The sequence below is a fragment of the Alkalibacillus sp. S2W genome, assembly GCF_046764385.1.
GTDB lineage: Bacteria > Bacillota > Bacilli > Bacillales > Alkalibacillaceae > Alkalibacillus > Alkalibacillus almallahensis.
The window spans coordinates 864,675-922,345 of record NZ_CP177234.1; the positions used below are offsets into that span (position 1 = coordinate 864,675).

Sequence of the window (57,671 nt, forward strand, 5' to 3'; positions counted from 1 at the left end):
GGGTTCAAGGAAATAAGAAGAACTTATATATCAGCTTTAGCAGTATCTGATGTTATTAATGATAACTCTCTTAATAGTAAAGGTTATCAAATTCAAACTTTAGAAGAAGTCTTAATGGATGAAGGGTTAACAGAGGCACTCATTCATCAAGTGAAAACGATTTATGAAGAAACGCATGAGGTTAATCCAGTAGCACATTTAGAAGCAGAGCAGTGGTATGAGTTAATTGTTTCTGATGATGTACTACAAGATGGAAGTTATATTTATATTGATTCTGAGGAGAAGAGCATCATCGCCTATTCCTTTCTTCATGAGTCTGATGACAAAAAGACTATGGAATTAGGCTGGTGTGGTGCTAATGGTATGGAACAAAAACAATTGATTCCTGAATTGGTTCATATGCAAATGAGTTATGCACACATGCATGGGATTGAGTTTATAATCGGAGAATTTGATACAACTGACAGCTATGCTTTGGAGGTCTTGAACCGATTTCCATTTGCTCCAAGTCCGACTTGGATTACTTTTCGGAAAGAATGAAAGGTTTTTATTTGTTAAATCTCAAGGAGCAATTCTTTTAAACGGATGTGGGGGATTATTAGTGTCTAGTAGAAGATATCATAGAGCATTTGGAGTATATGGAATATGTATAAAAGATAGTAAACTTTTGGCTATATATAAGAACGGTGGTCCTTATATAAACAGATATGACCTCCCTGGAGGAAGCTTAAAAGAAGGGGAAGGTTTGTCTGAAGCAATGAGAAGAGAGTTTTTTGAGGAGACGGGTCTAAAAATCGAAATTGAAGAAAACATTGGTGTCATTGATTTTAAGCTTCCTTGGTTGTGGAAATATTTTACGGATGTGCACCATATAGCAGTATATTATTCAGTTAATGTGGTAGGCGGACAATTAAATATTCCAGAACAATTTGAGGGACAGGACTCATTAGGAGCATCGTGGTTATCGGAAGAGGATGCTTCCATAGACAATGCTTCACCACTTGTTTTAAAAACTTTTGATTGGTTAAATTCAAAGACTTTAGGGATTGATACAGTAACTTATGAAGATTGGATAGTCTTAAAAAAATAGTTTGATGATTTCCCTCGTGGACATTTAGTAGATTGATTTTTTATCGGGAGTCAGCACTATGAGATAGAAATGAGTGATCCGAGTGCGAAAGAATAAAAATTTTCACTATCTATTAGTTGCCGTTTTATTTTCAACACTCGGTGATGGGATCACATTGATTGCAATCCCGTGGTTATCTACTAATTTGACTGAAAATGCTTTTATGATTTCTGTAGTTTCTGCGTCATTGACCATTCCTTGGTTATTATTCAGCCTACATACAGGTTTATTGTTGGATAAAGTTGATCGGAAATTAATTATTTGGATTAGTGTGTATTTGAGAATTATTACGTTAATTGTTTTATCTGTCCTAATCATAACGAATAAAATCACTATGCTATTGTTAATTATTTGTGGCTTTTTTATTGGTTGTTCAAAGGTGTTATTTGATAGTTCTGCACAGACTGTTACGCCGGATATTGTGCCAAAAGAAAATTTGGAAAAAGCTAATGGCATGATCATGACTGCAAGATTAACGATGAGTGATGTACTAGGTAGAGCTTGCGGCGGGTTGCTGATTTCAATAAGTATCTTCACGCCTTTTTTATTGGATACGATTTTACTCTGTTTAGCAAGTCTATTCATTTTCAAGATGAAATTACCTGAAACAATTAAGGATGATTATAAGAAAGTGAAGTTAAAAGAAGGATTCACTTTTATTTTCAAGGATCACACTTTATTAATGCTAATGGTGATTTTAGGCAGCCTTGTAACACTGTTGTTTTCTAGTACGCTTTCCACACAAGTGTTATTAGTGAGAGAAGTTTTAGAATTGAGTTCATTTGAATTTGGTGTGCTAATTTCTTTCAGCACACTAGGTAGTTTATTAGCTAGTAATACGATTTCATTATTTTCGTCTAAGTTCACGTTAAAGACTCAATTAGTCGTTTCATTGTTTGTAATGGGATTATGTTTTGGAGCTGTTGGACTGTTTTATAATAAATTTATTGTGGCCGGATTATATTTTATAGGAAGCTATTTTATCATCATTTGGAATATTGCTAATTTATCATACCGGCAACGTATTACACCTAAACATTTATTAGGAAGAGTTGGCGGCGTTATTCGGTTCTTTTCTTTAGGTTTCACGCCTTTAGGAATGATTTTAGGTGGTTCATTGGTTGTTTGGCTAGAACCGTTTATTTCTAGAGTGTGGGCGATAAGATTCCCAAATTTATTGTTGGGTGCCATATTTGTTGGATTGAGTTTAATGATGATTGTGTTATTTAGATTTTATAGCTTTAATGAATCAGGTTCGACTGAATACGTGAATGATGAAAATTAACTTAATAGAAAATGAGAAGTATGAGGAGGATTTATGACTTTTATCTATTTGTTACCCTTACTAGTACCTATGCCATTTTTGTTTCATTACTTTGAGACCTCTTACTATCCAAATGATGCGCCTTATTTGTTTATAATGACATTGGTATTTGTGATGGTCACAGGTCTCTTGTCAAAAAAAGTTGAGATTCGCTATATAATCTTAGCTAATATCTTTTCCGTGATTTTATCCATTATATTGGGGGAGATGTACATCACGCCTCCGAATGATATATGGTTTAAACCGTTTGGAATGAGAGCAGCAATCACCTTCAGTGGTATTTTAATTTTCTTGGGGATGTTGATTGTTCGGTCTATTTTTAATAAAAGGATCTTTGAATTGAAGTGAACTAACTAGATAATTCTCAAAACGCATTAAATGATTGATGGTTGTTAAATGATGCTAATATACCTGAAGATACAGTATCTCTAATTAATTAAGCAATAGGTATGATCAATGTAAAATAGTTACTTATGTTGAAGTTTGCTGGTACTCCAAGATTAAATATGGCATAGATGTGTTGATTTTTTAGATAAAAGCCATCTTAGTTGTTTAGAAAATATTAAGATTAAATCAATGGAAGGAATTCTATTATATTCGTATGAAGCTTATTAATCTATTTAGGGATGTGATCATATCATTTTTGAGACATTAGCAGCAAAGCTGTAAGCGTCAAGTAAAATTGAACACTTTTTGCTAATTAATTCTGAACACTTTCTTCCTGAAATATGGAAGTTCGATTCCTCATTCGATGACTATCCTCACCACGAAATTGGATGACTTCTACTCGATGTAGAACCCTATCCAAAATGGCTGTGGTAATCCCTTGATCACCTAATAACTCGCCCCACTCACTTGGACCCTTATTTGACGTCAATATAATCGAGGCTTTGTCATGTAAATCATTGATGAGATGAAAAAAGAGATTAGCTTCTCTTTGATCCATTGCCATAAACATGAGGTCATCAATAATAACCAGATTAGCGTTTCTTATTCGTTTCATTCTCATTTGGGCTTTTCGTGTGAATTCTTCAGCTTTTAAATGCCTCACGAGTTCTTCCATGGTTATAAACATGACCTGATAGCCTTGATCAATCGCCTCGATCCCAAGTGCTGTGGCTAAATGGGTTTTGCCGACCCCCGCTGGTCCTAACAGGACCAAGTTATATAATTGATCGACCCAGGTTAACTCACTTAACTGCTTCATTTGCTTTTGACTTAAGGTTTGTTGCTCATGAAGGTTGTACATCTCAAGTGTTGTGTGGGCAGGGAATGCTGCCCACTTCAATTGTCGTTCAATTTGTTTTTCTGAACGCCTCTTCAATTCATACGATGTTAATGCCGATAATAACTCTCGGTAAGTCCAGTCTTCGGATTCTGCTCGTCGAATAAGGTCAGGTAAATGGTCTGCTGTCTCTGACAAGCGCAACGTCTTAAAACGATTTTGTAATAGCTCTAATGTCATGATTAAGTCACCGACCCTTCAAGAACATCGAGATAAGAATCTAAGGTTCTTTCTTCCGGTTTCATATGATCATAGTTAGATGGTTTAGACGATCCTTGAGGTCTATTGATTATCGCGTTCTCAGTTGATTGTTCTTGTCTGACGACATGAGATAAAACATCTTTAAATTCCGAAGCGCTATAAAAATGGTTCTTCAAACAGGCATTTAGAGCTTTCATTTTGACATTGGATGGAACATCCTCAACCGAATCGGCAATGATTTTTAACTGATCTCTCATGTACCGTGGGTATTGCGTTTGAACTTCCTGTAAATAGCTCATAGCTTTGTCTTGATTTTGGAACGTTTCCGAAACGGTTTTCATATAGGCAGGTATCCCTTTGCTCCAGTCCCGTTTGTGCTGTGTATCTTGAATGAGTTCTCCTTTTCCTTCACACAAAGAATGCTCAGCGATTATAGGTCCATCCATCGATTCATGTATGCAAAGCTTTTTGTCATCTGTCTCTTTCACATAGACTTGTTTATGTTGATCATAAGTGCCCAACGGCACCGAATAACGATTGGACTCATATAAAATCGTGTTGTCTTTACGTACCACTCTTGCTATACTTGAATCAATAGGTGAATGACTTATTTTCTTAGTAATCGGCTTAAGGTGTTTCTTTTCGACGGAGAACACTTCTGCCGGTTTCTTTTTTATTGTGTTATGCACTTTGCCGTTCCCAGTCCTCTCAAGCCACTCCCAACAATGATCATTCCATTGTTCTATGTTTCTGAACTCACGGTTTTTGGCAAAGTTTTGCTTAATAAACTTAACACTATTCTCTACTTTTCCTTTACTCTCTGGATCGGCTTTACGACAAACATAAAGTTGGAACTTTCGTTCTCTATAATAGGTTTGAAATGCCTCGGTCAACATAATATCACCACCGTTTTCACTCACAACGATTAAGGCATCTTGATCATAAACCATTTCTTCTGGTATCCCTCCAAAATACTCAAAAGCATGTTCATGAGCCCGAATAACATCCTTTGTGGTGAAAGGTCGGTCTAACCACTCTGCATACTTGTAACGAGAATGGGATAAAACAAAACAAATCACATATACTTTTTGAGTACCACCTTGGGATGATTTTTGTTTCGATTGACCAAAATCAACTTGGATCTGTTTACCCATTGGTAACTCTGGAATCGCCTCATAAGAACGAGGTGTCATTACTTTTGGAATGTTGTATTTTTCTCTCAATTCTTTAACATAACTTCGAACAGTACTTTCGCCGACCGATAGGTCAGAGAAGCGTTCTTTCAACCAATCATGAACTTGTGCTCCAGAAAGGTCAGGATTTTCGCTTAACCACGTATGAATTAATAATTCGTACTGATCCAATTTGCGTGTCCTTCTGCGTGTTGAGGCCATCCATTCAGCCATGTCTTCTGGCGACTTCTCGAGATACTTATAAACGGTTGTTCGTGAAACACCTATTTTTTTTGCAATCCTTCTAATTTTGAATCCTTGCTGCTTCATTTGATAGATTTCCGTATACATTAGCCACTTTTCCACCTTTTCCCCTCCTGATGATAGATAATAAATCTATCATACTACAGAGAGTTGTTTTTGATTGAAAAGTGTTCATTTTTATTGAGCAAAAACTGTCTACTTTAGTTTAGCGTTTACAAAAGCTTTCTATTGTCATCTAACTTGCTTTTGGGACACTTTTAATTGTGCTATTTCCTATAATAAATAAGGGAAATAAATACTTTGCTTGGTTTAGTCTGGTAATGGGGGTTGTCGTTTTGCTGCTGTTATTATGGTTCACTTTTGGGAATGAAACCATTAGACATCAGATATTAAATTACGGGCTGAAATAAGGATTGCTAATAAGGTTCTAGCAAAAGCATCAAAACAATCCGTCGAAAGTCAACGTAAGTATTCAGAGCGAATTGGTGAGATCATTGAGCAGGAGTTTTTTTAATTAATATGATTTAACTTAATGATAAAAGGGGGATTATCTTGTTTACTAAGAGAAATTCTTTAATTTTGAGCATCATTGCATTTGTTTTAAGTATATTAGTCATTAGCTCCAGTCCAAATTTCATTGTAACAGGACTGCTTGTGATTGTTTCAGTCCTACTATTTTGTAATTATTTAAGGTTGAAGTTTGGCCTTAAAACCGCAGAGCTTGCAGGTGTTTTTATTGCAGCTATTATTATCATATTTTCACTTTTTATATTAGTGTTATTGGCCGTGTTAAAATCCAATTGTAACCGTCAAGTAGAATTAAACAATTTTCCACAAATAAGATTAAACAGTCTAACTAACTGACGAGTGTTCATTTACTCCTCGAAAATAGATTGTCGATACTTCATACGAATACTTTCGGCCTCCTCGCTAAATGTAATCACTTCACTTCTGTGAAGCAATCGATCCAATATCGCTGTTGTAAATGTGGAATCGCCTAAGAATTTTCCCCAATCACCCGGTCCTTTATTAGACGTCAGAATAAACGCAGCCTTATCATACTTATCATAAATAAACTGAAAAAACAGATTGGCTTCTTGTGACTCGTAAGTCATATACATGACATCATCAATAATGATTAGGTCAGAATCCATAATACGTTTGTAACGTGTTTTGGATTTTTTGATATAGTCACGTGTTTTTAAAACATACATGAGATGGTTCATCGAGATAAACGAGACTTGATAACCTTGTTCGACAGCGTGAACACCCAATGCAATAGATAAATGCGATTTCCCAGCTCCGGTTGGGCCCATCATCATAATCGTAAAACATTGTTCAACCCAGTTTAGTTCTTTTAAAATGTTGAGTTGTTTGTCGCCAATCGCTGATTGCTCTTGAAGATTATACTGATCAAAGGTCATATGCTCAGGAAATTCAGCCCATTTCATCAAACGTTCAATATTTTTCTGTTCACGACAAGCCATTTCATACGTCAGAACCTTATCCATTAATTCATAATAAGTCCAACCGGACAATTCAGCTTCCCTTAGTAATTCAGGTAACGCTTTGGCTGTTTCTGCTAGCCGAAGGGTACGACACATATCTTGTAACGATTTATAGGCCTCGCTCATGATAGCCCACCTCCTGATAAGAGATGCGTATAAATATCACTCGGTCGTTCCGGAACCTCATAGTGATCATATGCTGAATGAGATTCGCCGTGAACGGGTTGCTTCTGTTGGGCTTGCACAGACAATGAGTGTGCAATGTCTCTGAAGTCATTCCCGCTTGTTAAATTTAAGTGCTTCATTTGACTTAGAGCCTGATTAATATAATTCGGATATTGCCGAACCGCTTGGTTCACCACCCTTAATTGATCAACGATATGACGCGGATATCGTTCATCAAGACATTGAACCAACCACTGAAATGCCTCTTCATCATGAAACAGATCGCTTAATTGTTGAACGAGTCGATCACGTTTAGATGTTTGATTGTCACGATGCGCTGGATCAGAGATGACTAAGCCCTTGCCATCAGACAATGCATGCTGGGCTAAAATACTGCCATCGGGTTTTAACCGAATATATAACCAACCCGAACGGGTTTCAATATACGCCAGATTAGGTGATTCAGCGTGATAAGTGCCACGTGGAACACTATAGCGATTACCTTCAAATCGAATCACATTGTCCTTTTGAATAATCCTTGTTATACTATCATGAGTAACATCATTCATGATGTTGTGCGTTGAGACCTTCTGTAAATGCGGCTTTTCCAGGGCGTGCATATCGGAAGGTCTCTTTTTTGTATTGTGATGAACTTTGTGATTCCCTGTCCTCTCAAGCCAAGATAAGCATGATGCGTTCCATGTCTTGATATCATGGAACGTGCGATTGTGACTAAAATTTACTTTGACAAATTTAACGGTTTGTTCCACTTTCCCTTTCGTTTCAGGATCACTTTTTCGACATAAATAAATCTTAAACCCTTTCGAATCTTGGTAGGCCGAAAAAATCGACGTTAAAATCAGATCACCTGCATTCTCACTCACAGCGAGTAACGCATCTTGATCATAGACCATTTCAGTGGGCATACCTCCGAAATAATGAAAGGCATGATCATGCATTCGAATAACATCTGCTGTACGAAATGGCCGATCCAACCATTCAACATATTTAAAACGTGAATGCGATAATAGAAAGGCTATAAAATATAATCGGACGCTTCGTCCGTCCTTGTCCTGAACCACATCATAACCAAAATCGACTTGCCCTTGTTGTCCCATGGGTAACTCAGGAACAGATACGTAGGGGCGTTGAGCTGTTTGTTTAGGAATATGATAATGGTCACGCATGTCATTCACATAATTCCTAACAGTATTTTCTGCGATATCTGATATGTCTAACGTTTCTTGTAACCAATCCACGATTTGAGCAGCCGTTAAATCGTGATGCATTTTTAACCATTCAAGTATCTGTTGGTGATAAGGATCCAATTTCTTAGATCGCGTTTTTAATGTGTGCGTATATACCTCCATTTCTTCGAATGACCTATTCAAACAATCAATCACCCGGTTACGCGATATCTGTAACTTGCGAGCTATCGCACTTTTAGAAAATCCTTCCTGATACAAACGATGAATCTCCATGTAATCCATTAAACGGTTCACTCCTAATCGCCTCACTTTCTATAAAACTTACATTAAGTATATAGAAAAGGCGTGTATTTTTGGTGACCTGTTTAATCTTATTTGTAGAAATCTGTTGATTTCTATTTGTGGAAAACTGTTGAATCTAGTTTAGCGTTTACACCAATATGCAATGACGTATTTTGTGCTCAATATAACGATCATTAAACCACGTGATATTAGTTCAGGTTATCAATAAAAATCTAATAGAGATAAAGGGTTTATTGAGTATTACATAGATCATGAAAATAAGTTCTTAAAGTAAGGTTGTGTTATGATGATGCCAATTTTATCCATTTTAATTTGTATCCTTATATTAGATCAGCTTATTAATAAAAATCTAATAAAAAGGAATAGTATTGAACAAACTGCTTCACGAAGTAAATATGTAAATAAGGTCCATAAATATGGTGAGTTGATACTTTATGGGGCAACGATGATTGTGATGGTGTTATCAGTAATTGAGTTTTATTACCTTAGATTACTCATTTTTATTGGTCCAGGTATTACCTTTGCGTTTCGCACCATAATGAAATGGAAATTTACTAATCAAGATAAAACATATCTACTAAGTGCGGTAACTTGTGGATTATTCATGATTGGCTCAATTGTGTATGGGGTATTTGAGTTTAATTTAATTGTTTAGAACTACTTTAGAAGCCTTGAACTTAAAATAATATTAATATTCTAAAAAATTGAGAGGTTTTTACATAAAATCAAGTTGTTAGTTTGAGGAGTAGTTTTTAATACGTTTAGTTCAACCTAGTTTCTAGTTGCTCTTCACACATGTATCAAGATATGCTAATCTTAGCTTAATTCAAGGAGGTATCGACAATCAAAATGGACAATTCCCTTATTTTTGCGTAATTAAATTTATTCAAAAAGTCTTTTGCCACGAGCAAAAGAAGGGGATACGTGTGTCTATTTTGAGATGACTATATAAACATTCATTTCTTTTCTTCATGATGTTATATGATGGATTAGTTTGTAACGGCACAGGGACCCTTCCTCTGTGCTTTTTTTGTGGCGAAATTGGAGTGATGGCATGTTTATAATAAAAGCTGAAAATTTAACAATGGAAAAAGGTGTTAGGAAGTTATTTGAAGACGTAACATTTGATATTTTACCCAATGAACGTATTGCTTTATTAGGTATGAATGGTGTAGGAAAGACGAGTTTGATTAATGGGCTGCTTAGACGAGAACCTATGGCTGAAGGTGATATCTATTATGGTGTAGAGTGGTCGAATATTGGTTATATGGTTCAAGCGGAAGAAAGTCGTACGGATTTACCACTCTGGAATTGGGTTGTAAGCGAACACCCTAAAGAACAACTAAGAAAAACGATGATTCAACTAGAAAATCAATTAGAAAAAGATTCGAGCGATGCAGCTGTTTTGAAAGAATATAATGAAGCAATATCGCAGTATTTAGAAGTCGATGGCTATCAATGGGAAATGGAGATTGATAGCAGATTATTAGAAATAGGCTTAATAGAAGAATTGTGGCATACACCTTTTAAACAACTGAGTGGTGGCCAAAAAACGCGGGCTAAACTTGTAAAGCTTATGCTTGAAAATCCACAGTTTATTATTCTTGATGAGCCAACTAATCATTTGGATTTAGAAACGATCGATTGGTTAGTTAAATGGTTGCAAGCGTTTCAAGGTACGGTTTTATTTGTTTCTCATGAACGTGAATTTATAGATCGGGTTGCAAAGGCAATATTTGAATTAACACCTGAAGGACTGACCAGGTATGAAGGTGGATACCAGGAATATGAGGCTCAGAAGGAAATCGAAGAAAAAACGCGACAACAGCAATACGAGAATCAGGAAAAAGAACGACGGAAACTCAAAGAATTGATCCAACAATATAAAGGTTGGCATGCAAGTGCTAATGCTAAAGCCAGTGTCCGTGACCCATATGCGCAAAAGAAAGCGTCTAAGCAAGCATCAAAGCTTAAAGCAAAAGAGAGTGCATTAGAGCATTTGGAAAAAGAAGCAATTCAAAAACCAAAGCAACCAAGCAGAATAAATACACAAATACATTCAAGTGAGTTTACTGGTAAACGCATGGTTCACGTAGATCAGGTGTCTAAGTCGTATGGCGATAAAGCCATTTTAAAAGATGTGAACGTAGATATATTGAAAGGTGACCGTATAGGTGTGGTAGGTGCTAACGGCAGCGGGAAAACAACTTTGCTAGAATTAATATCTGATCTTAGCGAGGGAGATCAAGGCGCCATACATTATAATCCTCAGGTGAAAATCGGGCAATTTTTCCAAGAGTTCGAACAACTAAACGAGCAGAATACGATATTAGATGAAATCATGGAGCTTCCTAATATGAAGCAAACTGATGCTCGTACGATCTTGGCATGTTTTTTGTTCAGAAGAGAAGAGGTTTATAAAGCGATTGGTAACTTGAGTGAGGGGGAAAAAGGACGCGTTGCTTTTGTGAAGTTGTATTTTTCGGATGCTAATTTGTTAATTTTAGATGAGCCTAATAATTATTTTGATATTTCATCGAGAGAAATTATTGAAGATGCTTTAGTTAACTATCCGGGCTCTATCGTATTAGTGACTCATGACCCGTACTTGTTGCGAGCAATTTCGAATAAAATTATTTCATTAGAACAACAAACGATGCAAGTTTTCAATGGGACATATGGTGACTGGGTGAACCACGTTAATGTTGAATCAGAAGAGCAACAGCTGTTAAATCAATTAGCAGAATTGGAAGCGAGGTATTCTCAAGGCTTACTTGAAGAGTATGAGTCATCACAACAAGAAGAGGAGAAGATTGAAGCATTAAAGGATTTGAAGGCTGAAATAGAGTGGTTGAAAGAACAAATTGGTCAGAAGAGTAACAATTGATTTAATATAGCTATACAGGGAAATGATTAGTGGGATGTGGTTTTTGATGTTTCATACAATGAAAAGCCACTTCCCGTATTGCTATGAATAGATTGGTGGTGCTCCCTGATGTCCAATCCTGATAAAATCATCAAAGAAATTGATATGTTGAATGAGGTGGATCGTCAGATAGTTCTTAGGAAAATCAAGGAGAAATACATGATGCAGGATAGTATCTTTTTATGATTGTAAGTTAGTCTTTATGTTGGCAGGTTTTTCCTCAGTCTGTATTGAATCACTATAATATTAGTTCATTTGTCTAAAGGGGATTTGAATATGTGGGATCAACAATTTGTTCATACAGAAAGAGGCGAGTTTGAAGTTTTCACTCAAGGAACTGGCGAGCCACTTTGTGTTACACATTTATATAGTGAATTTAATGAACTCGGGAATTATTTTGCTGATGCTTTTGTAAATGATTTTAAGGTTTATTTAGTAAATTTAAAAGAAGCAGGTCATTCTTGTAGAGCTAATACTGATGCAGAATTGAGTATGAAAGAAACGGCTAAAGACTTAGATGCGATTAGGGATGCATTGAATTATAATTCTTGGGGATTTGCGGGTCATTCAACTGGGGGGATGCTAGGGTTAGTTTATGCTCTAAGCTATCCTGAATCTCTAACTAAGTTATTAATTGGTGGAGCAACTGCAACTAAAGCGTATATGAACCATGAGGGAAGCATGTATTCATCCAATAGTCCCTTAAATAATAAATTAAAAGAAGTTTTTTCAGTATTAAAATCTTCTGATTCGACTAAAGAAGAAAGAAGAGAGGCTAGTAGAGAATGGGGCAAGATGTCCCTGTATAATCCTGATCGCTGGGATGAATATTTTTCAAAACCAAGTAGTGGTAAAGTTGTTCAAAAGAGATTAGATTACTTTTCATTTAAGGAATTACCAGATTACGAAATTCAAGATCAGTTACATACTATTTCAGTTCCTTCTATTGTGTTTTGCGGGAGATATGATGCGCAGTGTCCGTTAGTTTTTTCTCAAGAAATTAGCAAAGGATTGCAAAATTCAAAGTTGTATATTTTTGAAAAGAGTAACCACTTTCCCTTTGTAGAGGAAAAAGATCATTTTGCAGATATGGTTATAGATTTTAAAAGGTTAGATTAGTTTTAAAAATTAACTAATTGTGAGTTAAAATTGTGGTATAAAAGGAGTGATTGAAGTTGATGAAGTTTGTAGTGTCGTCATTGCTAACTTTTGTGTTGTTGATTGGGATTATATTAGGATTCAGTCAAGTTAATGCAGATGAAGAAAAACAGGCAAGAGATTATCAGACCATAGAACAATTAACGATTTATAAAAACAAGCCTGTAGAAGATTTTGTTCCTACTCAACACAAGGCATCAAAAGATATGATTACCCATCCAGAACATGATTCTGTTGACGAATTCATGGAAAATTTGAAGCGTGGTGTAAATGGGAAAGAGGATTATGCTACAAGTGGTAGGGATTTAAAAGGGCATATTGGAGATTCTGCTTATAATTATGCTGAATACTTCTTAGATCAGACAAATGAGCATGATGATTTATTAAAAGGCTTATTAGAAAAAGCTCAACCGTTTCATGGAACAGGAGTTCATTCATTAACAGATGAAGAATTGAATCAAAAATTTAATGATTTAAAAGAATATGTGAATAGTTATGACTAAGCCTGTGAATTCGGGCTTGTTTTCGTTGTGAATAATGAAAAAGAACTTAGATTAGTTATAATGATTCTTTTAAGTGGTCCTATTATTAAAACTGTTTTAATTGGTCGAAGGGGAATAAACTAATGAAGAAGTTTTATGTCGCATCAAGTTTTAAAAATAAAGATGCAGTGCGGTTGGTTAGTAATGAGTTAATCAATAAGGGCTTTGTTCAAACATATGATTGGACGAAAAATGAGAGAGCTTCAACTTTTGAGGATTTAAGGGATATAGGGCAAAAAGAAAAAGAAGCTGTGATGGAAGCAGATTTCATTATTGTTTTATTGCCTGCGGGTAAAGGGAGTCATATAGAGTTCGGTATCGCACTTGGACAAGGGAAAAGAATTTATCTTTATTCATCAGATGAATCAGTCAATCATTTTTAAACAACAAGTACGTTTTATCATTTATCTGAGGTAGAACAATGTGTTGGGTCTATTGAAGATTTAATAGAAACTGTAACCAATAGCCAGGAATCATCTGACTAATGAGGTGCGCTGGACATCAAGATGATGGTTGATCTTATGTGTGATTTAGTATTTGAAAAATGAATTAACTTAGGCTTATCAGAAGCCTCCAGGTCCGCCGCCTGCTGGTGGGCCATTTCGACGTGATCTTGCTTTTTCGACTTCTCGCTCGACTTCTTTTTCGTTCTCTTTTTCTTGTTGGGTTTTCAGGTGATGTGGTTTCGTGTAGCGCTTTTTCTGCTTTCGTTTATCTAGAATGATCATGAGTGCAATAGCTGCGACTAGGAATAAGCCCCATAAGATATTGGTTAACACACTCATTCTCCTTTCGAGCAATTATAATTGGTTGATAGAGTCCATATAATTGTGTAAAAAGGGTCATTTTCCTCTCCACATGGTACAATGTTTTCAACCACAAAAACGATTACCAGGAGGAGAGTACTCATGACCCAACTTAAGTTTAGCGCAAATATTGAAGATTTGAAAGAAAAAGTAATGGGCTCAGACCTAGAAACGATGGTGAAATCAACGATTGTGTTGATTTTGAATGAATGTATGGAACAGGAGCGTGAGGACTACTTACAGGCTGCTGCTTACGAACGGACAACGGAACGTGTCGATTATCGAAATGGCTACTATGAACGCGAATTGATCATGAGTTTGGGATCTATTAAATTGACTGTTCCACGAACGCGATTCGGTGATTTCTCACCTTCTATTTTTGAGCGATACGCTCGCTATGACCAAGCGTTTGTGATGTCGATGTTAGAGATGTTTGTGAATGGGGTTTCAACACGTAAGGTGACGAAAATCGTTAATACGTTATGTGGTGAAACCGTTTCGAAATCCTTTGTATCGAATTTAACGAAAAAATTAGACCCCATTGTGAATGAATGGGCTCAACGCCCATTGCACACTTTAACGTTAGATTTTGTGTTTGTCGACGCTCTTTATATCAAAGTAAGAGAAAACCAAAAAGTGGTCTCCAAGGCAGTTTATATAGCCATCGCATTAGATGATGAAGGCTATCGGCATATATTAGGGCTTCACATTAGTCATTCGGAGAATGAGGAGGCTTGGCAAACATTTTTTCAGCAGCTAATTGGAAGAGGGGTATCATCACCTAAGTTGGTTGTTTCAGATGCTCATAACGGCTTAGTAAATGCGATTCAAAAGTCTTTTATAGGGACGTCATGGCAACGTTGCACCGTTCATTTCAAACGAAATATCATCGTCAAAATGCCTAAAGAAGGCAAAAAAGAAGCCATTAAGTTATTGAAACAAATATTTGATGCCTCGTCGCAAAAGGAAGCACGACAACTTAGAGATCAGTTTCTCGATGACTATGGTGATCAACCATCATTTCAAAAGGCTTGTAAGGTTTTAGATGAAGGGTTTGAAGACGCGATTCAATATCTAGGCGATGCCATTCCTGAAAACTTTAAAACACATGTTAGAAGTACAAACTCATTAGAACGTTTAAACCAAGAAGTTCGAAGACGAGAAAAAATCATTCGTATTTTTCCGAACACACAATCAGCCTTCCGTCTGGTTGGGGCAACATTAATGGCGTATGAAGAAATCATCAAACATAATCCTAAAAAATTTAGGATCTGGGAAAACAAATGAAATGACGCGATGAGGTGGAGATGGCTCGTCCCTCACCATCTCCACCTCATCGCGATAACACATAAATAATCAATGACAAGAGTTGAATTTCATTGCCATGTATTTTACACATAATTATGGACTTGACTAATTGGTTAATTAACTCGATCGTAACAGAAGCTAACTCGATGGAAAAGACTCAAAACTCGATGGTAATGGTTGAGAGGTCGATGGAAAACCTCCTCCAATCGATGGTATTTGATGTGGAGTCGATGGAAAACGTCTGCAGGCCGATGGTAAAGGCGCGGAGCTCGATGATAAATCGCGATCTGAAGTTTACGGGATGACCGTTTCACGAAAGGTTATTTTTTAACAAGTAAATGCCTATAAATTAAAGAAAAGTCGTTCAGTTAAGGATGCATCAGGTGCTGCAAGTTTAACTGAATGACTTTTTAATAGCTTTAAGCAAAATCCGGCGCGGGTTTGGTGACGCTTGTTGTGATGTCGTACATGAGTTCATTTAGGATGTTTTCGACTTTTTTGCGGACGGCGGGGTTGAAGTAGCGCCGTTCTTCTTCGTAACCGCGGGCTAGGAATAAATAGGTCGAAAAGGTATCATTTTTCTCGATGAAGACGACATCGATTTTTTTCTGGTCCATGGTTTTGCGGAGTTCGCGTCGTTCGGTGCGGGCTTGGTGGATCATGCGCCGCAGTAGTTCTAAATAAGGTTCTTTGATTTTATATGGGCCGTTTTCAACGGAGCGAATATCTTGTTCTAAGACGACGATGGTCATGGATAAGAATAAATAACGTGATGCCATGCGTCCTTCTTCTTCATTTAAATAAGGCATGTCGATCCCTCCGGTTGCATTTATCGAACGTTTGTTCTATTATATGAAATAACCTTATAAAAATCAAACCCTTAATGACAAATTGGTAAAAAAGTAGGCAAACGGTTAATTTTTTTATAAAATGAAGGGAGAGATTTAGAAGGAGTTAATGCTATGAATGATGATGCAACGAACCTCGATGAACTAAAGGATTTAATATCAGATAATGTTATTGGTGGATTTATAATTCGTTTGCTTGAATTCTACGGTAGTTTTGGCCCGCTTCCAGGCATATTATTACCGTTTATTGAAGCGTTTTTACCGATTTTGCCGAATTTAGTATTTATTTTGGCGAATTCGCTCGTGTACGGGCTTGTGTTTGGGTTTTTGTATTCCTGGATTGGCGCGTCTGTTGGGGCGATTGTCGTGTTTATACTGATCCGAAAGAGTGAGCGGTTTAATTGGGTGCGACGAATTAAATACCAGCGCCATATTCAGCGGATCACGAATTTTTTCGACCAACGCGGATTTGGACCGATGTTCTTGTTGTTATGTTTCCCATTTTCACCGTCAGCATTAATTAATGTGGTGGCGGCGTTTACGAGAATGTCGCTACAGTCGTTTATTTTAACGGTTGGACTAGCGAAAGCAGTGATGATTTTTTCAGTGTCGTATGTTGGTGATAGCCTGGCGTCGTTTGCGACTGAGCCGATTAAAACAGTTGTCGTAGGTATTGTTGTTGGGCTGTTTTGGTTGATTGGGAAGTTTATAGAAAAACGAATCACGTCGAAAGCGGACCGTGATGATGGTGAGACGAATTAAAAGGGGGAGACGCGTGTGGCCTTACAATTTATCTTAGGACGAGCCGGTGCTGACATCGGCTCGTATTGTTTAGAGGAAATCGAGCAGGCCCTGCAGTATGATCCCGCGGGAGATCCGATTTTGTATATCGTGCCGGATCAGATGGCGTTTCAGCAGGAGTATGGGTTGTTAAGTGAGAGTGATTTGCCTGGGTCGATGCGAGCGCAAGTGTTTAGTTTCTCGCGACTAGCTTGGTATGTGTTTCAAGCGGTCGGTGGTGGTACGAAGCCGTTTGTGACGTCGACCGGGATTCAAATGTTGCTTCGAAAAATTGCGGAGGAGCATGAACAGTCGCTCGAAGCGTTTCAAAAGGCGATGGATAAGCAAGGGTTCATCGATCAACTCGAGGCGATGATTACGGAATTGAAGCGGTATCGGGTGACGCCGGAGTCGCTGAGTCGAATGGTCGAGGAATTGAATCAGAGTGCGCATTTGACGCCGAGTGAAGCGGCGCTTAAACGCAAGCTGGATGATTTGTTGTTGATTTATGACAAACTCGATCAACAGTTGTCGGGGCATTACGTTGATAGTGAAGATCAGCTGGAGATTATGGTTGAGAAAATCGCGACGACGAATGTGTTACGTGATGCGACGATTTATATTGATGGGTTTCACCGGTTCACGCCACAAGAGTGTTATGTGATTGAAGCGCTCATGCGTCATGCGAAAGATGTGAAAATCGCGCTTACATACGATGGACGTGGGCAAGGTTTAGGTGAACTGGATTTATTTTATCAGACGAAGACGACGTATGAGACGTTGACGGAGATTGCTGAGCAGGCGGAAATCCCGATACGTGAGCCTATGATGCTTTATCCTGATGAGCGTCGGTTTCAAAATAATCCAGCGATGAATCATTTGGAGCGTCATTTTACGGATCAGCCAGCACCTGTTTATGAAGGGGAAGCCCCAATTCAAATTGCTGAAGCGGTGCACCCACGTGCGGAAGTTGAAGGTGTGGCGCAAGAGATTGTGCGGTTGACGCGTGAAGAAGGTTATCGTTATCGCGATTTGGCGTTGTTAATCCGTGATGACGGGACGTATCATGATTTGATCGAAACAATTTTCCAAGATTATGGCGTGCCGGTCTTTTTAGATGAGAAGAAAACGATGCTCAATCACCCGTTTATTGAGTTGATTCGAACAGGGCTTGAAGTGATCGATCGTGATTTGCGTTATGATGCGATCTTTCGGTTGCTTAAAACTGGATTCATTCAGGCAACGGATGAGGCGTATCCCCTAACGCAAGATGCGATTGATTCGCTTGAAAATTATGTGCTGGAATATGGTGTTCGGACGCGTGATGCATGGCTTTCGGACCGTGATTGGCGTTATCAGCGGATTTTCGGTTTAGACCAGCGTTCCCAGACGGATGAAGAACGTGAAATCGAACGGCAAATGAATGCGTATCGCAAGCAAGTGGTCGATGCGCTTAAGGATTTTGACCGTGATGTGCGCGAGGCAGAGACGGTTGGTGCAACGTTAGAAGCGGTCTATACGTGGCTTGAACGAATTGGTGCGCCTGAACGATTAGAAGCGTTGCGTGATGGATTTGACGATGACGGTGATGTGGAAACCGCACGCGAGCAAGAGCAGGCGTGGCAAGCAGTCATGCAGTTGTTTGATGAAATGGCGGACATGCTTGGTGATGAAGAGATGTCGTTACCGTTATTCCGAGATGTGTTGGATGCGGGGCTTGAGACGCTAGAGTTTTCCCATGTGCCGCCAACGATTGACCATGTCATTGTTGGTAATGTCGAGCGCTCAAGGATTGCGAATGTGAAGGTCAGCTTTTTACTTGGGGTAAATGATGGCGTTTATCCGATGAAGCCGCCGCAAGAAGGGCTCGTCTCGGATGATGAGCGGGCGTGGTTAGAAGAGCGTGGTCTGTTGCTGGCTGACCCAGCTGAACGTGTGCTGTTAGATGATCGTTTTTATATGTATCTGGCGTTTACACTTGCGAGTGACCGAGTTCATGTGAGTTATGCGCTCAGTGACGAAGAAGGAAAACAGAAGATGCCAGCTGCAGTTGTGAAGCAGTTGAAAACGATGTATCCGCAGGCGCGTGAGACGTTGTGGCTTGATGATGAAGATCATGAGGATCCTTTAAGGTTCGTGACAAATCCAGAGAAGACACGATCGATTTTAACAGCTGAGCTTTCGAAGTATTTACGCGGTTATCCGATTGATCGCGTCTATTGGGATGCGCTTCATTGGTTTATGGCACATGAGTCGTCTGATGGAACTGCACGGCAAATTTTAAGCGGATTATTTTATCGGAATGAACCAGAGTCATTAGGTAGTGATACGGCGAGCGCGATGTTTGATCAGACGATGAAGTCGAGTGTGTCACGGCTTGAGACGTATCATCAGTGTGCATATCATTATTATGCCAAATATACGCTCGGACTGGAAGAAAGGCCGCTTTATCAGCTCGAAGCACCTGATATTGGGCAGTTGTTCCACGAATCGCTCCGGTATATTACGGAGTGGGTGTTCGCGGAAGGGCGAGCGTTTTTCGATTTAACGAATGACGATATTATTCAGTATGCGCGCCGAGCGGTTGAGAAGTTAGCGCCGCTATTGCAGCATCAGATTTTGTTCAGTTCGAATCGCTATCAGTATATTTTGCGCAAGTTAGAACATGTCATTATTCGGGCGACGACGGTCTTAGCACGGCAAGCGAAGCAGTCGGGTTTTCAGCCGGCAGGAATTGAGCTTGGTTTCGGTCGAAAAGAAAAGCTGCCACCGCTTCAGCTCGATTTAATGAATGGTTATCAACTGGAGTTAAATGGCCGGGTAGACCGGGTTGATCAAGCAGAAATTAATAATCAGCTGTATTTGCGTGTGATTGATTATAAATCGAGTGCGAAAGATTTGAAGCTCGTTGATGTGTATTATGGTTTGGCACTGCAGATGTTAACGTATTTGGATGTCGTGCTGACCTATTCAGATCGTTGGTTGAATCAGCAAGCGGAGCCAGCAGGTGTCCTGTATTTCCACGTGCATAATCCGACGTTGAATGATGGTGACTTGAAGGCGTTTGATGATGACGCGGTGGAAGATGCGTTGTTGAAAGAATATAAAATGAACGGTTGGTTGTTAGGAGATGAACAGGTAGCCGGAGCGATGGATCGTTCGCTTGAGACGGGGACGTCAAAAATTGCCCCGTTCGGTGTGAAGAAAGACGGCTCATTTAATGCGAGTTCGAAAACGGTGGATGAGTCGTTGTTTCGCTATATGAATCAATATGTGCGCGGGTTAATGCAACAGGCGGGTAGTCAGATTGTGCACGGTGATGTGTCACTTAATCCAGTGCAGACGAAGGATTATACGGCGTGTACGTTTTGTCCGTATCGATCGGTCTGTCAATTCGACCCGACGCTTGAAGAGAATGATTTTGTCCGGATTAAAGATGAGAAAGATGATGCGATTCTACAACGTATGATGGCGCGAGAGGAGGATGCTTAAATGGGGTGGACAGAGGAACAGTCGTTAGCGATTCATGAAGACGGGCGTGATATTCTCGTGTCGGCTGCGGCCGGTTCAGGTAAGACAGCGGTACTAGTCGAGCGGATTATTCAAAAGATGGTGCGCGACGAAGATCCGTACAATATTGATGAGATGTTAGTCGCGACGTTTACGAATGCCGCAGCACAAGAGATGAAGACGCGTGTTGGACAGGCGCTTGAGCAGGCCTTAGAAAAGCATCCGAACTCGCATCATTTGAAGAAACAGATTGCGCTGTTGCAGCGGGCTAATATCTCGACGTTGCACGCGTTTTGTATGGATGTGACGCGTAAATATAGTTATGAGCTTGATTTGGACCCGAGTTTTCGGATTTTGGACCAAATTGAAGCCGATATGTTAAAGCAAGATGTCCTGCAAGATGTGTTCGAGCGTTGGTACGGTCAAGAAGGCGAGGCGCAAGAGGCGTTTTTCCGTTTTGTCGATCATTTTTCGGGTGACCGGAATGATGAAGCGGTCGAATCGCTCGTGTTGCATGTGCATGAATTTGCCTTGCAAAATCCGAAGCCGTTTGCATGGCTAGAATCGCTTGTTGGCGCGGTCGATGTGAGTGAGGAGACGACGCTTGATGAGTTGAAGTGGATGCCGTATGCGCGGTTTGATAGTCGTGAAGCGCTTGAAGCAGCCGTGTTTGATATTAAGCAGGCGATGGATGTCGCGCAAGATGTAAACGGCCCGGAGCATTATCTGGAGACGCTTGAGAGCGATTTGGAACAAGTCAATGCGATGTTAGAATACGTGGATGCGCCTTGGGAGGTATTGCGGAATGTCGTCTTAGAGCGGCAGAAGTTTCAGACGTTATCACGGAAGAAATTTGAGTGTGATGAAGATTTAAAAGAACGCGTGAAGGATATTCGTAAGCGGTATAAAGAGAAAGTGTCGGCGATGATTAGTCGTTGGTTTGAACGGAAGCCAGAATCATTGATCAATGATTTACGTCAGTTTAAGCCTCATCTAGAGCAATTAGTTGAGCTAGTGAAAGACTTTCATGCTTCACTTGATGCAGAGAAGAGAACGCAGGCTGTGCTTGAGTTTTCCGATTTAGAGCATTATTGTTTAGAGGTGTTGATGGCTGATGGTTCGACGATGGATGCGCTTGAACCGTCAGATGTCGCGAAGCAGTATCAAGCGCAATACCGTGAAGTATTGATCGATGAGTATCAAGATACGAACCAAGTGCAAGAGACGATTTTACAGTTGTTAACGGGTGCTGAGTCGAATCATTTATTCATGGTTGGCGATGTGAAGCAAAGTATTTATGGTTTCCGTCATGCGGAGCCGACGTTGTTCATGGAGAAATACCGCGCGTTTCAGGCGAATGATGGTGATGAATTGCGTATTGATTTGGCGCAAAACTTCCGGAGTCGGCATGAAGTGTTAGCGGGGACGAATTTTATTTTCCGGCAATTGTTAGATCCGCAAGTCGGGGAGATGGATTATGAGCCGGAAGCGGAGCTAATTTATAGTAATCGCGTGTATGAGAAGCTCACGGACACGGATGTCGATACGGAGTTGCATGTGTTGTCGCGTGAAGCGGATGATGAGACGGACCCGGATGACGAGTGGCAGTATTTGGACAAAGCGCAGATCGAAGCGCGGGCGTATGCGAAGAAAATTCAGTCGTGGCTTGGCACAGACGGTAGTGAGCCGATGCACGTGATCGATAAAGAAACGGAGAAACCGCGTCCTGTTCGGTATTCGGATATTGTTATTTTGATGCGGTCTAAGGCGTGGTTCGGGACCGTGGTTGAGGAGTTAAAACAGCTTGGGATTCCGGTTTATGCCGATTTGTCGTCGGGGTATTTGGAAGCGATTGAAGTGCAAGTGATGCTTAATGTGCTTAAGGCGATTGACAATCCGAAGCAAGATATTCCGCTTGCGAGTGTTTTGAAGTCGCCGATTGTTGGGTTGAATGAGGATGAACTGGCACAAATTCGGTTGCACGGCCGTAAAGTGAGTTTTTATGAAGCGGTGAAGCAGTACATGAGAGCGGGCGAGAATCGTGATTTAGTGAAGCGATTGGAACGCTTTTTTGGACTGTTTGAGGCTTGGCGCGAGGAAGCGACTTATGGTGCCTTGTCGCAACTGATTTGGCGTGTGTACCGTGAGACGGGTTATTATGAATTTGTCGGGGGCACACCAGGAGGCAAGCAACGACAGGCGAATTTACGCGCGTTATACGACCGGGCGCGTAGTTATGAGAAATCGGCTTATCGCGGGTTGTTCCGTTTCTTGCGTTTTATTGAAAAGATGGAAGAGCGCGGCGAAGATTTAGGCGCAGCGCGTGCGTTAGGTGAGCAGGAAGATGTCGTTCGCCTCATGTCGATTCATACGAGTAAAGGTTTAGAGTTTCCGGTTGTCATTTTAGGCGCGGCCGATAAGCAATTTAATACGCAAGATTATAAGAAACGCTATTTATTGCATAAAGATTTAGGTTTGGGTGCAAAATATTTAGATTTGGATCAGCGTATTATGTATAAGACGTTTCCGTTTGAAGCGATGTCCGTGGCGATGAAGCGCGAGATGTTGGCTGAAGAGATGCGGATTTTGTATGTGGCGTTGACGCGTGCGAAAGAAAAGTTGGTCGTCGTTGGCACGGTTGGCGACGTGTCGAAACGGTTTGAGAAATGGCGTGAAGTGAGTGAGCATCCGAACTGGGTGTTGCCTGCGCATATGCGAGCGGATCAGGCGAATTATATGAACTGGGTCGGCATGGCGCTCGTTCGTCATGAAAAGGCTGATGAATTGCGTGAGGGTCCAGTGTCTAATCGCGTGCCTGAGGTGATTCAGGCAGATGATTCGTCGTGGCGAGTCGTGGTTGAGCATGCATCGGCTTATGAAGATCCTGAATGGGTGACGGTTGAACGGAATGATGCGCTTGAGCGTGCGATTACCGATTGGGACCGTGATGCGATTGAGACACCGTCCGAGTCATATGCGGAAGTGGACCGACGTCTTCAGTATGCTTATCCTTATGCAGGAAGTGTGTCACGCCGGGCGAAGCAGACTGTGACGGAGTTGAAGCGAATCAGACAAGAAGCAGATGCTTATAGTGCGACAGATTTCATCAGGAGTCGTGGTGCTGGTGCTGGAAACGGAAGTGGGGCATCATCGCTAGAAAGGCCACGATTTATGAAAGAAGATGTGACAACGCTTACGAAAGCTGAAATTGGTAGTGCGATGCATACGGTGATGCAGCATTTACCGTTTGAATCAGCTTGGGATGAAGTGTCATTAGAGGAGTTCGTGTCAGGGCTAGTATTTCGTGATATTTTAACCGAAGAAGAAGCTGAGGCCATTGATTATGATGCGATTTTACAGCTAATGGCGACTGAGATAGGCAAGTCGTTACAGCAGTCGGCAGATATTCGGCGTGAATTACCGTTTACGATGGAGTTGTCAGCTCAGGAAGTTTATCCAGAGTGGGATGACCCGACTGATGAAAGCGTGTTGATCCAAGGTGTGATCGACTGCTTGTTTGAAGTTGACGGGCAGTGGTACTTATTAGATTATAAAACCGATACAGTGAATGGTCAGGTAGATGAAAAAGTTCGCGAACAGTTAGCCAGTCGCTACGCCGTACAAGTCGACTTATACCGACGAGCGGTCGAGTCGATTTGGCAGATTGAACTTGCTGGCGTGTATTTATACTTCTTTGACCAAGCATTTGTTGTGGATATGACCGAAAGAGAGCACTTCTGATAGTCAGAAGTGCTCTTTTTATGATGGTGTGGTGCGATCCTTAACATGATGATCAGGTTCTATTTCTGATTGGATTTCGGAGTGAGGGCGTTGATAATGCCAAGCAGTAGGCCAATCACAATCATGCCATATGTAATAAATGGAGCGATACTCGTTTCATATAGTGTAGGAATCCACGGTTGATCACCGAAATAATTGATCGCAAGGCCATGTAAGATGCCACCTACAATTAGTGAAAATTCGATTAAATTAGGTTTCAAAACGATCATCCTTTAATATGATTTAGTTAGAGTATATCGTGACTTGATTGAAGTGACAAATTAATTGGAATAGGAAATAATCTGTGGTACTATTATTTATAATAATTATAAATTGATATAAATTTTAAATAGAGGTGAGGAGATGGCACAAAAGTTACGACAACATCGTGAAATGATCATGGCTTTACTTGGTGGTGTGTTGCTTGTTATCGCGTTTTTATCAGAATCTTGGGGAAATCCTGCATTGACGGTGGTGCTTTATTTATTAACATTTGCAGTCGGTGGCTATTATAAAGCGAAAGAAGGTATTTTGGATTTAATCTATGATAAATCATTGAATGTAGAAATTTTAATGATTATTGCAGCACTTGGGGCAGCATCGATTGGCCATTGGCATGAAGGTGCGATTTTAATTTTCATCTTTTCCGTTAGTGGTGCGATGGAAACATATGCGAATCAAAAGAGTGAGCGTGACTTGTCATCATTGGTGGAAATGGCACCAGATAAAGCTAATCGATTGAATAATGATGATTCCGTAACCGTTGTTGCCTTAGAGGAGTTAAATGTAGGTGATCGTGTGCTCGTTAAAGATGGTGAACGAGTGCCGGTGGATGGCGTGATTCTAAGTGGTCAAACAACAATAGATGAGTCGCCCATTACGGGAGAATCAATGCCTGTTGATAAAGCTTCAGGGGATGATGTTTTTAATGGCACAATGAACGGAACAGGATCTGTTGTGGTTGAGATGACGAAGCCGAATGAGGATTCGCTTTTTCAGAAGATGATTCGACTTGTGGAAGAAGCGAAGGAAAATCGACCGCCGACGCAACAATTAATTGAAAAGATAGAAGGTCCTTACGTTGTGTCGGTGCTCGTGGTTGTTGGCTTGATGTTGCTGTCACCGTTTGTATTTGGTTTTAATTTTGAAGATGTATTTTATCGTGCGATGGTGTTACTTGTCGTTGCTTCACCGTGTGCTGTTGTCGCATCGATTATGCCATCATTATTGTCAGCGGTGAGTACGGGGGCGCGTAAAGGTGTCCTGACAAAAGGTGGCGTCTACCTTGAACAATTGTCGAAAATGGCCGTTGTCGCATTGGATAAAACAGGGACGATAACGAAAGGCGAACCCGTTGTAACGGATTTTATGACAGCCGAAGAGTTTGATGATCATGATGTGTTAAGCCATATCGTCGCAATTGAAAATCAATCGAGTCATCCACTGGCTGAAGCCATCGTACGCTATGGTGATACTTATAATGTCCATGCCGATTTGGAAGTTGCTTATACTGAAAGCATCGCGGGTCATGGGATTCAAGCAGGCGTGGCTGATGAGACTTGGTATGTCGGAAATGAAGCACTAATTGATAGATTAGGATTAGTAAAAGATGATTTTCTAAACATGAAAAAGACATTACAACAGGAAGGTAAGACGGTTATGTTTATCGCCAATAAGAAGGCGATAGCAGGAATGATTGCGGTGAAAGATGAGATTAGACCAGAAGCTAAGCAATTAATTGAAACCCTGAATGAACGTGGTGTTAAAACGGTTATGATTACAGGTGATAACGACCAAACAGCACAGGCAATTAGTAAGGAAGCGGGGATTCATGAGTGGATTAGTGAATGTTTGCCCGAACAAAAAGTACATGAAGTTGAACGGTTGCGAGAAACATATGGCTCCATTGCGATGGTTGGCGACGGTGTAAACGATGCACCAGCGATGGCAAAAGCTGACGTCGGCATTGCGATGGGTTCTGGAACAGATGTCGCAATTGAAACATCGGATATTGTTTTAATGAATAATCAACTGAAAAATATTTCGATGACCTTTAACTTGTCGACACGCTTGAATCGTATTGTGAAACAAAATCTTATATTCTCTGTTGCGGTGATTTTACTACTGATTGTCGCAAACTTTTCGCAGGGGCTGACCTTACCATATGGGGTCGTGGCACATGAAGGCAGCACGATTCTCGTTATTTTAAATGGTCTGCGTTTATTAAAAGAATAAAAGATTAAAGATTCGATAATAGGGGACGTTTGATTTCAGATTTTCCATCGCCTTGTAGAGGGATTCCATCGAGTTATGGGTGTTTACCATCGACTCGATGTACTTTTCCATCGGCGTTTAATTAATATCATCGACTTCAGATCGTTTTCCATCAAGTTATGCTAATTTACCATCATTTAGTCAGTTATTGGTAATGTCGTGTTATAATGAACTCAAAAAAAGGAGCGGAAGTTATGGAAGCGACGGGGAAGCGTATTCAGGCGATTGATGCGATTCGAGGGTTCGCATTATTTGGGATTTTAATGGTCAATGTGCTGTCATTTAACTCACCACATTTTTTGTATGGGGGAATTGATCGGTTTTATGATGGTGCAGGTAGTGGTTGGATTTTGGTAATCATCGATATGTTGTTCCAAGCGAGTTTTTACCCATTATTTGCGTTGTTGTTCGGCCTTGGTCTTGCGTTGATGGCGAGGCGTCTTGAAGAGCGACAACCTGATCAGACGAAAAAGGTGCTTACAAGGCGAATGTTAGCTCTCGGATTATTTGGTTTATTACATGGACTGCTTATTTGGTATGGCGATATTTTGTTAACGTATAGTATTGTCGGTTTATTAACCATTCCATTAATACATAAGTCCATTCGCACGCTTGTCACGTGGGCTGTCTCGATGCTTGGTAGTATCACCATTTTAATGACGCTTATGAACTATGGAATGCGTGATTATTTAAGTAACTATCGTGATTCTCTTGCTATTCATCAGTCGATGACATTTTATAATGGCGATTACTCAGATATTTTTTCCCGTAATTTAGACGATTGGCTTCTGATGTTTAATCCGATGCAAATCATTATTATGGTGCTTACGATTATGCCGATGTTTTTACTAGGAGTGATCATTGTGAAAGCTGGGTGGATTGATCAGCCACGGGAACATATGAAGGCGATTCGTCAATGGTTGCTCATTTCAGGGTTCATCTTCTTTCTATTTAAGATTGCGCCACATTTTATGGGGAACCCAGAATGGTTTGATTTTACGAAACAAAGTATAGGCGGATCTTTCTCGAGTTTCTTTTACTTTTTAGTTGGGATTGTAATCTTGCCTAAGTTAACAGTGACCTGGCTTGCGGCTGTTGGCAAATTATCGTTGACGAATTATTTAATGCAGTCGATTATAGCCTTCTTATTCTTTTACGGTGTTGGACTTGGCTTTTATGGTGACTTATCACTATGGCATTTGGTCGTGTATGTACTGATTGTTTATAGTGTACAAATCTTGTTTAGTGTATGGTACGTGAAGCGGTATCGGTTTGGACCTTTTGAATGGATATACCGTTCATTAACTTATGGTAAAGCACAATCTATGAAACAATCTTCTTCATAAGTTTTTCATGGTATTTTTAGTGAAAATTCGTTACAATATATGACGGAAAGATTGAAAAGAGTAGAGGTGCTTTATGGCTGAAGTCAAGGGAAATGAAATGCTATCACGATTGTTTACATTATTGATAGGTATTATGATTTTCGTCATGCTTAATAAGAATGGGGAAGTGTTTCACCCGTTAATGATCGGTGAAGTCACGGAATTCTTTATTATATTACTGCTAGTTTGCGGAACTATGTATATGGCGGTATTTATTGGTGATTTAGTGTCGAAAACAAAATATGATAAGATCATTCAAATAGCTGGTAGCATTGTGATTGCTACATATCTTGTTTATCTATTAATGACATAAAGGAGCGAAGTTAATGTCTGAATCAGCTCGAAAACTACTTATTGCAGAAATTATATTCTCATTTGGAACGATGTTATTTATCATTCTATATTTTATCGCTAGTAATGATTGGTATATGACGATTGCGCTACTGACAGGAAGTGTCATGCTTGGTTTAATGTCAGGACGCCGTCTAGTTGAAGGAAGAAAAGGATTTGGTGCACTGATTGCAGCATTAGCTGTGTTTGTGTTCTTTAGTGCAATATTAGATTTTATTTAAAATGGTAGGGGCGCCTGAGTTAGCTAACTCAGGCGTTTTTTAGTTGGGTTGATAGGTTGATTGTTCATATATACGGCGAACTATCTACTTGATACGGCGCTATTATAATGGTATACGGCGGGACGCGCTGTTGATTCGGCTCTTTTTAATTTGATACGGCGTTAGAGTTGTTTCATACGGCGCGATTGCTATTGTTTACGGCGAAAAACAAAACACGACGATAAAAAAAGCATTGAATCGGGGGTCTGATTCAATGCTTTTTCATTATATGTCATGTATTTGAATGCTTAATTTAAAAGATGTTCTTCTAAATCTTCGAGCATCATTTTAGCAGCGCGAACGCCACCTGCTGTGTTCCAAATCGTGTCACTAACTTTATAAGCGTTATCGTTTTGAACGGCTTCTAAGTTATTCCAAAGTGGATCATTAATCCATTCTTCTTCGACAGTCGATGCTTCACCATCACCTGTTTCGTAGGTGAAATAGAAGATCGCATCTCCATCCATTTCATCAATCCGTTCTTTCGTGACGTTTTTCGCTGCGAAGTCATCTTTATCCTGTGATTCAGGTCGCTCTAAGCCAACCTCATCAATGATGATGCCTGAGAATGAATCTTTATGATAGATACGAACGTCTCCAGCCATGAAACGTACAATCGACACTTTGGTGTCTAGTTTATCATTAGCTTTTAAGTCTTCTGATAATTGATCAACTTTCTGGTTGTAATTATCAAGTACTTCTTGACCTTTTTCTGGCATGCCAACCGCTTCAGCAATTAGTTCAAAGTTGACTTTCCAATCACCGCGTAGAGTTTCTTCAAAGACAGTAGGTGCAATTTGACTTAATGACTCATATTGGTCTTCTTGGCGCATTTTATTACCGATAATTAAGTCTGGATCTAACTCGGCAATGCTTTCAAGTGAAATATCATTTTCCATACCTACGACATTAACGCCTTCCATGTCTTCTTCGATATGGTCATACCAAGGGTCGCCTGTCCATGATTGGACTGCTCCAACTGGTGTTATACCTAGTGCCAGTAGTGCTTCTGTACCATGATTGGTTAAAATCACGATATCTTCTGGTTGCCCTTCAATCTTAGTTTCACCCATAGCATGTTCGACAACGTAAGAGTCGCCACTTCCTTCTGAATCACTGTTGCCTTCTGATTCTTCAGATGATTCTTGATCTCCGCCTTCATTTGTCGTTTCTTCTTCAGAATCCCCGCCTCCACAAGCAGCTAAGAAGAGTGTTAATGACACAAAAGCGAACAAAATAAGTAATTTCCTCATGTGATAAACTCCTTTATATGTTGTTTTGATGATAATGATTATCAATTACATCTATTATCATATATGCCTTTACTTAACGTGTCAATAAATAATTGAAAATGACTTTCAATTAAATTGACATTCATTATCAATTAACGTAATATAGGACGTGAAAGAGAAGAGTGAGAAAGGTATATCTTCACGATGTTAAAAAGCAATGCACTTAAAGGATTAGGACTTATTATTGGTTTGGTGATCGTGCTCATACTTATGTGGGCGAGTGTTTTATATGGGTATACCGATATTACATCTCAAATGATCATCGATTCATTCACAAATTTTGATGAATCAAATGAACATTATATTATACAGGATAACCGAATACCTCGGTCTTTAATCGCTGCAGCTGTTGGTGCAAGTCTTGCCATTGCGGGAGCGATTATGCAAGGACTAACGAATAACCCGCTTGCTTCACCGACCATTTTTGGTGTGAACGCAGGTGCTAGTTTCTTTGTAGTATTCGGTGTAACGTTTTTAGGTATTACATCATTACAATCATTCGCCTGGTTTGCATTTGCAGGTGCTGCAGTTGCATCGGTAACTGTTTATCTTTTAGGATCATTAGGTAGTGATGGGTTAACACCGATTAAAATCACGTTAGCAGGTGCTGCGATTGCAGCGTTATTCTCATCCATGACGCAAGGGATGCTGGCGATGAATGAGACCGCGCTTGAACAGGTATTGTTTTGGTTAACAGGGTCTGTCCAAGGTCGTAGTTTAGAAATCTTAATGTCTGTCTTGCCTTATCTAATTGTCGGCTGGTTTGTCGCCTTATTATTAGGAAAGCATTTGAATGTCCTAGTTATGGGTGAGGAATTAGCCAAGGGGCTAGGCCAAAAAACGTACTTGATTAAATTAGCTGGTGCACTTGCCGTTGTTTTGTTATCTGGCGGTGCAGTGGCAATTGCTGGTCCAATTGGATTTATCGGAATTGTTATTCCCCATATTGCGCGGTGGTTTGCCGGCATTAGCTATTCATGGGTAATTCCATACAGTGCAATAATCGGTGCGATGTTACTTTTATTAGCTGATATTGCAGCACGATATGTTATTTATCCGCAGGAAGCCCCTGTTGGTGTGATGATCGCGCTTGTTGGCGTTCCCTTCTTCATTTATATAGCAAGGAGGGGCATCAATGAATAACAAACAATTTCCGGTTCGATTAGGAAAAGTATCCTTTTTAATTGATAAAAAATCTTTCTATATTATATCCTTGTTAACGGTCTTAGCTATTGTGCTTATGATTGTAAGCTTAGGGATTGGCCAATTATTTATTTCACCAGTCGATGTCATTCGAGCAGTAATCGGCCAAGGCACAGAAATGGAAAACTTAGTTGTTAATTCATTTAGGATGCCGCGAATATTGCTATCGATGTTAGCAGGTGCTGCACTTGCGATGTCAGGTGCGATTTTACAAGGATTGATTCGTAATCCACTTGCATCACCCGATATTATTGGAATTACAGGTGGTGCCGCGTTAACTACGGTGATCTTTTTAGCGATTTATACTGACCGTAGTAATACGTTAACCATGAGTATTCAGTGGTTACCGTTAGCCTCGTTTATTGGTGCAGTCGTTATTGGTTTCCTTGTTTATTTCTTATCTTGGAAAAACGGCCGCATTACGCCATTTCGCCTTGTTTTAATTGGTGTTGGTGTAGCAGCCGCAGCTGATGCTGTGACGTCTCTTGTCATGATTTTAGGTCCGATTCATTCAGCTGCGAAAGCAACGATTTGGTTAACAGGTAGTGTGAACGGGACAAATTGGAATGAAATCGCGACAATTGCACCTTGGGTATTCGGTATTACCTTTATCTTGTTTATTTATGCTAGACGTTTAAATATGCAAGAACTAGGTGAGGACTTAGCAAAAAATGCTGGTCAATTAGTGCAACGTGATCGCTTCATGTTACTGCTATTAAGCACATCGCTTGCTGGTGGTGCGGTAGCGTTTGCTGGTGGCATTGGGTTCGTAGGTTTAATGGCGCCACATATCGCACGAAAAATCATTGGTTCAGCGTTCGGCGCTTTAATTCCTGTCTCGGCTTTAGTTGGTGGAATGATTGTTGTCTTAGCTGACATTTTAGGGCGTATGTTGTTTATGCCACTTGAGGTGCCAGTTGGTGTATTCACATCATTAATCGGTGCACCTTACTTTATATATTTATTATTTAAGAGCCATAAATAATGGTTTTTGAGAGGGGTTTGTCTGATGAAAGCCATTCAAACTGAACAGTTGTCACTCGGGTATAAAGATGAACTGGTAATAGAAGAGTTGGATTTAACCATTCCAAAAGGTGAAATTACTGCTTTTATTGGGAGTAACGGTTGTGGAAAGTCAACATTGTTAAAATCACTTGCACGTTTATTAAAACCGAAAGATGGATCGGTAGAACTAGCGGGTAAAGATATCGACAAGACATCAACGAAAGAAATCGCACGTCAATTGGCGATCATGCCACAATCACCTCAAGCGCCAGAAGGATTAACAGTTCTACAACTTGTGAAACAAGGCCGTTATCCTTATCAAAGTTGGTATAAACAGTGGTCCGAAGAGGATGAAGAGGCTGTTCAGTATGCTCTTGATGTGACAGGTATTAAAGAATTTGAAGATCGTACGGTAGATTCTCTATCTGGTGGTCAGCGTCAACGTGCATGGATTGCGATGACTTTGGCCCAAGATACAGATATCATTTTGCTCGACGAACCGACAACATTCTTAGATTTAACGCATCAAATTGATATCTTAGATTTACTTAGTGAATTAAATGAACAAGAAGGTCGTACGATTGTAATGGTTCTACACGATTTGAATTTAGCTTGTCGTTATGCAGATCATATTGTCGCTATACAAGGTAAAAGTGTTTTTGAACAAGGTGATCCTGATGAAATTATTACGCCACAGTTGATTCATTCAGTATTTGGCTTACAATGCCAAGTAACGTGTGATCCAATTTGTGGTTCACCAATGTGCATCCCGTACAGTAGACAACGGCAGATGAAAGGTGCCAATCGTTATGCCGCACAACAAGTTCAAGCCAATTAACACAACTGTTTTATCAGAACGATTTCGTGTTGTAACAGAACAAACGCAAGACGAAATTTATGTATCTGATTTATTAAATGAAATTTATCTGCGTAATGTGATTAAACGTATTAAACCTAATTTTGCAACAGATCGTGACTTTGTTATTGGTTCACAATTAATAAAGCGATTAGGCTTCTTACTTGTCGTGCCGTCGTTATATACTTTTTCGACGGATCGCATTGCCATGTCATTAGATTGGTCCAGAACAGCAATTGTACCAAAAGTGAAGGATGGACTGTGGTTACCTGATTTATATTTGGAAAACATAGTTGGAGAAGATTGTTCTGATGCATTGGAAGAGAAAAGAGAGGCATTTTTTGAGCAATTATTTCAGCAATTAGCTGAATTGGTCCAAGCTGTTTCCCAAGCTACAGCAGTACCTCGCCCGATTTTGTGGGAAAATATTGTAGTCTATATCTATTGGGTATACGAAACGGTTGTTGATTGGCATCATGATTCAACGATCACAAATCAGTTTTATGAAGATTTTAATGTCTTAATTCATCAACTATCGCCCGAGGTATTTGGTGAACGATTTAATCCGATACAACGTTTTTATAATGGCTATCATTACATTGCCCCTGAACAAACATTTAGGCGCGTTCGGACAACTTGTTGTTTTAACTTTGAAGCATCAAGTGATGAAAAGTATTGCGGTGGTTGTCCCCAATTAGCAGTCAATAAAGAAGCTTGCCGTGCTACGCATGAAGCAATGCGTCAACAAACAAATAGTTATTCTGTTTAAAAAACGTATTTCTTTTGGAGAAATGCGTTTTTTCTATGGATACGGTTATGGTTTTTCCATCGAGTGAGTGTGGTTTACCATCGCGATTTGCGGAATATCATCGAGTTAACATAGCTTACCATCGAGTCAGATCTATTTACCATCGCCATTTCACGAATATCATCGAGTGAGTGTCACTTATCATCGCCCGGTGCAGATTTATCATCGAGTTACAACTATTGATCATCGACCTCTTAAAATGATAAAAAGCTCAATGCCGAACTCTCGACATTGAGCTTTTTTTGATTCTTATAAAACTTCTTTAATCTTATCAATCGCCCATTTTAGATCTTCTTTTTCAATGATGAGTGGTGGGGCGAAACGGATGACGTTATCATGTGTTTCTTTACATAATAGTCCTTTTTGTTTGAGTTGTTCACAATATGGTCGAGCGTGCTCGGTTAGTTCAACGCCAATAAACAATCCTTTACCACGTACTTCTTTAATAATAGGATTGTTAATTGACTGCAGTTCTTCAAGCATATATGATCCTAGCTCTAATGAACGTTCTGCGAGCTCTTCATCTTCTAATACTTCAAGTGATGCTACTGAGACAGCACTTGCTAGTGGGTTACCACCGAAAGTGGAACCGTGTGAACCTGGGTTAAACACACCAAGAATATCCTCATTCGCCACAACACATGAAATAGGGAAGACGCCTCCGCCAAGTGCTTTTCCAAGAATAAGGACATCAGGCTCAACATTTTCCCAATCACAAGCAAACATTTTTCCTGTTCGACCGAGTCCTGCTTGAATTTCATCAGCGATGAATAAAACATTGTTTTCTTGGCAAATGTCATAAGCCTCTTTTAAGTAACCTTCAGGTGGCATGATGATACCAGCTTCACCTTGGATCGGCTCAAGTAGGAAGCCAGCTGTATTTTCAGTGATGGCTTCTTTTAATGCTTCAGTGTCTCCGTAAGGCACGATTTTAATGCCAGGTAACAGAGGTCCGAAACCACGTTGATTCTCTTCTTCTGATGATAAAGAAACAGGTGTCATTGTTCGGCCGTGGAAATTACCGACGCAAGCAATGATTTCAGCTTTATTTTCTTCAACCCCTTTTACGTCATAAGCCCAGCGACGTGTGGCTTTTATGGCTGTTTCTACAGCTTCAGCTCCAGTGTTCATCGGAAGAGCCATTTCTTTATTGGTTAGTTTACACACTTTTTCATACCATGGACCAAGTTGGTCGTTGTGAAAGGCACGTGATGTTAATGTTACACGCTCAGCTTGGTCTTTTAACGCCTGAATAACTCTTGGGTGGCGATGACCTTGGTTAACGGCTGAATAGGCACTTAACATATCTAGATAACGGTTGCCTTCAGGATCTTCAACCCAAATGCCTTCTGCTTTTGAAACGACGATCGGCAGTGGCTTGTAATTGTTAGCACCAAAATAATCAGTTTGTTGGATAATGTCTTCACTACTACGTGTCATGAAATTCCTCCTAATAATAACTGCGGTTAAAAGGTTCTTTCCGCGAATGATAAGGTTTACACTATCTACTATTATACCTGTTTGGGCTGATTGTTTCAAAGTTGTCAACAAATTAATCGCAACCAATTTCAAAACATGATAAGATGGGTATAGATATTTTTGAAGGAGGTATAATAAATGGACGCAACACAAATGGCACTTATACATATTGTTTCTTGGAGCATCGGACTCGTCCTATTTTTCATCGCTTATTCCATGATTAAGCAAAGTAAAGCTGAAAAACCGATTAAGATCACACAGATGGTATTACGCGTATTTTACTTATTAATCGTCGCAACAGGCGCTGATTTATTTTTCAACCATTATGGTATGAATTTAGAAGACACACAATTCTTCGAGTATATTGTAAAAATGGTTGGTGGAATTTGGGTCATTGCAGCAATGGAAATGACGTTAGCGAAAGCAAAGAAAGGAAAGAAAGAATTCTCAGGTTGGTTACAACTGGTCATAGCATTAATTCTTGTCTTAGTTTTAGGCTTTGCCCGTTTACCATTCGGATTCTTACCTTAAGAAAAGTCCCATTTTGGGGCTTTTCTTATGTGCAAAATGTTTTGAAGTGAGGGAGCAACGATGAAGCGACTGATGACAGGCCTAGGGTTACTCATATTATTAACCAGTTTAGTTCCAATTTATAGTCATGCTGATGAAGAAGATGAACGGCACCAATATTATTATGTCTTGGTAGATCGTTTTCAAAACTCTAATGAAGTCACAGAAGAAGGGGTTAACCGTGATGATCCCAATGCGTTTCATGGTGGTGATTTAATTGGTTTACAAGATCGTGTCGATCACATTGCAGAATTGGGAATCACGGATGTCGTCTTGTCACCATTATTTGCAAGTGAGCATTATACAGGCTCGCCTGTGTTTAATTTTGAACAAATCCAATCAACTTTTGGTTCAGCATCTGATGTTCAAGATATGGTACAAGCATTTCATGATCAAGATATAAACGTTATTGTACAAGTTCCTTTTAATTCTGTTAGCTCTAACAGTCCACTAAGGAGTGAAGACTGGGTGAATGAGAATGGTGAAGTCGATCTAACGCAAGATGGCGCAACAGACTATTTCATCGAGTTATTACAAAGATGGGGAATGGATTATAATGTGGATGGTTTTTATGTTCCTGGAGTCGATCAATTACCTCAATCCTTTATAGAAAGCGTGACTGCTGAAGTTGATCGTTTTTGGCTAGGTGAAGTAAGTGAGCTTAATAACTCAGATATAGAAAGTTTTATTGGATTAGGATTTGATCGTATTGTTAATGGTTCATTTCATGAGAGAGCAACTGATTACTTTTATGACATTGAAACGGATTCGTCACTTTTGTTAGGCTCTAATTTAAAAAACAGTGAAGATGTTGTCCAGTATATGGATTCTTATATGACAGACCGTTTTACACGATCGATGGAAGAAAGTGGACTGCACCCAATCACACGTTGGAAGATGGCCCTGACTTACATGTATACAACGCCAAATGAGCCATGGCTTTATCAAGGGACAGCGAACCCAACAGATGGCGTGGTAGAAGATAGATCACACCATGATATGATGAACTTTTTAGCTGGAGATGAGCAGCTGAATAAACATATTGAGCAGTTATCGAGTATTAATGAGAATTTTGATTCAATCCAAGATGGCAACATGAACGTTCTTCATGATGAAGATGATTTTATTGTGTACGAACGAGTATTAGACGATGAACGCATTATTATCACGATTAATAATAGCCCTGGATTTCGACACACGGATTTAGATCATATAGAAGATAATCAAGAATTACGGGGTCTTATCCGGGATGATCTCGTTAGGCAAAATGATGATGGCAGTTATACCGTTAGTCTTGAAAGGGAATCAACGAATGTGTACAATGTGCGAGAAGATACAGGCGCTAATTGGCTCTTGATTTCAATTTTCGGTGGTGTGATGGGAATCTTCGTCGTGTTTGCGATTATCATTTACTGGAAAAATGCTAAAGAGCGGTAAAAAGCAACCCTGTTCATGTGAATAGGGTTGCTTTTTATGTGTTCTGATTGAATTAATGAGATAATCGTAAGCAATTATCTCATTAATTCGTCTAGTTATTTAATTAGTTATAGCAGTTATCTTATAAAATAGAGTATTTATTTGAAAACTGAAGTGGAAAAGAGTGGTGTACGGCTATCGTTTAGCGTGTTAAGATAAAGTAAATACCCGAATTGACGGTTACAATCCATCTGCTCCGGGTATAAAATAACTAAGTCATTAATTTTTAGGGGCATCGTCTAAAAAGAATAATGCGATTGTGCCAGGTCCAGCATGAGCTCCAATGGCAGAACCAATTGGGTGAATAATAATATCTTTCGGATTATATTGTTCACGAATTTGATTAGCGAGTTGCTGCGCGCGTTGTTCATCATCTCCATGAGTAATGGCAATGGTTTGATGTTCAAAATGTTGACCACGTTCTTTCATCAAATTAACCATGCGTCCGATTACTTTTTTCGAACCACGGATTTTTTCGAGTGGGACAAGTTTTCCATCTTCCACATGAAGAAGAGGCTTAATTTTCAGCATACCACCAACAAAGGCTTGGGCTTTACTCACACGACCACCACGTTGTAAGTACTCTAAGTCATCCACTGTAAAGACATGAACCATATGATTTACATAATAATGTGCGGTATCTAATACGTCTTGTACAGCTTGACCGTCTGCTATTGCTTGGGCAGTATAATAGGCGATTAAACCATGTCCCATAGAAGCAGCTCTTGTATCGATCACATATATTTCAGCATCTTGATTTTGGTCCTCAATTTGCTGTTTAGCAATCATGGCACTTTGATAAGTACCCGACAATTCAGATGAAAATGCTAAGTAAATAATGGGGTGACTTTGATCTGTATATTGCTTGAATAACTTATAAAAAGTATCAGGTGATGCTTGGGCAGTCTTAGGAGCTGACCCCTGACGCATGGCTTCATATACAGCTTGAGAATCAATTGATTCCCTATCGTGGTAATCTTCCCCATTCAGGTGAACAATGAGCGAAGCAAGATCAATGTCATATTTCTCTAATAAATCTTTTGGTAAATCGGAACCTGAATCGACAATTAATTTCATACTCATAGGTTTCCTCCTCATATTTTCTTACGATCATCATTATATTTCAGTTTAATAGGACGACAGGTATACGTCAATGTCAGACAGGAGGCTATTATGTTTATATTCGAAGCAAAACGTTTTATTATCGTGATTATCGGCGCTATTTTTAACGCTATATCACTTAACTTCTTCTTAGAGCAAGCGAATGTGTTCGCCAGTGGTTTTACAGGGGTGGCCCAAATTTCCGCAAGTATTGCGACAGATTTTTTCGATATTGATATTAGTACGGGTGTGCTTTTATTCCTACTTAATATACCTGTTGCTATTCTTGGTTGGATTAAAGTAGGACGTGGATTTACCGTTTATAGTATATTGTCGGTAATTTTCATGACTATCTTTTTAGAAACGATTCCAATTCAGTCATTATCCGATAATATTATCTTAAATGCAGTATTTGGAGGTATTTTCGGTGGTTTTGGTGTAGGAATCACACTTAAGTGGGGTGCCTCAACAGGTGGTATGGATATTGTCGCCATGGTGCTATCACGCATGAAAGACCGACCGATAGGTATTTATTTCTTAACTTTAAACGGAGCAATCATTGTCTTAGCAGGTATGGTTTATGATCCTGAAAAAGCGTTATACACACTCGTTACCTTATATGTGACGACACGAGTAATTGATGCTGTTCATACACGCCATGAAAAGTTAACAGCCATGATTATAACCGCTAAAGGTCAAGAAGTAACAAAAGCAATTCATGCAAATATGGTACGAGGAATCACGCGTATTCCAGCGCGAGGAGCATTTACAGATGAAGACCGTGAAATGTTGATGATTGTTGTGACGCGTTATGAATTATATGACTTAGAAAATATTGTTAAGGAAGCAGATCCGAATTCCTTTACTAATATCGTGCAAACTACTGGTATATTTGGTTTCTTCAGACGCGAAGATGAAAAGGTGTAACAAATCCTTTTTTACCAGCGTCTGATTAATAAAAAACGAGGTGACAACAATGAAACGATGGCTGTTTGTATTATTGATTATTAGTTTTGGTGTTGGACTGGTAGCTTGTAATGGTAATGGAGAAGCTTCTGGTGGCAGCGAGGAATCAGAGAACGAAGGAAACGACTCAAACAATGAAACGGGTGATTTAGTGGATTCATTTTCTTTTGATGGAGAGGCACAAGTGGAAGACAAGCGAGTCGTATTCAATATGACATTAACGTATGAAGGAGATGAACCTGTAGAATTAACATTTCCTTCTGGTCAGAAATTCGACGTTAATGTCACACAAGCTGATACTGAGAAAAGCGCCTATCGCTATTCAGCTGATAGATCGTTCACACAGGCTATTCAAACAGAGAACCTAGAATCAGGTGACACACTGAACTACAAGGATACGTGGGAAATTAGTGAATCGCCTAATACTGTAGAATCTGGAAAATATCAAGCAGAATTATGGCTGACAGCAAACCAATTAAATGGTGAAGAATTGAGTGAACGCGCGTTTTCTAAAACGGTAGAGTTTGAATTAACCCAAGGAACTAAAGATGCTGATGATCATCAGCCAGGTGAAGATGGTGATGGAGAAGAAGGTAATGAATAGGAGCTATGAAGTGTGTTGTTTGACTTCATCCGTTACTGAGAAACGTTTGAATGAAGATCTAAAAAATTGGCTTAGTTTGAACTAAGCCAATTGTTTTTAGTATCCGTAACTTTCGATTAATTGCTCTACTTTAGGTGAAAGCTCGTCCCAGTCAGCGTCGAACTGTTTATTAACGGTAATAAAATTATAATATCCGAATACATTGTCGACACCATCTATGCTCATTAAATCGTTCATGATGTCAAAATCACTTGATTCACCTTGCATGACAGAGATGCTATCATCACCTTCAAAAATCACATTATCAACAGTGAATTTCATTGCATTTGGGTTTGGTGTTGGTTCAGCAATTACAGCCATAGTTAATCCCTCCCTGAATATCTCTTCTTTATATTAGCACGAATTGAAAGTTAGAAAAAGTCATAGCCCTAAAACAGAATTGAAAGTGAGGTGAAATTATTGCGCTATTTATATATTGCAATATTTGTCGGTCTTATTTCATCGACGGCAATGAGCTTGTACTTATATATCATTGAAACCTTTACTGGTAAGCAATTATATACTTTATTATTAAACATTGATTTTATTTATACACCAAGTGAAAAAGTTCCTGATAATTTTTATTTAGCATTTGAATATGCCTTGCATGTCATTGTTGCAACGGTCATCGTTACGTTTTATTTATACTTAATTACAAAGAAGAAGTCTTTTTGGAACAAACGAATGGAAATCGCTGCAATTTTATCGTTTATGGCGTTTTTAACGTACTATCCATTAACGATTTTAGCAGTCACTGAAACACCAGGTGTATTTGATATTATGGCTATTTTTGATTGGTTTATTGCTCATGTCATATTTTTCTTTATGTTGTATTACATAAGTGAGTGGCTATTAGTTAGAAATCACTCAAAACAAGACCATTAAACGTGATCGGGTAATTTGGTAATTGATAGATGATCAAAGTAATGTTCTAATAATTTGTTGGTAATTGGACCTGGTTCTCCGTTATTGATGATTTGGTCATCAATGGAGATAACAGGTTTAATTTCAGCTGATGTTGATGAGACAAATACTTCATCAGCATTTTTTAATTCCTCGAGTCCGAAAACGTCGATTCGATAAGGAATGTTCAGTCGTTCAGCTAAATATAACAAATGACGGCGTGTAATCCCATTTAAAATGTAATGATCAGCTGGGTGTGTGATGAGTTCACCATTCTTAACGATAAATACATTCGTTGAAGAACCTTCTGTCACATGTGATTCATCGCGGTAGAAAATGGCTTCACTCGCTCCCGCATCAATTGCTTTTTGCTTCGTCATGACATTCCCAAGTAGGTTCAAACTCTTAATATCGCAGCGGAGCCAACGGAAATCTTCAGCTGTGATGGTATGAATGCCATGAGTTTGATCATGTGCTGGGCGTTTTAAGTTAAGTGGATAAGCGGTTAGTGTCGGTTGTTGGTGTTCTGGATATGGGTGATTACGTGGGGCGAAACCACGTGTTACTTGTAAATAAACACCACCATCTTGTACTTGATTCTGTTCCATTAAATCATTTAGACGGGCTTTAAGCTTTTCTTCTTGGACGTTATAGTCAATTTCAGCTTCATTCAAGCTATATTGTAAGCGTTCTAGGTGGTCATCTAATAAAAACCACTCCCCGTCATAATAGCGAATCACTTCATAAACACCGTCTCCAAATTGGTAGCCACGGTCTTCAATATCGATTACAGCATCATTACGGTTAATTAAAGTCTCATTCATTAGTACAATCATTTGGTCATCTCCTTAAATATCTAAGCTGTTTTATGTATATCCTAGAGTAAAATATAGGGGATGTAAATATGGCAGACGGTTTAGATTTGAAAGAAAGAAGGATTTGCGGAGAAAAACGACTTTATTTCAATGACATCATACATGAAAAGTTATTGGAATAAAAAACGTCACAAGGAAAACCTTGTAACGTTTCGTGAAAATTAGACGAGGCGTTTTCGAATGTACGTACTACCATAATCAATAAGTGTAACGACAACGATAATGACGAGTAAAATCATCCCCATATCGCTCCAATTACGGTTACTGTAAGCGAAGAATATCATGGTTCCAATACCACCAGCTCCGACGTAACCGAGAATGGTGGAGGCACGGACGTCGATTTCAAAGCGGTAAATAGCATAAGATAAAAATTCTGGAATTACTTGTGGAATAATCCCATGAAACATAATTTGAATTTTATTCGCGCCGTTTGCTTGCATGGCTTCTACGACGTTCATATCAATTGACTCAAGTATTTCGGCGTATAGTTTACCAAGCATACCTGTAGACCCGATCGCAATCGCCAAGATACCTGCGAATGGATTCGGTCCAACGACCACAACGAACATAATGGCTAAAATGATTTCTGGAAACGCACGAACAGCGCTTAAAATCCATTTTCCTATGGTTGATAAAACCCGACTGTTTGTCATATTAATGGCTGATAAAAAGCCGAGTGGTACAGCTAAAATAGCAGCCGCTAATGATCCAACATAGGCGATAAATACCGTTTCAATCATTTTCTCAATTACTTCACCAGCACGTGCCCAGTTCGGTGAAAATAATTGTGGTACAACAACATTATAGTTAGAGGCGAAGCGATTAAACGCTTCCTTCCATTCAATATCGATTGATATAAATGTCCAAATGTATAAGGCAAATACTGCTAGTGCAATTGAAAGGCGTTTAATTTTTTTCTGAGTTGGTATTTGCTTTTTTGGAGGTTGTTCGTATGCCATTAGATAATCGCCTCCCTAATCTTCGTGCTGATATATTCGATTATGACAACTACTATGAAAATAACTAAGATAATTGTCATCACAGCACCGTAATTATTGAAGCTAAACTGACTCATTAATAATTGTCCGATACCACCCGCGCCAACGAGTCCGATTACAACTGATGCTCGAATATTAATTTCAAACACGTATAGCGCAAAGGACGTGAATTGTGGTGCAACTTGAGGCATAACACCAAATGAAATAGATTGTATCGTGTTTGCGCCAGATGCACGCATGGCTTCGATCGGTTGCATATCAATGGCTTCGACAGTTTCACTAATTAATTTGGCTAAAATACCAAGTGAGAATATAAACAAGGCTACAATACCACCGATTGGTCCTGTTCCAAAAATACCGACGAAAATAACTGCTAAAACAACGTCAGGTATTGTACGTAAAATATTCATTATTAAACGAGTTGCATTGTAAACGAACCAATTATGAGTAATATTATTGGCTGCTAGCAAACTTACAGGAATGACAATAATGGTTGAGAATGTTGATGCAATAATCGCCATATGAATGGTTTCAATCAGACGATCAAATGCTGGTGCTAATACGTCCATATTGATTGGGAACAATTTGTCGATAATTTGTCCCATATTCGTAAAGCCCATAATGAGATCGCCGAAATCTACACCAGTGGTACGAGAACTGTACCATAAGAAAAACAGAATAATAAAGAAGACGAGCGATAGCTTTGCTTTAGCCCGCCAAGGTGATAAAAGAGGGGCGTAATGGTCATCATTTAAGCCAGGTTTATTGATGTTGTTCGCCATCTTCTGCACCTCCGCGTAAATCATCTTCACGGATTGAACGACCATATATTTCTTCAAATGTTGCTTCAGACACCTCGGAAACAGGTCCGTCAAATACAACTTCACCTGATCTCATGCCGATAATGCGGTCGGCATACTCCATCGCCATATCAATGAAGTGTAGATTTACAATGGTTGTAATATTATCTTCTTTATTAATTCTACGTAAGTATTTCATCACTTGATGTGAAGTGGGTGGGTCAAGAGAAGCGACTGGCTCGTCTGCTAATATATAATCAGGTTTCTGTGTTAAGACACGCGCTATACTAACCCGTTGTTGCTGCCCACCCGATAATTGATCGGCACGACTATAAATTTTTTCATCGATATTGACGCGTTTAAGACTTTCATAAGCGAGTGCTTTGTCCTCTTTACTGAAAAAGTTGAACACAGATCGAACCGTTCCAGTATGGCCGAGCCGTCCAGCTAAGACGTTACGAAAGACGCTATTACGTTTAACTAAGTTATAACTTTGAAAAATCATGCCGACTTTCGTTCGCAAGTCGCGTAAACCTTTACTTTTATAATTTAAAATATTGTCACCACCAACTTTTAATTCGCCTGCTGTTGGTGTAACAAGACGGTTAATACTTCTTATGAAAGTTGATTTGCCTGCGCCGGATAAGCCGACGATCACGACAAATTCACCATCCTCAATTGTTACATTGACGTCTTTAAGGCCCTGATGTCCATTAGGGTAGACGAGAGATACATCATTGAATTCGATCATGTCTTTTCACCTCATGTCAACCAAAAATATGTATAAATAGATTGAAATTGTTAAATAGTAACGTAAAAGGGAGGTAGACCCTCCCTTTTCGTTACAAGGTTTTATTATTCAAGGCTGATACTATCTTGGAAACGTTCGTACGTTTCTTCTACAACCTTATAATCTTCGTGCTCAGCTTCGACGATCGCATCCCATGTATAGACGTCATTCATGACTTGAAGCATTTCTTCATCTTCGTTAAATGATAAGAACGCTTCACGAATGTCACTGACAAGTTCATCATCTAGTTCTGAGATAACGGATACTGTATCGTTTGGAATTTCTTCCGTATAGCCAATCACACGTGTTTTATCTTTAATATCAGGATAGTCTTCTTCTAAATTATCGCGAACATCATCGAAAGTAGTGGCGACATCAGCTCCTCCTTCATAAACTTCTAAAGCGGCTGTGTCATGTGCACCAACTGCGTTTGCTTCACTGAAGAATTCACTTGTTAATTCTGCTTGGGATTCTAAGTCGTATTTGTCCATAAGTTGAGAAGCAGGGAATAAGAAGCCAGATGTAGACGCGGCATCACCATAAACCCATGATTTGCCTTCTAAATCATCGAGTGATTCAATGTCGGAATCTTCTTGTACGAGGTATTGTGCTTTGTAGGTTTCCGATCCGTGTCTTACCGATTTCAAAATAACTTCAACATCATAATCTTGATGGGCCATCACGTAGCCGAATGCTGGGATTAAGCCGATATGTACTTGGCCAGAACCCATCCCTTCAATTACTCCGTTGTAACTAGTCATCGTGCGAGGTTCCACTTCTTTGTCCAAAATGTTACCTAATTCTTCTGCTAACGGTTCAACTGTGTCGGCAATTGTTTCAGAGTCTTGTGATGGAACGAAGCCCATAACCAGTGTGTCAGGGTTACCTTCATCTCCGTCACTTCCACATGCCGCTAAAAATGCTACTACTGCTAAAGCCATCAATCCAAGTAACTTTTTCAAAATAATGCCCCCTTAAACGTATTAATATTGAAATCAACTTAATTATAAATAATATGTGACATTAGTACAACACAATTTTAAGAATTTGATACAATTTTACGAAATCTTTACAAAGAGTATGACATCAGTCGAAAATTGTATAAGTTTCGGTGTGTAAAGTTGCCCAAATCATGATAATAATGAACCTCTTTCTTATCAGATTTTATTCCATAAAAAATACCGAAAGCGTGTTAATCACGCTTTCGGTAAGGGATTACTGCTGATACTGATTCAATTCTTGTTCGAGTTGTTTTAATTCTTGTTCTTCTTCTGGTGAACATTGTTCATAAGCTGATTGAATACATTGTTGAACGGCTTGAATATCTTGGTCACTAGCCTCGAATGATTGATGTTGCTTTCGTTTGTTTGTTAAGTTTTCCATCGCATGACGGGCTTGGTTCATTAAATTTGCCATTAAAATCCTCCTCGGTTAAACGTATTTTGTTCTTTACGTTTTCGATCTTGGTCGGAAAAAGCACGTCGACCTTTTTTCGCCTGTGGATTGACTTTGCGACCCGGATGTGGCTTTTTTTCGCGCATGGAAGAAACCTCCTCAGTTAATTGACGGTTGGCCAAGTCGTCGTAGTGGAACACCTGATTAAGTGCTCATTTATAGTGTGGAGGGATAAGGCTTGTTTATGTTGATATAAAGTTGGAAAAGGAGGGAGAGATGGACAAAATAAAAATTGACCATCCTAAATTAAGGATAGTCAATTGAGAATTATTTAGATAAGACTGTCTGTGGTAAACCTAAATACATTTCTAAAAAGCGGGCAACACCGTCATCGTGATTGGTATGTGTAATTTCATTGGCCATTGATTTAAGTTCATCAATTCCATTATCCATTGCCACGCCAATTCCTGCATAATCGATCATTTCAAAATCATTGTCCTCATCACCGAACGCAATGATTCGTTCCTGAGGAATATCATACTCTTTGGCGATTTTTTGTACACCCACGGCTTTATGCAAGTCTGAACGAATAACTTCAATGACATGGAATGGCGCGCCCCATTTGCGATGGTCAACGATTGAAGCGTGACGCTCAGTCAACGTATTACGAATTGCATCGATACGGTCGTCGTATGGATGAATTAGAACTGATGAAGGATCAGAAGCTAAGTTCAGTTTCATATTACCAAAAATAGCAGGAGATTCTGTGCCAGCTTGGAAAAATTTCGTGATATCATGGTCGTTTTTAAATTCAATATACACTTGATCCAAAATTTCCGCTAATATATTTTGCACTCCAACGTCGTAACAAGTATCGACAATATCGTAAGCGACATCTTTAGGTAATGGTGAATGTAGATGATCCCAATTGGGTTGTTGTGGATGGTGAACAAGTGCCCCGTTCATATTAACAATCGGTGTATCTAAGCCAAGTTGTTGATAAAATTGGCGGCTAACACGATAAGGTCGCCCTGTCGCAATAGCAACAATATGCCCAGCTTTTCGTGCAGCTTCAATTGTTTTCATTGTTCTACCTGAAATGATTTTATCATTATTTAACAATGTTCCATCTAAATCTATACATATTAGATGCTGTTTCATTTTCTCACCTCATTATTCCGCGTTTGCTTCATTTCTAATTCAATTATAATACCACATTTTGCACGGATTGTCACTTCGATGATAATCGTTGGTATTTGTATGAATCCTAATTTTAATTTATTATATTTATAAAATGAAAGAACATACTAAAACCCCTTGTAATCAATGTTTACAAGGGGTTTGATTTGTTTAAAAAGCCAAAATATCACGTAAATATCACATAATGATTAGGAATTGATTTTTTGCAGCGTTTTTTGATACAACGATTTAACTTTAGCAGACGATTCTTTCTTCATCTTGTTTGTAACATGCGTGTAGACTTTCAAGGTTGTATCCGGACTATCATGACCAACACGCTCCATAATATTAGGGAGCTCGTCACCTTCTTGCGTCAGCATACTTATGTGTGTATGTCGGAAAATGTGAGGTGTGGCACGTTTTTGAATTGACGTCATGCCCATGATGCGTCGCATTCGATGCCACAGATGATTGGGCGAAAATGGATAACCATTTGTGCGGCAAAAGACAAAGTCATCATCGAGATAATCATCAAACTCTGTTCGGTATTTTAACTTTTGCTTTTTGTTTTCATTGATCACGTTAGCCAACATATCCATAAGATCTTGTTCCACTTCAATAACACGTACTGACCCTTTGGTTTTAGGTGGTGTCAGTTCAAATTCACGCATATTATTGTTAGGGCTAAAAATCGTTTTGGATATATCAATTAAATTCTTTTCGAAATCTAAGTCCGGTCGTTTTAAAGCACACATTTCTCCTGGTCGCATACCAGTGAAAGCCAAAAGAAAAAAGCACTCACGATCTAACGGGCGACCATGTTTTGAAACAACGTCTAGGAATTCGTTTAGCTCATGTGATTCCAAATACTTTTGGTCAATGTTGTCACTCTTAATTTCGTCAACAGTTTTTTGTTTTTTAGGTAATTCAATATCGTCACCAGGATTATCTTTTATTAATCGAGCTTTTCGAGCGTACTTAAAAATCATATTAGCGCACGCATGAATACTTCTTAATGAACTTTCTGCGTATATTTGATGCAATTCATACAAAACCTTTTGATATAAACGAAAGTCGATTTTTTCGATTTTAGCTTGTCCAAACTTATTATTTAATACATCAATCTCATGTCGACGTAATCGAATAGAGGTTTCTTTATTACCTGATTGTTGGTAAACAGCAAACCATTCGCTAGCCACTTCCTGAAAGGTTATGTTCTTCGCTCTTTGAACATCAATGTCATCCATTTTGATCGTGTTTAAGGCTTTCTCAATTTTCTGTTTCACTTCACGCTTCGTTTGGCCACGTCGTCTGATTTGCTGACGTTTCCCATTAACAGGGTTCGGTGGCCCTTCGGCATAGCCTTCCCAACGAATATTACCTGATGGCAACGTTACTTTTTCATATCTCATTTCACACACCTCCTCATCGGTAGCTTAATCTATTTTCGGCAGTCAAAAGGGTAGACTTCTGGTTACGATAGATCTGATTAAGTCGATCATAAACTAATGAATGCCTGATGCAGAAGGCTTCGGCTAATATACCGATAATAAAAGGGTCGCTAAAATCATAGTTCTTAATCATGTGATACGGTAATGCTGCGTACATCGCAAAAGCTTGAGCGTCTTGTTCTTGAAGCTCTCTAAATGCTTTAGGCATTAATGATTGATGACCGGCATGTCTTAGAATATGGCATAGTTCATGAAAAAATTGTTCACGTTGAATTGACTCGGGTTCTCTCGAATCAATGATAATCCCACGATATCGAACAATGACGTCATAGCGAGGGGGCATAGGCTTGCGGTGGGTATGGATGTAAAAAATGTGACCGATACGGTCGATGTTCAAATCTTGAGGTCTCATGATCTTGTGGCGTAGATATATGTTCGATACAAAATCTTCAAGTGCAGTCGTTTGATAATTTACCATTATTTTCACTCTCCCTTAACGACATTATACGAACATTTGTTCTGTTAATCAATAAAAAAAAGAAGACTATTCATCTTCTTTTAATAATTCTCCTAATTCATTATATAGACCTTCAAACATTGCTTTCGTAGCTTCTTCAGTACGGAGGTCTAATAACGAAGACAGATATAATTTAATTTTTCTCATAGAATTCCAGTTAGCTAAATAAGCGTTGCTATAACTACCATATATTTTTGGTTCAAAATGGTTGAGCAGATTGACATCTAATTTTTGGTTGTAAACATATAGTAATTCTCTTAATTGGCTATCATCTTTATTAAGAAGCGCAAAAGCATCATTATAATTTAGCTCTTTCAACGAATCATAAATTGGTCTTATAACCTTAATATTAGATTTATGTTCATTTTGAACTTTTTCAATTAAGAGCTCTTGATCTTTCTTAAAATGCAAGTCTTCCTTAGAAATCTGTAAAAAATGAACATATATGGCAATAAAACCTGTTAATAAACTACCAATCAGAAATAAGGAAGATTTTACTATTAAAGATACAAAATTTATGTTATCTTCATCAATAATCGGTGTATCATTAAAAATACTCACAAAAATTGAAATATAAAAAATCAAAGAAGCTGCTATGTTACCTAACATGAATATACAGGCAACAATAAATTTAAAATATCTAGGCATCTTTTCTGAGTCCTTTAGTTAGAGGTTTAATAACTTCTCGTTCTAATTCTGCCAAGTCACTATTAATTGGGTATACATTACCTTCACTATCTTTTTGTTCATTTTCTTCTAGTGTTTGCCCTAAAGATAAATGGTCAAAATATAGATTTACGTCTCCCTCCTTTGATTTATTCCGATTAGATGTGTGTTTATCAAAGAAGGGATGAGCCTTTAAACTATTTTTCAACTCATTTTCTTCTTCATTTAATTCGAAAATAATCTTTACTTCGTCTAAAAAATTTTGGTTTTCTAAACTCTCGGGTTCTAAACATTCATGACATATAAAGTTTTTAAGGTCTTCTTCGTCAGTGATGATATTTAACTCTTCGCAATTTGAACATTGATACTTATAGATTTTATTAAATAATCCCTGGTTATCAGACAGTGCTAAAAAGAATTTTATAGACTGTTTTAAGTCAATACCGAAATATGATGCGAATCTATATGGGCTGAAGTGATCTGCGTTTAGTTTGAGCTCGTCCATTAAAAATTTTCTGAGTAGTGGGTGGAATTCATCGAAAGGGAATTCTCTTTTCAAAATGTCTTTTTCATCATAGATACTGCATAATTTTGTATAAAACATATTGTTCTTGTGACCTCCTAAACTCGCTAAAAGTTCGGTAGAACCTTAGTTCTAGTGTATTATGAATTTCTCTCAAATTTACTTCGACAAAATGAAAATCATCCCCTTCCGGAGAAGATGTGAAATCGTCTTTATCAAATTTCCAATATAATGACAATTCAGTTAATTCCCTATGTTGATGAATTAAATCTTTTAAGTTCCAATAAATTTTGGAAGCATAAATAGGTTTTTGTCTTTTGTTTTTAGTAGAGGATCTATTATTTCTTCGATCAAAAAAAGAAAATCCATAAATATATCCCTCATTGAATCGTGATTCATCAATATTGTTAAATAAATCTTGATAATAAATTGATGTAATACGTTCTATGTATTCATTTGGTTCTGATAAACTTAAATCATTTGTTAAAAAATGATTAATCTTTTCTATTAATTGATCCTCAGAAAAGTCATCCATATAATTTCTTATAATATCTTCGGCCCGATTAGCTTCATCATTAAATAAATTATACATTACATCTCTATGTAACTTTGATTCATTAAATCTATTAATAGCTATGTTAGTAAATTGATGTATATAACTGGATACTTCATCAATTATTTCTTTCGTTTTGAGTTGGGAACGGGAAACTTGTCGGCGCCTTAATCGTATCAAACATTTGTGATTGTTGAAATCAAATATAACTGGTACATATAAATTTGCTTTTTGGTCCCGATTATCACCTAAAAGTGTTATCCCTAGATTGAACAAAAAAATAACCTGATCTTCTTCTTTTCTTACTGAAATTAACTTTTCATCAGATCGTACTGGATTTGAGATTTTTCTATCACGTACTGAAGCACTTATAAAGCTGTCATAAAATTCTTGAGCATTAACATCTGAACTTAAGTTAAGTAAATGTATTGTATCAGGTAATTCGTAAACAATTTTTTCAAACAATTGTTGCTCTAAATCTGTATCATCAAATCCATTTTTAATTTCGTCAGATAATATTATGTTAATTCTCTTCCAACCACTATCTGCAATAGTTTTCCTGAATTTACTTGGGAACTTTTCTATTCTAGGTTTCAGTAATTCAGAAAGATCTTTTACTTCTATGTTGCGAAGAAGCGGAAATGAGTATGTTGGTTTCAAATTTTGCCTCCTAATAATGTGAAATATTATGTTGTTTAACTATTGATAATCTTCTATAAGTTTGTGTCAAATAACAAAATCACCAATAAACAACATAATTTGCAAATAAATTTTAAATAAAAACGCACTAAAATAGTGCGAAATCTTGGATCTAATCTTCAATATGAAGTTTTCTGTTTCATCTAATCCAGTAAAATGAGCTCTTCATCCATATATACGAAAGTCATATTAACTATCTTGCAAAAACTCTTTATATTCTTTGTAAACATCTTTCTTTACATCAAAAATGTGCTTACAATCTTTGCATTTCATGAACACCTTTTTGTAGAACATGATCGGAATTATCAAAGCAATTAAAAAAAGAATAGGGGCTAAAAACCAACCTAATACAGGAATCCAAACTATACAAGCACCTATCACTAAGAAAGTTAATGCTAGAGGTAACCTATCAACTTTATTGCTTCCACATTTGTTACAAGTAATTATGTTCTGTCCTTCAGACATAAAATCCTCCTACAAGAATGATATTTATAGAAATGAATTCAAAAATTGTAAAGCTTTAATCTTCATCATTCTTTTTCTGAGACTGCTCATATATAAATTGAAAGTAACTCTCTAGTTGTTTCATCTCTTCTGGACCCATTTCTTTCCACTTCTCAATATCAAAGAAACCCGAATCCTCAATGCCATATTTCTCTAGCAAACGATTGTGTTCTGCTATGGGATCAAAGTCATTACCCTGCTCTTTATCAGTTTTTCCTAAAAGGTAATCGACAGTGACGTCTAAAACACTAGACAATTTCTCTAACGTCGAAAAATCGGGTTCTCTAACACCACTCTCATATTTAGCGATAGTTGAATAAGATACACCGACTTTGTTAGCTAAAATTTCTCTAGACATTTTTTCTTTTTCTCTTAATTTTTTTAGTCTGTGACTAAATTTATTCATTTTCATGCCTCCATTAAGGCTGATTTTACACTATTTGTCCAACTCCTAAAATATTTTTGGACAAAATGGGTAGAAAAGTATTGACTTTGGACATTTTGTCCATTATAGTATTAACTAACAGGACAAAACGTCCAAAGGTTAGGAGGTGTGAACATGCGCATCAACTTAAGGAACACACGAATCAAGCAAGGTTATAAGGATGTTGACAAGTTAGCTAATGCTATTGGAATATCAGCATCTTATTACTACAAGATAGAGCAAGGTAAAAGAACACCAGGGATTGATTTAGCGAAAAAAATTGCCGATGTATTAGATCAAACAGTCGATGATCTTTTTTTTAATCAAAACTTGGACGAAATGTCCAGAAACCAAAAAGAACAGGAGGTGTGTTAAATGGACCAAAGAATGAACAAAGACGTAATCGAGCATGCAAGGGCAATTTCAAACTGGTTAAGACATTCAGCTAACCCTTATGTATCCATTGAAATTACAGATGCAGATGTAAAAGTGACTTCTGTTGAAGAGAGTGTCCCTACAACAGAAGTCGAAAAAAGCTAGACGCGATTATAAGGATGAATCTTATCTAGTTTTGATAGAGCAGAACCTAATGAACTGGAATTCATAAATTCGTGATATTCAGATTCAGTCACTCCGTGGTAATGGTAAACGGCTCCATCGTGAAATTCCACTTCAAGAGTGTTGTCTGACCAACCCACGCTTCGCATTCTGCTAGATGAAACAGGCTTTCGCACCATAATGTACACCCCCTTCCTGTAATTACCATTCGACAGGAAGTGAGGATAATCCTTTAAAGGAGGTGAATAACATGCTCTCGATCGACACAAACGAACTTGAACAATCCATTGAACAAATCATCGAATCATCCGTCAACAAAGCAATTGAAAAGCACGCTTTGAAGGAACAATTGCCACCGTTGCTAACGCGGAAAGAGTTCATGGAACTGGTTGGGATTAGCAACACCAAATGTAACGAACTGTTTCATCGTGAGGATTTTCCAGTCATACGCGACTTTGGTCATCCAAGAGTGCCAACAAAAGAACTCATGGAATGGATCTCTTTCAACACAGAGTGGAGCCGAAAACATTTTACCAACCAAGACTTCAAATCCGTGATCTAGTTTCATCTTATCAATCAATCAAATCAAAAAAAGGTATAAGGGAGAGGAAAATTTATGACACAGGGTAGAGGACGTACTTCAAAACGATTACGTGAAGCAAGGAAAGCGAAAGGACAGACTCAATTACAACTGTCATTAGACACTTACCAATCGAGAGAGTCCGTCACGAAGCAAGAAAATGAAGAGTTTAGAGTGCAACCGCATTTAACCAAATACTTCACTGAAGAATACAACGATCCAAGGGTTGCTATGGAAGCAGCTTATGAATACACAGGTTGGGGCACGCCTTGGTTAGATGGTGCAGCGTTTGATGATCATCGAGCGTCGGTATTGCTACAAACTAAGCGTGAGGTTCAAGAAGCTCTAGACAAAATAGATGACGTTAACGTTGCTAAGAACCCGAACACGATTGCTGAATACGAAAGAAGCGAAATACGAGATTTACTAGTTGAGTCAGCTGAGGCTATGACATTTATCAAACAAGAAATCGCGATTATGTGTAAGGACTATCGATTTGACTGGATGGAGCTTTGGGACGAGGTCAACAACCGTCTTAAGTCACGCCAGTACATTAAATAAAGGAGGCATTCAAATGAGTTTAGGTGATTTAACGAAATGGGGGAAACGATTACAGGAAGCAGTGAACAGTCCATTTAAGATTAAGTGATTAGATAGTCTGCTAGAGGACTTTCGGAAGGCTTATGATCTCCAGGACCCTAAGAACAATCGTGAATTAAAATTCTATCGCAAGGTTGAACAACACTTAATTGAAGCGGAGGTAGCTTAATGGATCGAGAGCAAGAATTAGAAGCTGAAATCAAAAAAGAGGAAAGCTTCATAGATTATCTGTTTAGTCGATTAGATATCGAACTTGACCATCGGAATTACGATAACGCATTAGAACTCAACGAAGATCTAATCAAATCTATGAGGCGTGCTCGTAAGTTAAAGCACGAATTTAACTACATGAAACATTTGCAAAATGTAGCAGATCAAATGCAAGCAGATGGCATCAATGCACAAATGATTTTTTGGCCAAAAAAATAACCGCTTAAGGGAGCGGTCATTTCGTAAAAACATTCATATTACCCAACATGGGGAAACAAAAACTTCTATCACGTCTATTATAACTTTTTGACGTGACGGGAGCAAGGAGGAAAAGCATGGATATTAAACTACTGAATTTGAAGTTAACTAATTTCAAAGGTGTGAAAGAATTTGAGCTCAACGCAGAAGGGCAAAATGTGAAAGTATATGGTGACAATGCAACTGGTAAGACAACAATCGCAGATGGTTTTCAATGGCTACTGTTCGATAAAGACAGCAACAACAAGAAAGACTTTCAAATTAAGCAAGTCGATGATCAAGGCCAAGAAATACACAATTTAGATCATGAGGTTGAGGCAATCTTCTTAATTAACAATCAAGAGTTAACACTCAAGAAAGTCTATAAAGAGAAGTGGACTAAAAAACGCGGTTCCGTTAACAAAGAGTTTTCAGGTCATACAACCGACTATTTTATTGATGGTGTGCCTAGCAAAAAGAAAGAGTTTACCGACAAGGTCGCTGAGATTATCGATGAAGATGTGTTTAAACTTTTAACGTCGCCAAGTTACTTTAATGAACAACTTCACTGGAAAGATCGTCGTAACACTTTATTAGAAGTTGCTGGGGACGTATCGGATGAAGAGGTCTACTCATCTAACCAAGACTTAGAAAAGCTCAAAGACATCTTAGACAATCGTTCAGTCGATGATCATAAGAAAGTGATCGCATCTAAGCGTAAAGAGATCAATGAAGAGTTAGAACGTATTCCCGTTCGAATTGACGAAATTAACCGCAATTTACCTGATGTAGACGGATTAACAAAAGAAGGCATTCAACAATCATTGGACAGCTACCAACAAGAGATTGATCAATACCAGTCGAAAATCAATGACATTCGAAACGGGTCGGATATTAACAATTTGAAAAAGAAACTAAGCGACATTGATTTAGAGGTCTCCAATCTTAAAAACGAATACGAGCAGCAAGGACAAGCCGAATTAAATAAGACGAAGATCTCGAAGCAAGAACAAGAATCTAATAAGTCCATTATTCAATCCAAAATCGATACGGTGGAGCAAGAAATTGGGCGTAAAAAGAAAGTCATCAGTGACAACGAAGCTGAGATGGAACAGTTGAGAAATAATTATCACGAGGTCAATCAAGATCAGTTCGAACATGATGAAGAATGCGAGTGCCCAACCTGTGGCCAAGAGCTACCTGAAGAACAAGTGGAAGCGTCTCGACAAAAGGCTGAGGAAGAATTCAACAAACTTAAAGCTAGAAAACTTGAACGCATTCAAAGCGATGGCATAGCGCTGAAACAAAAGAATGACAATCTGAAAGTTGAAATTGAGAACCATGAGACTGAGATTAAAAAGTACAAAGAGCAAATAACTGAGATTGATAAGCTCATCAAAAAGTGTGACGACAAGATTAGTGAACTTGAAAATCAAGTTGTAGATGTGACGGAAACGGAAGCGTATCAAGAGAAGATGAAAGAGCGACAAGATATTGAAGCTAAGATTGCTGATTACCAATCATCTATCGAGGCATCAATTCAAGAGAATGAAACCAACATCCAAGACTTAAAAGAAAAACAAAAGGGGCTGCAAGCTGATCTAAGTAAATTAGAGCAAGCTGAAACAAGCCAAAAACGCATAGCTGAATTGGAACAACAAGAGAAGGATTTAGCAGCTGAATTTGAGCAGCTTGAAGAAGAGTTATATCTAGCAGAAGAGTTCATTCGCACAAAAGTGAACTTACTGGAAGGCAAGATCAACGACAAGTTCAAATACGCACGCTTCAAGCTATTTAAAGAGAATATCAACGGTGGTTTAGAAGAAACGTGCGAAACGTTATTTGAGGGTGTTCCGTATTCAAGCGGTTTGAATAACGCAGCACGAATCAATGTTGGTTTAGATATTATCAACACGTTATCTAAACACTACGGCTTTAATGCACCAATTTTTGTTGATAATGCAGAGGCTGTTACAGAGTTAATTGATACGAACGCTCAAACGATTAGCTTGGTCGTTTCTGAACAAGATAAAGCGTTACGAGTAGAGAAACCTGAACAAAACCAAAAGGAGGCAGTTTGATGTCTAAATTTGATGTGGTTGAAGCGAGTAATGCACAAAAACATTATTGTAATGAAAACAATGCTCCGCACTTTGCACCCCAATCGGGACGTTGTTGGAATTGTGGTTCAAATATCTACGAAGCTAAGCAAAAGGTTATGGCTAAAGGAACAGAATATGAACGTGAGGTTACAACTGGAATTACTGTTGAAGAGGCATCAAATTCATTGGTAACAGGATGCCCTCATTGCAATAGAAGTTACTGCGATTAATAAAAGGAGGAATTTTAAATGAGTAATCAAAATCAACTGGCATTAGTTAAGAAAGATACGGTGGACGTCGTAGCAGATAAGGTCAAAACATTCCAAGAGCAGGGGGAGCTTCATTTCCCTGCTAACTACAGCCCAGAGAACGCTATGAAGAGTGCTTGGCTAAAAATGCAAGAGGTCAAAGATAAGAGTGGTAATCCTGTTCTAGAAACATGCTCACGCGATAGTGTCGCTAACGCATTGCTCAATATGGTTGTTCAAGGACTTAACCCATCTAAAAATCAAGGGTACTTTATTGCTTACGGAAAGACACTGACATTCCAACGCTCATATTTCGGCACAATGGCGGTAACTAAGCGCGTAACAGGTGCCAAAAGCATTGACGCTAACGTGATTTATGAAGGTGATGAAGTCGATTACGAAATGAAGAATGGTCGAGTACAGAACCTCGAACACAAACAAAAATTTGGCAACATCAATAAAGAAAACATCATCGGCGCTTATTGCATGATTGATTTAGGTGACGGTGATGTTTATACAGAGCTCATGACGATGGACGAAATCCGTCAAGCTTGGAGCCAATCGCAAATGTGGGGCAAAGGTCAACAAAAGGAAAAAGAGGGTTCAACACACGATAACTTTAAGCAGGAAATGGCTAAGAAAACGGTTATCAATCGTGCTTGTAAGAAATTCATTAACTCTAGTGATGACGGTAGCCTCGTGATCAATCACTTTAATCAAACGGATGAAGCGGTTGAGGAAGCGCAGCTAGAACAAGAGTTAGAACAAAATGCCAATTCAGAGATCATTGATATTGAGTATAATGAAGCGCCACAAAATGATCAACAAGAAGACCAGTCGGAAGATGAAGCTATTTACGATGCTGTTGATCAACAAGAAGAGCAAGCAACCGACACAGATGGACCAGGTTTTTAACATGATTGATATTCAAGTAGTTGGTTCAAGTAGTAAAGGTAACGCCTATCTTATTACA

62 protein-coding genes (2 of these 62 cut by a window edge) are annotated in these 57,671 nt (G+C 38.7%); 35 read left to right on the forward strand and 27 right to left on the reverse strand.

What is annotated here, in order from left to right; all coding sequences use genetic code 11:
- The 3 genes from ACKXGF_RS04695 to ACKXGF_RS04705 form a co-directional block, all read left to right on the forward strand.
- Positions 1-540: the 3' portion of a GNAT family N-acetyltransferase gene (locus ACKXGF_RS04695; protein WP_411955070.1), read on the forward strand. 351 nt of this gene lie to the left of the window's left edge; only the last 540 of its 891 coding nucleotides appear in the window; the start codon falls outside the window, past its left edge; it ends in the stop codon at positions 538-540.
- Positions 541-601: 61 nt separating this feature from the next.
- Positions 602-1,090 carry an NUDIX hydrolase gene (locus ACKXGF_RS04700; protein WP_411955071.1) on the forward strand — a complete coding sequence of 163 codons (489 nt, stop codon included), beginning with the start codon at positions 602-604 and terminating at the stop codon, positions 1,088-1,090.
- A gap of 82 nt (positions 1,091-1,172) precedes the next feature.
- Positions 1,173-2,414 (forward strand): MFS transporter, encoded by a 1,242-nt coding sequence (locus ACKXGF_RS04705; protein ID WP_411955072.1) that lies wholly within the window; start codon positions 1,173-1,175, stop codon positions 2,412-2,414.
- A 739-nt stretch (positions 2,415-3,153) separates the two neighbouring features.
- On the opposite strand, the gene istB (ACKXGF_RS04710) is transcribed toward ACKXGF_RS04705, so the two are convergent.
- On the reverse strand, positions 3,154-3,918 hold the full coding sequence (gene istB / locus ACKXGF_RS04710) for an IS21-like element helper ATPase IstB (RefSeq protein WP_411954808.1): 765 nt from the start codon (positions 3,916-3,918) through the stop codon (positions 3,154-3,156).
- A gap of 2 nt (positions 3,919-3,920) precedes the next feature.
- Complete coding sequence (gene istA, locus ACKXGF_RS04715) at positions 3,921-5,477, reverse strand: IS21 family transposase (protein ID WP_411955073.1); 1,557 nt, start codon at positions 5,475-5,477, stop codon at positions 3,921-3,923.
- Between the two features lie 450 nt (positions 5,478-5,927).
- Here istA (ACKXGF_RS04715) and ACKXGF_RS04720 point away from each other — a divergent pair, with 450 nt between their 5' ends.
- The gene (locus tag ACKXGF_RS04720; protein ID WP_411955074.1) at positions 5,928-6,239 is read left to right on the forward strand and encodes a hypothetical protein; all 312 of its coding nucleotides are present in this window, start codon (positions 5,928-5,930) and stop codon (positions 6,237-6,239) included.
- An 11-nt stretch (positions 6,240-6,250) separates the two neighbouring features.
- Here the strand turns inward: ACKXGF_RS04720 and istB (ACKXGF_RS04725) are convergent, their stop codons facing one another.
- Both istB (ACKXGF_RS04725) and istA (ACKXGF_RS04730) read right to left on the reverse strand, forming a co-directional pair.
- A complete protein-coding gene (istB, locus tag ACKXGF_RS04725; RefSeq protein WP_411953848.1) occupies positions 6,251-7,009 on the reverse strand; it encodes an IS21-like element helper ATPase IstB in 759 nt (252 codons plus the stop codon).
- Entirely contained in the window at positions 7,006-8,538 is a 1,533-nt protein-coding gene (gene istA / locus ACKXGF_RS04730) for an IS21 family transposase (RefSeq protein ID WP_411953849.1), read from the reverse strand. Before istA (ACKXGF_RS04730) ends, istB (ACKXGF_RS04725) begins: the two co-directional genes overlap by 4 nt.
- A 307-nt stretch (positions 8,539-8,845) precedes the next feature.
- Between istA (ACKXGF_RS04730) and ACKXGF_RS04735 the strand changes: the two genes are divergently transcribed.
- From ACKXGF_RS04735 to ACKXGF_RS04755, 5 genes are all read left to right on the forward strand, one after another.
- Positions 8,846-9,214, forward strand: a complete 369-nt coding sequence (locus tag ACKXGF_RS04735; protein ID WP_411955075.1) for a DUF4181 domain-containing protein — start codon at positions 8,846-8,848, stop codon at positions 9,212-9,214.
- A gap of 399 nt (positions 9,215-9,613) precedes the next feature.
- Positions 9,614-11,446: a ribosomal protection-like ABC-F family protein gene (gene abc-f, locus ACKXGF_RS04740; RefSeq protein WP_411955076.1), complete on the forward strand. Its 1,833-nt coding sequence runs from the start codon at positions 9,614-9,616 to the stop codon at positions 11,444-11,446.
- Positions 11,447-11,761: 315 nt separating this feature from the next.
- Positions 11,762-12,604: an alpha/beta fold hydrolase gene (locus tag ACKXGF_RS04745; protein WP_411955077.1), complete on the forward strand. Its 843-nt coding sequence runs from the start codon at positions 11,762-11,764 to the stop codon at positions 12,602-12,604.
- Between the two features lie 56 nt (positions 12,605-12,660).
- Positions 12,661-13,146 (forward strand): hypothetical protein, encoded by a 486-nt coding sequence (locus tag ACKXGF_RS04750; RefSeq protein ID WP_411955078.1) that lies wholly within the window; start codon positions 12,661-12,663, stop codon positions 13,144-13,146.
- A gap of 122 nt (positions 13,147-13,268) precedes the next feature.
- On the forward strand, positions 13,269-13,568 hold the full coding sequence (locus ACKXGF_RS04755) for a group-specific protein (protein WP_411955079.1): 300 nt from the start codon (positions 13,269-13,271) through the stop codon (positions 13,566-13,568).
- 180 nt (positions 13,569-13,748) lie between these two features.
- On the opposite strand, the gene ACKXGF_RS04760 is transcribed toward ACKXGF_RS04755, so the two are convergent.
- Positions 13,749-13,964: a hypothetical protein gene (locus ACKXGF_RS04760; protein WP_411955080.1), complete on the reverse strand. Its 216-nt coding sequence runs from the start codon at positions 13,962-13,964 to the stop codon at positions 13,749-13,751.
- Between the two features lie 129 nt (positions 13,965-14,093).
- Here ACKXGF_RS04760 and ACKXGF_RS04765 point away from each other — a divergent pair, with 129 nt between their 5' ends.
- On the forward strand, positions 14,094-15,278 hold the full coding sequence (locus ACKXGF_RS04765) for an IS256 family transposase (protein ID WP_411953968.1): 1,185 nt from the start codon (positions 14,094-14,096) through the stop codon (positions 15,276-15,278).
- Between the two features lie 440 nt (positions 15,279-15,718).
- Here ACKXGF_RS04765 and ACKXGF_RS04770 read toward each other — a convergent pair whose 3' ends face one another.
- The gene (locus tag ACKXGF_RS04770; RefSeq protein ID WP_167263069.1) at positions 15,719-16,108 is read right to left on the reverse strand and encodes a hypothetical protein; all 390 of its coding nucleotides are present in this window, start codon (positions 16,106-16,108) and stop codon (positions 15,719-15,721) included.
- Positions 16,109-16,261: 153 nt separating this feature from the next.
- Between ACKXGF_RS04770 and ACKXGF_RS04775 the strand changes: the two genes are divergently transcribed.
- Genes ACKXGF_RS04775 through addA form a run of 3 tightly spaced genes read left to right on the forward strand, consistent with a single transcriptional unit; the run spans position 16,262 to position 24,178 of the window.
- Positions 16,262-16,909, forward strand: a complete 648-nt coding sequence (locus tag ACKXGF_RS04775; protein ID WP_411955081.1) for a TVP38/TMEM64 family protein — start codon at positions 16,262-16,264, stop codon at positions 16,907-16,909.
- A gap of 15 nt (positions 16,910-16,924) precedes the next feature.
- The gene (gene addB / locus ACKXGF_RS04780) at positions 16,925-20,419 is read left to right on the forward strand and encodes a helicase-exonuclease AddAB subunit AddB (protein ID WP_411955082.1); all 3,495 of its coding nucleotides are present in this window, start codon (positions 16,925-16,927) and stop codon (positions 20,417-20,419) included.
- On the forward strand, positions 20,420-24,178 hold the full coding sequence (gene addA / locus ACKXGF_RS04785) for a helicase-exonuclease AddAB subunit AddA (protein ID WP_411955083.1): 3,759 nt from the start codon (positions 20,420-20,422) through the stop codon (positions 24,176-24,178). It abuts the gene before it with no gap.
- A 59-nt stretch (positions 24,179-24,237) separates the two neighbouring features.
- Here addA and ACKXGF_RS04790 read toward each other — a convergent pair whose 3' ends face one another.
- Entirely contained in the window at positions 24,238-24,438 is a 201-nt protein-coding gene (locus ACKXGF_RS04790; protein WP_167263077.1) for a hypothetical protein, read from the reverse strand.
- A gap of 142 nt (positions 24,439-24,580) precedes the next feature.
- Here ACKXGF_RS04790 and ACKXGF_RS04795 point away from each other — a divergent pair, with 142 nt between their 5' ends.
- The 4 genes from ACKXGF_RS04795 (at position 24,581) to ACKXGF_RS04810 (ending at position 28,448) form a co-directional block, all read left to right on the forward strand.
- Positions 24,581-26,452 carry a heavy metal translocating P-type ATPase gene (locus ACKXGF_RS04795; RefSeq protein WP_411955084.1) on the forward strand — a complete coding sequence of 624 codons (1,872 nt, stop codon included), beginning with the start codon at positions 24,581-24,583 and terminating at the stop codon, positions 26,450-26,452.
- 233 nt (positions 26,453-26,685) lie between these two features.
- Positions 26,686-27,837, forward strand: coding sequence for a DUF418 domain-containing protein (locus tag ACKXGF_RS04800; protein WP_411955085.1), 1,152 nt, complete (start codon positions 26,686-26,688; stop codon positions 27,835-27,837).
- A 73-nt stretch (positions 27,838-27,910) separates the two neighbouring features.
- Positions 27,911-28,189, forward strand: coding sequence for a hypothetical protein (locus ACKXGF_RS04805; protein WP_411955086.1), 279 nt, complete (start codon positions 27,911-27,913; stop codon positions 28,187-28,189).
- 13 nt (positions 28,190-28,202) lie between these two features.
- Positions 28,203-28,448 (forward strand): hypothetical protein, encoded by a 246-nt coding sequence (locus ACKXGF_RS04810; protein ID WP_411955087.1) that lies wholly within the window; start codon positions 28,203-28,205, stop codon positions 28,446-28,448.
- A gap of 287 nt (positions 28,449-28,735) precedes the next feature.
- Here ACKXGF_RS04810 and ACKXGF_RS04815 read toward each other — a convergent pair whose 3' ends face one another.
- Complete coding sequence (locus tag ACKXGF_RS04815; protein WP_411955088.1) at positions 28,736-29,740, reverse strand: ABC transporter substrate-binding protein; 1,005 nt, start codon at positions 29,738-29,740, stop codon at positions 28,736-28,738.
- Between the two features lie 183 nt (positions 29,741-29,923).
- On the opposite strand from ACKXGF_RS04815, the gene ACKXGF_RS04820 reads away from it, so the two are divergent.
- The 4 genes from ACKXGF_RS04820 to ACKXGF_RS04835 are packed head-to-tail and all read left to right on the forward strand — an operon-like array spanning position 29,924 to position 33,612.
- Positions 29,924-30,922 carry a FecCD family ABC transporter permease gene (locus tag ACKXGF_RS04820; protein WP_411955089.1) on the forward strand — a complete coding sequence of 333 codons (999 nt, stop codon included), beginning with the start codon at positions 29,924-29,926 and terminating at the stop codon, positions 30,920-30,922.
- Complete coding sequence (locus tag ACKXGF_RS04825; protein ID WP_167263091.1) at positions 30,915-31,967, forward strand: FecCD family ABC transporter permease; 1,053 nt, start codon at positions 30,915-30,917, stop codon at positions 31,965-31,967. The genes ACKXGF_RS04820 and ACKXGF_RS04825 overlap by 8 nt, the downstream gene beginning before the upstream one ends.
- 24 nt (positions 31,968-31,991) lie before the next feature.
- A complete protein-coding gene (locus tag ACKXGF_RS04830; RefSeq protein WP_411955090.1) occupies positions 31,992-32,825 on the forward strand; it encodes an ABC transporter ATP-binding protein in 834 nt (277 codons plus the stop codon).
- Positions 32,797-33,612, forward strand: a complete 816-nt coding sequence (locus tag ACKXGF_RS04835; RefSeq protein WP_411955091.1) for an IucA/IucC family C-terminal-domain containing protein — start codon at positions 32,797-32,799, stop codon at positions 33,610-33,612. Before ACKXGF_RS04830 ends, ACKXGF_RS04835 begins: the two co-directional genes overlap by 29 nt.
- A 288-nt stretch (positions 33,613-33,900) precedes the next feature.
- Here the strand turns inward: ACKXGF_RS04835 and ACKXGF_RS04840 are convergent, their stop codons facing one another.
- Positions 33,901-35,091, reverse strand: a complete 1,191-nt coding sequence (locus ACKXGF_RS04840; protein WP_411955092.1) for an ornithine--oxo-acid transaminase — start codon at positions 35,089-35,091, stop codon at positions 33,901-33,903.
- A gap of 177 nt (positions 35,092-35,268) precedes the next feature.
- Here ACKXGF_RS04840 and ACKXGF_RS04845 point away from each other — a divergent pair, with 177 nt between their 5' ends.
- Positions 35,269-35,661: a YisL family protein gene (locus ACKXGF_RS04845; protein ID WP_411955093.1), complete on the forward strand. Its 393-nt coding sequence runs from the start codon at positions 35,269-35,271 to the stop codon at positions 35,659-35,661.
- A gap of 60 nt (positions 35,662-35,721) precedes the next feature.
- Positions 35,722-37,137 carry an alpha-amylase family glycosyl hydrolase gene (locus ACKXGF_RS04850; RefSeq protein WP_411955095.1) on the forward strand — a complete coding sequence of 472 codons (1,416 nt, stop codon included), beginning with the start codon at positions 35,722-35,724 and terminating at the stop codon, positions 37,135-37,137.
- 258 nt (positions 37,138-37,395) lie between these two features.
- On the opposite strand, the gene ACKXGF_RS04855 is transcribed toward ACKXGF_RS04850, so the two are convergent.
- Complete coding sequence (locus ACKXGF_RS04855) at positions 37,396-38,259, reverse strand: DegV family protein (protein WP_411955096.1); 864 nt, start codon at positions 38,257-38,259, stop codon at positions 37,396-37,398.
- Between the two features lie 90 nt (positions 38,260-38,349).
- Between ACKXGF_RS04855 and ACKXGF_RS04860 the strand changes: the two genes are divergently transcribed.
- Both ACKXGF_RS04860 and ACKXGF_RS04865 read left to right on the forward strand, forming a co-directional pair.
- A complete protein-coding gene (locus tag ACKXGF_RS04860) occupies positions 38,350-39,204 on the forward strand; it encodes a YitT family protein (protein WP_411955097.1) in 855 nt (284 codons plus the stop codon).
- 49 nt (positions 39,205-39,253) lie between these two features.
- Positions 39,254-39,847 carry a BsuPI-related putative proteinase inhibitor gene (locus tag ACKXGF_RS04865; protein WP_411955098.1) on the forward strand — a complete coding sequence of 198 codons (594 nt, stop codon included), beginning with the start codon at positions 39,254-39,256 and terminating at the stop codon, positions 39,845-39,847.
- 96 nt (positions 39,848-39,943) lie between these two features.
- Here ACKXGF_RS04865 and ACKXGF_RS04870 read toward each other — a convergent pair whose 3' ends face one another.
- A complete protein-coding gene (locus ACKXGF_RS04870) occupies positions 39,944-40,207 on the reverse strand; it encodes a NifU N-terminal domain-containing protein (protein WP_411955099.1) in 264 nt (87 codons plus the stop codon).
- A gap of 99 nt (positions 40,208-40,306) precedes the next feature.
- On the opposite strand from ACKXGF_RS04870, the gene ACKXGF_RS04875 reads away from it, so the two are divergent.
- A complete protein-coding gene (locus ACKXGF_RS04875; protein WP_411955100.1) occupies positions 40,307-40,771 on the forward strand; it encodes a hypothetical protein in 465 nt (154 codons plus the stop codon).
- On the opposite strand, the gene dat is transcribed toward ACKXGF_RS04875, so the two are convergent.
- From dat to ACKXGF_RS04950, 15 genes are all read right to left on the reverse strand, one after another.
- Positions 40,768-41,625: a D-amino-acid transaminase gene (dat, locus tag ACKXGF_RS04880; RefSeq protein WP_411955101.1), complete on the reverse strand. Its 858-nt coding sequence runs from the start codon at positions 41,623-41,625 to the stop codon at positions 40,768-40,770. The two genes, ACKXGF_RS04875 and dat, sit on opposite strands and share 4 nt — an antisense overlap.
- A gap of 200 nt (positions 41,626-41,825) precedes the next feature.
- The gene (gene phnE, locus ACKXGF_RS04885; RefSeq protein WP_411955102.1) at positions 41,826-42,623 is read right to left on the reverse strand and encodes a phosphonate ABC transporter, permease protein PhnE; all 798 of its coding nucleotides are present in this window, start codon (positions 42,621-42,623) and stop codon (positions 41,826-41,828) included.
- Positions 42,623-43,444 (reverse strand): phosphonate ABC transporter, permease protein PhnE, encoded by an 822-nt coding sequence (phnE, locus tag ACKXGF_RS04890; protein WP_411955103.1) that lies wholly within the window; start codon positions 43,442-43,444, stop codon positions 42,623-42,625. Before phnE (ACKXGF_RS04890) ends, phnE (ACKXGF_RS04885) begins: the two co-directional genes overlap by 1 nt.
- A complete protein-coding gene (gene phnC, locus ACKXGF_RS04895; protein ID WP_306977481.1) occupies positions 43,425-44,213 on the reverse strand; it encodes a phosphonate ABC transporter ATP-binding protein in 789 nt (262 codons plus the stop codon). The genes phnE (ACKXGF_RS04890) and phnC overlap by 20 nt, the downstream gene beginning before the upstream one ends.
- Before the next feature lie 104 nt (positions 44,214-44,317).
- Positions 44,318-45,214 (reverse strand): phosphate/phosphite/phosphonate ABC transporter substrate-binding protein, encoded by an 897-nt coding sequence (locus ACKXGF_RS04900; protein ID WP_411955104.1) that lies wholly within the window; start codon positions 45,212-45,214, stop codon positions 44,318-44,320.
- A 253-nt stretch (positions 45,215-45,467) separates the two neighbouring features.
- Positions 45,468-45,668 carry a DUF3813 family protein gene (locus ACKXGF_RS04905; protein ID WP_167263123.1) on the reverse strand — a complete coding sequence of 67 codons (201 nt, stop codon included), beginning with the start codon at positions 45,666-45,668 and terminating at the stop codon, positions 45,468-45,470.
- A complete protein-coding gene (locus ACKXGF_RS04910; RefSeq protein WP_279588360.1) occupies positions 45,668-45,793 on the reverse strand; it encodes a hypothetical protein in 126 nt (41 codons plus the stop codon). The genes ACKXGF_RS04905 and ACKXGF_RS04910 overlap by 1 nt, the downstream gene beginning before the upstream one ends.
- Before the next feature lie 181 nt (positions 45,794-45,974).
- On the reverse strand, positions 45,975-46,808 hold the full coding sequence (locus tag ACKXGF_RS04915; RefSeq protein WP_411955105.1) for a Cof-type HAD-IIB family hydrolase: 834 nt from the start codon (positions 46,806-46,808) through the stop codon (positions 45,975-45,977).
- A gap of 227 nt (positions 46,809-47,035) precedes the next feature.
- On the reverse strand, positions 47,036-48,238 hold the full coding sequence (locus tag ACKXGF_RS04920) for a tyrosine-type recombinase/integrase (protein ID WP_411955106.1): 1,203 nt from the start codon (positions 48,236-48,238) through the stop codon (positions 47,036-47,038).
- A 13-nt stretch (positions 48,239-48,251) separates the two neighbouring features.
- Positions 48,252-48,755 (reverse strand): ImmA/IrrE family metallo-endopeptidase, encoded by a 504-nt coding sequence (locus ACKXGF_RS04925; RefSeq protein ID WP_411955107.1) that lies wholly within the window; start codon positions 48,753-48,755, stop codon positions 48,252-48,254.
- Positions 48,756-48,821: 66 nt separating this feature from the next.
- Positions 48,822-49,442: a hypothetical protein gene (locus ACKXGF_RS04930; protein ID WP_411955108.1), complete on the reverse strand. Its 621-nt coding sequence runs from the start codon at positions 49,440-49,442 to the stop codon at positions 48,822-48,824.
- Positions 49,435-50,064, reverse strand: coding sequence for a hypothetical protein (locus ACKXGF_RS04935; RefSeq protein WP_411955109.1), 630 nt, complete (start codon positions 50,062-50,064; stop codon positions 49,435-49,437). The genes ACKXGF_RS04930 and ACKXGF_RS04935 overlap by 8 nt, the downstream gene beginning before the upstream one ends.
- The gene (locus ACKXGF_RS04940) at positions 50,033-51,196 is read right to left on the reverse strand and encodes a hypothetical protein (protein ID WP_411955110.1); all 1,164 of its coding nucleotides are present in this window, start codon (positions 51,194-51,196) and stop codon (positions 50,033-50,035) included. Before ACKXGF_RS04940 ends, ACKXGF_RS04935 begins: the two co-directional genes overlap by 32 nt.
- A 228-nt stretch (positions 51,197-51,424) precedes the next feature.
- The gene (locus ACKXGF_RS04945) at positions 51,425-51,700 is read right to left on the reverse strand and encodes a hypothetical protein (RefSeq protein ID WP_411955111.1); all 276 of its coding nucleotides are present in this window, start codon (positions 51,698-51,700) and stop codon (positions 51,425-51,427) included.
- Between the two features lie 55 nt (positions 51,701-51,755).
- Positions 51,756-52,145: a helix-turn-helix domain-containing protein gene (locus tag ACKXGF_RS04950; protein ID WP_411955112.1), complete on the reverse strand. Its 390-nt coding sequence runs from the start codon at positions 52,143-52,145 to the stop codon at positions 51,756-51,758.
- A 153-nt stretch (positions 52,146-52,298) separates the two neighbouring features.
- Here ACKXGF_RS04950 and ACKXGF_RS04955 point away from each other — a divergent pair, with 153 nt between their 5' ends.
- Together ACKXGF_RS04955 and ACKXGF_RS04960 are read left to right on the forward strand one after the other, a co-directional pair.
- Positions 52,299-52,538, forward strand: a complete 240-nt coding sequence (locus ACKXGF_RS04955; RefSeq protein WP_411955113.1) for a helix-turn-helix transcriptional regulator — start codon at positions 52,299-52,301, stop codon at positions 52,536-52,538.
- Positions 52,539-52,703, forward strand: coding sequence for a hypothetical protein (locus tag ACKXGF_RS04960; RefSeq protein WP_411955114.1), 165 nt, complete (start codon positions 52,539-52,541; stop codon positions 52,701-52,703).
- Here the strand turns inward: ACKXGF_RS04960 and ACKXGF_RS04965 are convergent.
- Complete coding sequence (locus ACKXGF_RS04965; RefSeq protein WP_411955115.1) at positions 52,700-52,900, reverse strand: KTSC domain-containing protein; 201 nt, start codon at positions 52,898-52,900, stop codon at positions 52,700-52,702. The two genes, ACKXGF_RS04960 and ACKXGF_RS04965, sit on opposite strands and share 4 nt — an antisense overlap.
- Before the next feature lie 71 nt (positions 52,901-52,971).
- On the opposite strand from ACKXGF_RS04965, the gene ACKXGF_RS04970 reads away from it, so the two are divergent.
- From ACKXGF_RS04970 to ACKXGF_RS05000, 7 genes are all read left to right on the forward strand, one after another.
- Positions 52,972-53,283, forward strand: coding sequence for a DNA-binding protein (locus tag ACKXGF_RS04970; protein WP_411955116.1), 312 nt, complete (start codon positions 52,972-52,974; stop codon positions 53,281-53,283).
- Between the two features lie 54 nt (positions 53,284-53,337).
- Complete coding sequence (locus ACKXGF_RS04975) at positions 53,338-53,862, forward strand: XRE family transcriptional regulator (protein ID WP_411955117.1); 525 nt, start codon at positions 53,338-53,340, stop codon at positions 53,860-53,862.
- Positions 53,863-54,069: 207 nt separating this feature from the next.
- Positions 54,070-54,330: a hypothetical protein gene (locus ACKXGF_RS04980; RefSeq protein WP_411955118.1), complete on the forward strand. Its 261-nt coding sequence runs from the start codon at positions 54,070-54,072 to the stop codon at positions 54,328-54,330.
- A gap of 116 nt (positions 54,331-54,446) precedes the next feature.
- Complete coding sequence (locus ACKXGF_RS04985; protein ID WP_411955119.1) at positions 54,447-56,429, forward strand: hypothetical protein; 1,983 nt, start codon at positions 54,447-54,449, stop codon at positions 56,427-56,429.
- The gene (locus tag ACKXGF_RS04990; RefSeq protein WP_411955120.1) at positions 56,429-56,680 is read left to right on the forward strand and encodes a hypothetical protein; all 252 of its coding nucleotides are present in this window, start codon (positions 56,429-56,431) and stop codon (positions 56,678-56,680) included. Before ACKXGF_RS04985 ends, ACKXGF_RS04990 begins: the two co-directional genes overlap by 1 nt.
- 18 nt (positions 56,681-56,698) lie before the next feature.
- Positions 56,699-57,613: a recombinase RecT gene (locus tag ACKXGF_RS04995; protein WP_411955121.1), complete on the forward strand. Its 915-nt coding sequence runs from the start codon at positions 56,699-56,701 to the stop codon at positions 57,611-57,613.
- A 1-nt stretch (position 57,614) separates the two neighbouring features.
- Positions 57,615-57,671 carry the start of an MBL fold metallo-hydrolase gene (locus ACKXGF_RS05000; protein WP_411955122.1) on the forward strand. The gene runs 645 nt beyond the window's last position, so only the first 57 of its 702 coding nucleotides appear in the window; it begins with the start codon at positions 57,615-57,617; the stop codon falls past the right edge of the window.

Bases quoted from the DNA above. Each gene is read 5' to 3' on its own strand.
- istB (WP_411954808.1), bottom strand. From the start codon at position 3,918: ATGACATTAGAGCTATTACAAAATCGTTTTAAGACGTTGCGCTTGTCA.
- istB (WP_411953848.1), bottom strand. From the start codon at position 7,009: ATGAGCGAGGCCTATAAATCGTTACAAGATATGTGTCGTACCCTTCGG.
- istA (WP_411953849.1), bottom strand. From the start codon at position 8,538: ATGGATTACATGGAGATTCATCGTTTGTATCAGGAAGGATTTTCTAAA.
- ACKXGF_RS04735 (WP_411955075.1), top strand. From the start codon at position 8,846: ATGATGCCAATTTTATCCATTTTAATTTGTATCCTTATATTAGATCAG.
- abc-f (WP_411955076.1), top strand. From the start codon at position 9,614: ATGTTTATAATAAAAGCTGAAAATTTAACAATGGAAAAAGGTGTTAGG.
- ACKXGF_RS04745 (WP_411955077.1), top strand. From the start codon at position 11,762: ATGTGGGATCAACAATTTGTTCATACAGAAAGAGGCGAGTTTGAAGTT.
- ACKXGF_RS04755 (WP_411955079.1), top strand. From the start codon at position 13,269: ATGAAGAAGTTTTATGTCGCATCAAGTTTTAAAAATAAAGATGCAGTG.
- ACKXGF_RS04765 (WP_411953968.1), top strand. From the start codon at position 14,094: ATGACCCAACTTAAGTTTAGCGCAAATATTGAAGATTTGAAAGAAAAA.
- ACKXGF_RS04770 (WP_167263069.1), bottom strand. From the start codon at position 16,108: ATGCCTTATTTAAATGAAGAAGAAGGACGCATGGCATCACGTTATTTA.
- ACKXGF_RS04775 (WP_411955081.1), top strand. From the start codon at position 16,262: ATGAATGATGATGCAACGAACCTCGATGAACTAAAGGATTTAATATCA.
- addA (WP_411955083.1), top strand. From the start codon at position 20,420: ATGGGGTGGACAGAGGAACAGTCGTTAGCGATTCATGAAGACGGGCGT.
- ACKXGF_RS04795 (WP_411955084.1), top strand. From the start codon at position 24,581: ATGGCACAAAAGTTACGACAACATCGTGAAATGATCATGGCTTTACTT.
- ACKXGF_RS04800 (WP_411955085.1), top strand. From the start codon at position 26,686: ATGGAAGCGACGGGGAAGCGTATTCAGGCGATTGATGCGATTCGAGGG.
- ACKXGF_RS04805 (WP_411955086.1), top strand. From the start codon at position 27,911: ATGGCTGAAGTCAAGGGAAATGAAATGCTATCACGATTGTTTACATTA.
- ACKXGF_RS04810 (WP_411955087.1), top strand. From the start codon at position 28,203: ATGTCTGAATCAGCTCGAAAACTACTTATTGCAGAAATTATATTCTCA.
- ACKXGF_RS04815 (WP_411955088.1), bottom strand. From the start codon at position 29,740: ATGAGGAAATTACTTATTTTGTTCGCTTTTGTGTCATTAACACTCTTC.
- ACKXGF_RS04820 (WP_411955089.1), top strand. From the start codon at position 29,924: ATGTTAAAAAGCAATGCACTTAAAGGATTAGGACTTATTATTGGTTTG.
- ACKXGF_RS04825 (WP_167263091.1), top strand. From the start codon at position 30,915: ATGAATAACAAACAATTTCCGGTTCGATTAGGAAAAGTATCCTTTTTA.
- ACKXGF_RS04830 (WP_411955090.1), top strand. From the start codon at position 31,992: ATGAAAGCCATTCAAACTGAACAGTTGTCACTCGGGTATAAAGATGAA.
- ACKXGF_RS04835 (WP_411955091.1), top strand. From the start codon at position 32,797: ATGCCGCACAACAAGTTCAAGCCAATTAACACAACTGTTTTATCAGAA.
- ACKXGF_RS04840 (WP_411955092.1), bottom strand. From the start codon at position 35,091: ATGACACGTAGTAGTGAAGACATTATCCAACAAACTGATTATTTTGGT.
- ACKXGF_RS04845 (WP_411955093.1), top strand. From the start codon at position 35,269: ATGGACGCAACACAAATGGCACTTATACATATTGTTTCTTGGAGCATC.
- ACKXGF_RS04850 (WP_411955095.1), top strand. From the start codon at position 35,722: ATGAAGCGACTGATGACAGGCCTAGGGTTACTCATATTATTAACCAGT.
- ACKXGF_RS04855 (WP_411955096.1), bottom strand. From the start codon at position 38,259: ATGAGTATGAAATTAATTGTCGATTCAGGTTCCGATTTACCAAAAGAT.
- ACKXGF_RS04860 (WP_411955097.1), top strand. From the start codon at position 38,350: ATGTTTATATTCGAAGCAAAACGTTTTATTATCGTGATTATCGGCGCT.
- ACKXGF_RS04865 (WP_411955098.1), top strand. From the start codon at position 39,254: ATGAAACGATGGCTGTTTGTATTATTGATTATTAGTTTTGGTGTTGGA.
- ACKXGF_RS04870 (WP_411955099.1), bottom strand. From the start codon at position 40,207: ATGGCTGTAATTGCTGAACCAACACCAAACCCAAATGCAATGAAATTC.
- dat (WP_411955101.1), bottom strand. From the start codon at position 41,625: ATGATTGTACTAATGAATGAGACTTTAATTAACCGTAATGATGCTGTA.
- phnE (WP_411955102.1), bottom strand. From the start codon at position 42,623: ATGGCATACGAACAACCTCCAAAAAAGCAAATACCAACTCAGAAAAAA.
- phnE (WP_411955103.1), bottom strand. From the start codon at position 43,444: ATGGCGAACAACATCAATAAACCTGGCTTAAATGATGACCATTACGCC.
- phnC (WP_306977481.1), bottom strand. From the start codon at position 44,213: ATGATCGAATTCAATGATGTATCTCTCGTCTACCCTAATGGACATCAG.
- ACKXGF_RS04905 (WP_167263123.1), bottom strand. From the start codon at position 45,668: ATGGCAAATTTAATGAACCAAGCCCGTCATGCGATGGAAAACTTAACA.
- ACKXGF_RS04910 (WP_279588360.1), bottom strand. From the start codon at position 45,793: ATGCGCGAAAAAAAGCCACATCCGGGTCGCAAAGTCAATCCACAGGCG.
- ACKXGF_RS04915 (WP_411955105.1), bottom strand. From the start codon at position 46,808: ATGAAACAGCATCTAATATGTATAGATTTAGATGGAACATTGTTAAAT.
- ACKXGF_RS04920 (WP_411955106.1), bottom strand. From the start codon at position 48,238: ATGAGATATGAAAAAGTAACGTTGCCATCAGGTAATATTCGTTGGGAA.
- ACKXGF_RS04925 (WP_411955107.1), bottom strand. From the start codon at position 48,755: ATGGTAAATTATCAAACGACTGCACTTGAAGATTTTGTATCGAACATA.
- ACKXGF_RS04930 (WP_411955108.1), bottom strand. From the start codon at position 49,442: ATGCCTAGATATTTTAAATTTATTGTTGCCTGTATATTCATGTTAGGT.
- ACKXGF_RS04935 (WP_411955109.1), bottom strand. From the start codon at position 50,064: ATGTTTTATACAAAATTATGCAGTATCTATGATGAAAAAGACATTTTG.
- ACKXGF_RS04945 (WP_411955111.1), bottom strand. From the start codon at position 51,700: ATGTCTGAAGGACAGAACATAATTACTTGTAACAAATGTGGAAGCAAT.
- ACKXGF_RS04950 (WP_411955112.1), bottom strand. From the start codon at position 52,145: ATGAATAAATTTAGTCACAGACTAAAAAAATTAAGAGAAAAAGAAAAA.
- ACKXGF_RS04955 (WP_411955113.1), top strand. From the start codon at position 52,299: ATGCGCATCAACTTAAGGAACACACGAATCAAGCAAGGTTATAAGGAT.
- ACKXGF_RS04960 (WP_411955114.1), top strand. From the start codon at position 52,539: ATGGACCAAAGAATGAACAAAGACGTAATCGAGCATGCAAGGGCAATT.
- ACKXGF_RS04965 (WP_411955115.1), bottom strand. From the start codon at position 52,900: ATGGTGCGAAAGCCTGTTTCATCTAGCAGAATGCGAAGCGTGGGTTGG.
- ACKXGF_RS04970 (WP_411955116.1), top strand. From the start codon at position 52,972: ATGCTCTCGATCGACACAAACGAACTTGAACAATCCATTGAACAAATC.
- ACKXGF_RS04975 (WP_411955117.1), top strand. From the start codon at position 53,338: ATGACACAGGGTAGAGGACGTACTTCAAAACGATTACGTGAAGCAAGG.
- ACKXGF_RS04980 (WP_411955118.1), top strand. From the start codon at position 54,070: ATGGATCGAGAGCAAGAATTAGAAGCTGAAATCAAAAAAGAGGAAAGC.
- ACKXGF_RS04985 (WP_411955119.1), top strand. From the start codon at position 54,447: ATGGATATTAAACTACTGAATTTGAAGTTAACTAATTTCAAAGGTGTG.
- ACKXGF_RS04990 (WP_411955120.1), top strand. From the start codon at position 56,429: ATGTCTAAATTTGATGTGGTTGAAGCGAGTAATGCACAAAAACATTAT.
- ACKXGF_RS04995 (WP_411955121.1), top strand. From the start codon at position 56,699: ATGAGTAATCAAAATCAACTGGCATTAGTTAAGAAAGATACGGTGGAC.